Below are 56,992 nucleotides of genomic sequence, written 5' to 3'. Positions count from 1 at the left end.
TCGGTTCGAGCAGGTCGTGCGGATAGACGATCGGCTCGGTGCCCTGTTTGCGGCGGCCGAAGCTCGGGATATTGTCCATCGGGCCGGGACGGTAGAGCGAGACGAGCGCGATGATGTCGCCGAAATTGGTCGGGCGCACCGCGCTGAGCGTGCGGCGCATGCCTTCCGATTCGAGCTGGAAGACGCCGACCGTGTCGCCCTTCTGAAGCAATTTGTAGACCGCCTCGTCGTCCCACAGCAAAGCATCAAGATCGACGGTGATGCCGCGCTTGGCGAGCAGCTGCACCGCCTTCTTGAGCACCGACAGGGTCTTGAGGCCGAGGAAGTCGAACTTCACCAGCCCCGCGCCCTCGACATACTTCATGTCGAACTGCGTCACCGGCATGTCGGAGCGCGGATCGCGGTACAGCGGCACCAGCTGCGCGAGCGGCCGGTCGCCGATCACCACGCCGGCGGCGTGGGTGGACGAATGGCGCGGCAGGCCTTCCAATTTGGTGGCGAGGTCGAGCAGGCGGCGGACCTGATTGTCGTTGGCATATTCCTTCGCCAACTCGGGCACGCCGTTGAGCGCGCGCTTGAGGTCCCACGGATCGGTCGGATGGTTGGGGACGAGCTTGGCGAGCCGGTCGACCTGGCCGTAGCTCATCTGGAGCACGCGGCCGGTGTCCTTGAGCACCGCGCGCGCCTTGAGCTTTCCGAAGGTGATGATCTGCGCGACCTGATCGCGGCCGTATTTCTCCTGCACGTAGCGGATCACCTCGCCGCGCCGCGTTTCGCAGAAGTCGATGTCGAAGTCGGGCATCGACACGCGCTCGGGATTGAGGAAGCGTTCGAACAGCAGCCCGAGCTTCATCGGATCGAGATCGGTGATGGTCAGCGCCCAGGCGACCACCGAACCGGCGCCCGATCCGCGCCCCGGCCCGACCGGAATATCGTGATCCTTCGCCCATTTGATGAAGTCGCCGACGATCAGGAAATAGCCGGGGAAGCCCATCTGGACGATGACGTCGACTTCGAAGGCGAGCCGCTGGCGATAGGCGTCGCGCCAATTGGGATCGTCCGGCTGGGTGCCGAGCTGTTCGATCCGGTCGAGCCGCTTCTCCAGCCCCGCCGCCGCCTCGGCGCGCAGCATCGCCGCCTCGCCCTCGCGATCGCCGGCAAGGCTGGGCAGGATCGGCTTGCGATAGGGCGCCATCACCGCGCAGCGCTGCGCCACCACCAGCGTGTTCTCGATCGCCTCGGGCAGATCGGCGAAGGTCTCGCGCATGATCTCGGCGGGCTTGAGCCAGGCGTCGGGGCAGGAGCGGACGCGATCCTCGCTTTCGACATAGGTCGAATGCGCGATGCACAGCATCGCATCATGCGCGTCGAGGAAGCCGCTGTCGGAAAAGCAGCAGGGATTGGTCGCGACCAGCGGCAGATCGCGCGCATAAGCGAGATCGACCAGTGCCGCCTCCGCCGCTTCCTCGACCGGATCGCCGCGCCGCGCCAGCTCGATATACAGGCGGTCGGGGAACAGCGCCTGCAGCCGGTCGAGGCAGGCGGCGGCGCGATCGGGCTGATCCTCGTGGAGCAGCCGCGCGAGCGTGCCCTCGCCGCCCGCGGTCAGCGCGATCAGCCCGTCGGTGCGCCCCTCCAGCGCGGCGAAGTCGACGTGCGCGGGCAGTTCGATCGGCCGTTCGAGATGCGCGAGGCTGACCAGGGCGCACAGATTGTCATAGCCGCGCGCGTCCTGCGCATAGAGCGCGATCCAGTCGAGCGGCGCGGCGACGCCATCGGGCATGTCGGGCCGCGCGACGCACAGCATCGTGCCGATCACCGGCTGGACGCCGTCCTTCTTCGCCGCATCGGAAAAGGCCATCGCCGCATACAGGCCGTTGCGGTCGGTCAGCCCGGCGGCGGGGAAGCGCAACGCCTTGGCCTGTTTGGCGATCGCCTTGGGATCGATCGCCCCGTCGAGCATCGTGTAGGACGAGAAGATACGGAGCGGTACGAAACCCGAATGAGCCATCGCGGGAGACTTAGTCGGTCCGCCCCGATTGTCGAGGTGCGCCGGCGGAACCTGCGGTGGATAACTCCGTTACGCGGGCTCAACGGAGGAGATTCGTCAATGACGGACACATCGCTCAATCAAGACCCGCTCCACCCGCCCGCCGCCGGCGCCGGCTGGGGCTGGATCTTCGCTTATGGCGTGCTGTCGATCGTGCTCGGCATGCTCGCCTTCCTCAATCCCTTCGCCGCGACCTATGCCGCGACGATGGTGATCGGCGCCTTCTTCATCGCCGCCGGCCTCGTCTCGGTCGCCGCGGGGATCGCCGGCAAGGATCACGAAGGCCGCGGCTATGCGATCGGCTTCGGCCTTCTGTCGCTGGTGATCGGGCTGCTGATGGCGTTCAGCCCCGGCACGGCCGCTGTGTCGCTGACCCTGCTCGTCGCGATCTGGCTCGGCATCCGCGGCGCGCTCGAGATCGGGCTCGGCGCGCGCTTCCGGCGCGGCCGCGGGCTGATGATCGCGCTCGGCGTGATCAACATCCTGCTCGCCGTCTACGTGCTCGCCACCCTGCCCTGGTCGGCGCTGACGCTGCCCGGCTTCATCCTCGGGATCAGCTTCCTGCTCGGTGGCGTGACCGCGCTCGTCTCGGCGCTGCACCACAAGAAAGGCGCCAAGCCGTTCGCCGCACCGGAGGTGTGAGCGCGCTAGAGCAATGCCTCGATCGCGCCGGCGATCTGCTCCGGCTTGGTCGTCGGTGCGTAGCGGCGCACCATCGTGCCGCTGCGGTCGACGAGGAATTTGGTGAAGTTCCACTTGATCGCCTGCGAGCCGAGCAGACCCGGTGCAGCCGCCTTGAGCCGGGTGAACAGCGGATCGGCATCGGCGCCGTTGACGGCGACCTTGGCGAAGACCGGGAAGGTCACGTCATAGGTCAGCGAACAGAAACCGGCGATCTCGGCGGCGTCGCCCGGCTCCTGCGCGCCGAACTGGTTGCACGGGAAGCCGAGCACCGCAAAGCCGCGCGTCGCGAAGCGGCGGTGCAGCGCCTCCAGCCCCGCATATTGCGGCGTGAAGCCGCATTGCGAGGCGGTGTTGACGATGAGCAGCACCTGCCCCGCCCATCGGTCGAGCGCGATCCGGCCGCCATCCGCCGCGGTGACGGCAAGGTCGGTAACGCCGCTCATCCGTGACGCGCCAGCAGAAAGCGGAGGTTCTGCTGTACCCCCGGCCATTCGCGATCGAGAATCGAATAGACGACCGTATCACGCAGCCGTCCATCCGCCATCAGCTGATGCCCGCGCAGCACGCCGTCCCGCCTGGCACCGAGCCGCTCGATCGCCGCCTGGCTGCGCAGATTGAGCGAATCGGTGCGGATCTGCACGCACTGGCAGTCCATCACCGCGAAGGCGTGGGTCAGCAGCAGCAGCTTGGCCTCGGTATTGACGCCGGTGCGCTGCACCGCCTTGGCGTAGAAGGTGCCGCCGATCTCGAGCCGGCGATGCTGCGGCGCCATCCGCATATAGCGTGTCGTACCGACCACCTGACCGGCCGGATCGCAGACGGCAAAGAGCAGCGCGCGGCCGAAGTCCTGCTGCTCGAACGCCGAGTCGATCCAGCGATCGGGCTGTTTGAGCTGCGAGACATTGGCGTAGAAGGTGTCCCACAGATCACCCGCCGCCGCGACCGCCGCCAGCGCATCCCGGTCGGCGCGGTCCAGCGGCCGCAGCGTGACATGCCGCCCGCGCAGCGTCGGCACATCCGTCCAGCTCACGTCAACACGCCCTCGTGCAGCCGGACAACGCGGTCCATCCTCTGCGCGAGCCGCTCGTTGTGCGTCGCGATCAGCGCCGCCGAGCCCTCGCCGCGCACCAGCCGCAGGAATTCCGCAAGCACCACGTCGGCAGTCTGTTCGTCGAGATTGCCGGTCGGCTCGTCGGCGAGGACCAGCGCCGGCCGGTTGGCGAGCGCCCGCGCCACCGCGACGCGCTGCTGCTCGCCGCCCGACAGCTGGCTCGGCCGGTGGGTCAGCCGGTGGCCGAGGCCGAGCGCGGTGAGCAGCGCCACCGCGCGATCGTCCGCCGCCTTGCGCTCCGCGCCATGGACGAGCTGCGGCAGCACGACATTCTCGGTCGCGTTGAAGTCGGGCAGCAGATGGTGGAACTGGTAGACGAAGCCGAGCCGGTCGCGGCGCATGATCGTGCGGCCGTGCGCGTCGAGCTTCGCCGCCTCCGCGCCGCCGATCATGATCGATCCTTCGAAACCGCCCTCGAGCAGCCCGACCGCCTGCAACAGCGTCGACTTGCCCGAACCGGACGGGCCGACCAGCGCGACGATCTCGCCCGGCGCGACCGACAGGTCGACGCCGCGCAGCACGTGGATCGTCTCCCCGCCCTGGCTGAAGCTGCGGGTCAGGCCGGTGGTGCGGAGGACGTCATTCATAGCGCAGCACCTGTACCGGATCGGTGCTCGCCGCCTTCCACGCCGGGTAGAGCGTGGCGAGGAAGCTGAACACCAGCGCCATCAGCGCGATGACGATGATCTCGACCGGATCGGGCTTGGACGGCAGATCGGTGAGATAGCGGATCGACGGATCCCACAGGTTCTGGCCGGTGACGAGCTGGACGAGGTTCACCACCGCCTGCCGGTAGAAGAGGAAGACGAAGCCGAGCGCCAGCCCCGCGACGGTGCCGAGCGCGCCGATCGTCGTGCCGACCACCATGAAGATGCGCATCAGCCCGACCCTTGTCGCCCCCATGGTGCGCAAAATGGCGATGTCGCGCGTCTTGGCGCGGACCAGCATGATCAGCGACGACAGGATGTTGAACACCGCGACGAGGATGATGATCGACAATACGGTGAACATCGCCACCCGCTCGACCTCGAGCGCCTGGAACAATTGCGCGTTCATGCTGCGCCAGTCGGCGATCACCGACCCGCCGCGCAACCGGTCGGCGAGCGGCGCGAGGATCGTCCCGACCTTGTCGGCATCGACCGTCTCGATCTCGACCATGCTGACATTGTCGCCGAGCATCAGCAACGTCTGCGCGTCGCTGATCGGCATGATCACATAGGCCTTGTCGTAATCGTACAGCCCGATCTCGAAGATCGCGCCGACGGTATAGCTGACGATGCGCGGCACCGTGCCGAACGGCGTCGTCTGCCCCTGCGGACTGAACAGCGAGATCTGGCTGCCGACCGTCGCACCGAGCGCCTCGGCGAGTCGCGAGCCGATCGCGATCCGGCCGCTGCCCGGCGTGATGCCGTTGAGCGTCCCCATGGTGAGCTTGCTGCCGATCACCGGCTTGATGTCGTCCATCTGCACGCCGCGCAGCAGCACCGCCTCGGCCCGGCCATTGTAGGTGGCGGCAAGCGGCTGTTCGATCATCGGCACCGCCGAGGTGACGCCGGGGGTCTGCCGCGCCTGCGCGACCACCTCGCGCCAGTCGGGCATCCGCCCGCCGATCGGCTGGATCACCGCATGGCCGTTGAGCCCGACGATCTTGTCGAACAGCTCCGCGCGGAAGCCGTTCATCACGCTCATCACGATGACCAGCGCGGCGACGCCGAGCATCACCGCGACCAGGCTGATCGAGGCGACCAGGAAGATGAACGCCTCGCCCTTGCCCGGAAGCAGGTAGCGCCGCGCGATCATCCGTTCGTAGCGAGACAGGAACATGCCGCCGCTCTAGGTGAGCGCCCCGCCGCGCGCAACAAATGTTGCGGATTCGACACAGGGTTCCGGCAATCGCCGTCCCCCCTTCACATAGCCGGTGACAAAGCCGGCAGTGCTGCCTAGCAAAGACTCACTGAGACACAGGCAACGGCCGTGGTTCGGGGAATAGCCGAAGGGTGACGCAGCGAAACAACGCGCGATTCACCGGGAAGCGACCTAAGGGGGCTGACGGGTTTTGCTCGTCACGCAGGCGCCCGGATCGGAAACGGTCCGGGCGTTTGCTTGTCTGCGCGACGAATACTTGCCCGGACGTAGCCGGGCAGAGGGTGGGAGCTTCCAGGTCGTGCCCCCTGTCCGGCGTTTGTCTTTATTCCCGATCAATCCTGAACCTGATCATAACGCCGACCGGAAATAGCTGTTTTGTCGGTCAAACCGACGAAACGATCGGCGCAGCCCCATCAGAATCGCTTCGACACGGTGATGCCATAGGTGCGCGGATCGCCCGGCTGGCCGACGATCAGCCCGGTATTGCCCGACTGGGTCGACAGCAGCTCGAAATAGTTCTGGTCGAAGGCGTTGCGCACCCAGCCGAAGACGTTGACATCGTCCTTCCGATAGCCGGCACGGACGTTGGACAGCGAATAGCCCTCGATCCAGGTATAGGCCGACGGCGACGGATTGGACGAGAAGCGCGACCGGTAATTGCCGTCATAGCCGATATAGACTTCGCCGCCCGAGCCTCCGACCGGCAGATTATATTCGCCGCCGTAGGAAAAGGACCATTTCGAGATGCCCGGCAGCCGCTGGCCGGAGATATCGCACGACGCGGGACTGTACGACACCTGGGTCGCGGAACCGGCCTGTCCCGCGGGGCTCGCCGGATTGGCCGCACTCGCCGCGCTGCCGCCGGACAATTCGGGCGGGCATGGCGCATTGGTGAAGCGGACATAGGTCGCGTCGGTAAAGGCGCCGCTGACGTAGAGGGTCAGCCGCTTGCTCGGCCGAAAATTCGAATCGAATTCGACCCCGCGCGAGCGGACCTTGCCGGCATTGGCGAGATAGCCGCGAATCACGTTGATCGCATTGTTGTTCACCGTCGCCTGATAGTCGGAGACGTCCGTCCAGAAGCCGGCGAGGTTGAGCGTCAGCCGGCGGTCGAGAAACTGCGTCTTGAGGCCAAGCTCATAGGCATCGACCGACTCGGGCTTGACGGTCTGCGTCGACAGATCGACGCCGGTGCTCGTCGCGTTGAGCGGCAGGCCGGACAGGTTGATGCCGCCCGATTTGAAGCTGCGCGCATAGGTGGCATAGGCGTGGATCTCGGGCGCGACATCATAAGAGACGGTGATGTCGCCCGAGGTGTTCCAGGCGCTGAACTTCGGGCTGTAACGCTGCGGCGCCAGCGTGTTGATCTGGTTCTGGAAGGTGGTGCGTGCCGCCGCCGTCGGCTGCGAGGCCAGCAGCGTCGCGACATTGTCGGCGGTCGCCGTGAAACCGTACTGGCTGTTGGCGATACTGACGATCGATTCGTAAAAGCCCGACTTGCGATCGTAATTGACCCGTAGCCCCGGCTGGACGTGCAGCGCGTCGGTCACCGCCCAGTTGAGCTTGCCGAACACGGCGAAGCTGGTGTTGTCGAAGCTTATCGTATTGGTCGAGGTCAGCCCGTTGAGCACGCTGGGATTGTTCGCGTCGCTGCCCGACAGCAGGAACCGGCTCGCCGCCGATCCCTGCACCTGCGACCCCTGCGTGTCGATCGTCTGATGGAACAGGAAGGCGCCGACCGTATAATCGAGCCGGTTGCTGCCGTTCGAGGCGAGGCGGAACTCCTGCGACACCTGGCGCTGCTGCGACGGGTTCTGCGAGACGGTGGTGATCGGCAGGCCGGTGAAGTCGCGGTCGTTCTGCGGCTGCCAGTCCCAATAACGCCACGCACTCACCGAGGTGAGCGTCGCCGGCCCGAGGTCCCAGTCGACGACGAGCGAGGCGCCGCCCACCTCCTGCCGCGAGTTGATCCCGGCATCGAGATCGGTGACGCGGTCGAACGGGTCGCGGCTCGGCGGCGCATAGGTGAGCGCGGCGGCGAGCGCGTCATATTGCCGCGCGATCGGCCGCTGCGTCGTCCCGACCCGCGCATAATATTGGACGCAGCACAGCGGGTTCTGCACGTTGAAATCGCCCGACAGCGTGAACCGCAGCGCATCGGTCGCCTTCCACAGCAATTGCGCGCGCAGGCCCAGATTGCGCTGGCGGTGCAGATCGTCGCCCGAGGCGACATCCTCGATCGTCCCCTTGCGCGTCGTCGCCGAACTCGACAGGCGCAGCGCCACATCCTCCGACAGCGGACCCGAGATCGATGCCTTCGCCTGGACGAAGCCGTAATTGCCGACGCTGACCTCCGCCCTGCCCTCCGGCGTGAAGCTCGGCGGGCGGGTGGTGACGTTGAGCGCGCCCGAGGTGGTGTTCTTGCCGTAGAGCGTCCCCTGCGGCCCGCGCAGCACCTCGACCCGGTCGACATCGACGAAGTCGAAGGTCGATGCGCCGATCCGGCCGATATAGACGCCGTCGACATAGAAGCCGACGCCCTGCTCGATCCCGTCGTTGGTCAGCCCGAACGGCGCGCCGAGGCCACGAATGTTGATCGCCGAATTGCGCGGGTTGCTCGAGAAGAACTGTAACGACGGCTGCTGCTGCTGCAGCCGGTTGACGTTGAACGCGCCGGTACGGTCGATCTCGGCGCCGCTCACCACCGACATGGCGATCGGCACGCGCTGCACCGATTCGGCGCGGCGGCGGGCGGTGACGAGAATCTCGCCGGTCCGCGGCGCGGCTGCCTCGGCGGTGGCCTCGGCGGCGGCGTCCGGCGTGGCATCCTGCGGGGGTTGCGCTGCCGCGGACGTGGCGGCCTGGCCGGCGAGCAGAATGGCGAGCGTCAGCGACATGCGATTTCCCTGGGTTATTCTTATCCGTGTAAACTCCATCGAACCGGGGGATATTCAAAGAAGGAGAAGCTTCGCGGCGCGATAGCGGGGCTTCGGCATCGGGCCGCAAATTCGGCGCGGCGCCCCCTTGAACCGCTTCGGCCGCTATCCAAGATAGACGCTGCACGGTGCCGAATGCGGGCCGTGTGCCGGCATCGCACGACTGGTGGATGCCGTCGTTCAACTCGCTTCTCGTGGAGGATTTGACATGCGACTCGACCTGACACCCTATCGCCGCTCGACCATCGGTTTCGACCGTCTGTTCGACATGCTGGAAAGCAATGCGCGCGCCGCCACGGCGGAGAATTACCCGCCCTTCAACCTCGAACGCCTCGCCGAGGATCGCTATCGCATCACGCTCGCGGTCGCCGGCTTCTCGCGCGACGAGATCGAGATCACCGCGCAGCAGAACCTGCTGCTCGTCTCGGGCAAGAAGGATGACAAGGCGGGCAACGCCAACTTCCTGCACGTCGGCATCGCCAATCGCAGCTTCGAGCGCCGCTTCGAACTCGCCGACTTCGTCTTCGTCGAAGATGCCCGTCTCAACGACGGCCTGCTCGTCATCGACCTGGTCCGCGAAGTGCCCGAAGCGATGAAGCCGAAGACGATCGCGATCAAGACCGGTGCGCCGCTGTCCGCGGTCGAAGACAAGACGGACGTGGCGGAAGCCGCATAATCTTGCGCCTAGGGGCGTCCGGGCCTGCCGGCCCGGGCGCCCTTATCACCTCGCTATCGACCGACGTGACCAGAGATCGTCGTCACCGCCGGTCACGGATCGGCGAGGCGGCGAACCATTCCGCGGCATCGGGTCCATACAGCACGACGATCGCAAGCCCTTCGATCACCAGCTGCGCCACCGACGCGGCGACGATCATCGGTGTCGTTCCCTCCGCGGGCACGATGCCGATGCCGCGCAAGAACGCCACGCTCGAGATCAACGCCATCGTCCAGCGCACCAGCAAGGCACCGCGCGCCGCCGCCGACCGGCCGAACAGGACGAGCGCGAACAGCAGCGCGGCAAACCCCAGACCGGCGAGCCGCACCCAATAGATGCGCAGCGCCAGCGTCTGCGCCGCCTCGGGCGCCAGCGCGACGCCGAATACCATCGACCGGCTCGTCGCCACCGCCAGCGCGAAACTCAGCAGGCCCGAAGCGGCAAAGAGGAACGCAAACAATTTGATCGACAGCGGGCGGTCCATGATCGGCTCCGGATCAACGACAGATCCGGTCCGACTAATCATGAGCCCTTAAGCCTTGGCAAAGAGCCGGTCAGACCAACCGGCTCTTGGTCACCGCCGCCTGGATGAAGCTCGCGAACAGCGGATGCGGATCGAACGGCTTGCTCTTCAGCTCCGGGTGGAACTGGACGCCGACGAACCACGGATGATCCGGCCGCTCGACGATCTCGGGCAAGGTGCCGTCGGGCGACATGCCGCTGAACACCAGACCGCCCTTCTCCAGCGCATCCTTGTAGCCGGTGTTGACCTCGTAGCGGTGGCGATGCCGCTCGTGGATCACCGTCTCGCCATAGATCGAGGCGACGACGCTGTTGCCGTCGAGCGCCGCCTCATAGGCGCCGAGCCGCATCGTGCCGCCGAGGTCGCCCTGCTCCTCGCGCTTCTCCAGCCCGTCGCGACCCATCCATTCGGTGATCAGGCCGACCACCGGCTCGTCGGTCGGACCGAATTCGGTCGACGAGGCGCCGGCGATGCCGGCGAGATCTCGCGCACCCTCGACGCAGGCCATCTGCATGCCGAAGCAGATGCCGAAATAGGGGATCTCGCGCTCGCGTGCGAACTTGACCGCCTTGATCTTGCCCTCCGCACCGCGCTCGCCGAACGCGCCGGGGACGAGGATCGCGTCGCACGGCTCGAGCTGGCTGACGATCTCGCCATGGTCGTTCTCGAAAATCTCGGCGTCGATCCAGCGGACGTTGACCTTGACGCGATTGGCGATGCCGCCGTGCACCAGAGCCTCGTTGAGTGACTTGTACGCATCCTGCAGGCCGACATATTTGCCGACGACGCCGACCGTGACCTCGCCCTCGGGGTTGGTCAGCCGGTCCATGATGTCGGTCCAGCGCGACAGGTCGGGCGCCGAGGAGGGCGTGATGCCGAAAGCACGCAGCACTTCCGAATCGAGGCCTTCGCCGTGATATTGCAGCGGCACCGCGTAGATGCTCTTGGCATCGAGCGCCGGGATCACCGCCGTCTCGGGCACGTTGCAGAACAATGCGATCTTGGCGCGATCCGACGGCGGCAGCGGATGTTCGCAGCGGCAGACGAGCACGTCGGGCTGGACGCCGAGCGCCGCCAGCTCGCGCACCGAATGCTGCGTCGGCTTGGTCTTCAGCTCGCCGGCGGCAGCGATATAAGGCACCAGCGTGACGTGGATGCTGATCGCATTACCTCGGCCGACCTCGTTCTTGAGCTGGCGGATCGCCTCGATGAAGGGGAGCGATTCGATGTCGCCGACGGTGCCGCCGATCTCGCACAGGACGAAATCGAGGTCGTCGGTCTCCGCCCGCGCGAAGGCCTTGATCGCGTCGGTGACGTGCGGGATCACCTGCACCGTCGCGCCGAGATAGTCGCCGCGCCGCTCGCGCTCGATGATCGTCTTGTAGATGCGGCCCGAAGTGACGTTGTCCGACTGGCGCGACGCCACGCCGGTGAAGCGCTCGTAATGGCCGAGGTCGAGATCGGTTTCGGCGCCGTCGTCGGTCACATAGACCTCGCCGTGCTGATACGGGCTCATCGTGCCGGGATCGACGTTGAGATAGGGATCGAACTTGCGGATCCGCACGCGATAGCCGCGCGCCTGGAGCAATGCTGCGAGAGAGGCCGCCATAAGGCCTTTGCCGAGCGACGAAACCACGCCGCCGGTGATGAAGATGTACCGCGCCATGGGAGGAATCGCCTAGCGTGTTATGGGGTCGAACGACAAGAGCGCGCGCGGCAGGCCCGCGCGCGATTCACGATGAACGGATGATCCGGTCAGCGCTGGAGCGGCACCGCACCGTTATCGGCGGGGGCGTTGGGCACCGCATCCTGCGCGGGTGCGGGCGCCGGGGCCGCCGCGGGCGTGCGGGCGAGCGAGGTGTCGATCGTCTGCGTCTGCCGATGCGCGGCGATGAACGCGAGCGCGATCGACATGCAGACGAACACCGTCGCGAGGATCGAGGTCATCCGCGTCAGGAAGTCGGCGGCGCCGCGCGCCGACATCAGCCCCGACGGGCTGCCGCCCATGCCGAGGCCACCACCCTCCGACCGCTGCATCAGAATCACCGTGACGAGCGCCGCGGCGATGATGGCGTGAACGACAAGAAGGAAGGTGAACATCTATGGTCCCGGAAACTCGGATGAAGGCGGGCACATAGGCGAGGCCCGCGGCGCGATCAACCGTCGAGCGCGCCATGGCGGCGGCGGAGGGGTCGGACGGGTCGCCGCAGCGAACCATTGTCGGGCAACAACGCGGAACAATAGCGACGTCCGACTTATTCACCCAAGCCGTTCATTTATGGGAAACCAGCGTCGCACGGAGGCGTTATGAAGGCGAAACAAAGCTCCTAAAACGGCGCAGAAACGGATATTTGATCGTGGGAACTGCCGCGCAATCACTCGCGACATGGATGAGCGCCCTGGTGGACTATGTGCGGTCGGGGGAACCCGATCTCACCAATCGGCAAATGGCGCTGCTCCTGCTCGTCTACCTCAACCCCGGGCCCCATACCGTGCGCGGTCTGGCGCGGGCGCTCAACGTATCGAAGCCCGTCGTCACGCGCGCCTTGAACAGGCTGGGTGCGCTCGGCTATCTGCGCCGGCAACGCGACGATAGCGACAAGCGCAATATCTTCGTCGCGCGTACATCCGAAGGGGCAGAGTTTCTTGAAGAGTTTGGGCAATTCCTTGGCGAAGGCGACGCCCGGTCGCTCCAGCCAGCCCTCGCGTAAGGCGTTCGCGCTCACCGGTCCGTCGGTCACGCTTGATCCGCGCACCCATGCGGTGCGCGGCGACCTTGCCGACGTACGCCTCGCCGAACGGGTGTTCGCACCCCATTATGCCGCGCCCATCGCCGCGGTCGCCACCGCCGCCGGGACGATCTTCGCCGATCGCGGGCTGAGCGACCCGCTCGGCGCGCTCGACGCGGGCGAACCGTTCGAGGTGCTCGAACTCGCCGGACGCCATGCCTGGGGTCGCGCCACCACGCACGGCCTCGTCGGGTATGTCGATCGCGCCTTGCTCGATCGGGCCGCGTCATGAGCGTCACGATCTTCATCGACGGTGCGGTCGGCACCACCGGCATCGACATCCGCGAACGGCTGAGCAATCGCGCCGATCTTACCGTCATCACCCTAGACGAGGCGCGGCGCAAGGATGCCGCGGCGCGGGCGGAGGCGCTCAACGACGCCGATATCGCCATCCTCTGCCTGCCCGACGATGCGGCGCGCGAGGCGGCGGCGCTGGTCGCCAGTGGCCATACGCGACTGATCGACGCCTCGTCGGCGCACCGGGTCACGCCGGGCTGGACCTATGGCTTTCCCGAACTCGCCGCGGGGCAGAGCGAGCGGATCGCGGCGGCGCGCTTCGTCGCCAATCCCGGCTGCTATCCGACCGCCTTTCTCGCGCTGGTCACGCCGCTGGTACGCGCCGGGCTGATCCCCGCGGACTGGCCGCTCACCTATAATGCGGTGTCGGGCTATTCGGGCGGCGGCAAGGCGATGATCGCCGAGTTCGAAACCGGCGAGGCCGATACCGCGCTGCGTGCCTATGCGCTCGGCCTCGGCCACAAGCATCTGCCCGAGATGCGCGCGCATGCCGGCCTCGCGCATCCACCGGTGTTCGCGCCCGCGGTGGCGCGGCTCAACCGCGGCATGCTCGGCGAGGTGCCGCTCGCGCTCGCGCAACTGCCCGGCCGGCCGAGCCTCGCCGCGGTCGAGGATACGCTCGCCGCCGCTTATGCGGACAGCGCGCTGATCAGCGTTGCGCCGGGCGACGTCGCCGTCGTGACGATCGAGGAGAATAGCGGCACCGACCGGATGACGTTGCGCGTCTGCGGCAATGCGACGAGCGGCCAGGTACGACTGATCGCGACGCTCGACAATCTCGGCAAGGGCGCCGGCGGCGCCGCCGTGCAGAATCTCAACATCATGGCCGGGCTCGATCCCCTGGCCGGCCTGATCGTGTAACCAGAAGGACCGTCATGCAGCGCAATCCCGTCGGCAAGCTGCTCCTGTTCGGAGCGACCGGTGACCTCGCCCAGCGGATGCTGTGGCCGTCGCTCTACGGCCTGCATGCCGACGGGCTGCTGCCGGCGGGGCTGACGATCGTCGGCTCGGCACGCGGCGACCAGAATGACGACGCCTTCCGCGCCTTCGTCCAGAAGGCGCTCGGCCAGTTCCTCGCCGCCGACCGCAAGGACGACGAGAAGATCGCGAGCTTCCTCGAACGGCTGTTCTTCCAGCCGGCCGACCTGTCCGATCCGACCAGTTTCGCACCGCTCGCCGAAAAGGTCGGCGACGTGTCGGGCGGCCTCGCCATCTATCTGTCGACCGCGCCGTCGCTGTTCGAGCCGGCGGTCAAGGGGCTGGAGAGCGTCGGCCTCGCCGGCGAGACGGTGCGCATCGCGCTCGAAAAGCCGCTCGGCTACGACCTCGCCTCCAGCCGCGAGATCAACGACACCGTCGCCGCTGTCTTTCCGGAAGACCGGATCTTCCGCATCGATCACTATCTCGGCAAGGAGACGGTGCAGAACATCCTCGCCTTGCGCTTCGGCAATTCCTTCTTCGAGCCGGTGTGGAACGCGCAGGGGATCGACAACGTCCAGATCACCATCGCCGAGACCGTCGGGCTGGAAGATCGCGCCGGCTATTACGAGGGCGCGGGCGCGCTGCGCGACATGGTCGCCAACCATATGCTCCAGCTCGTCGCGCTGATCGCGATGGAGCCGCCGGCGCTCTACGACGGCGCCGCGATCCGCGACGAGAAGGCCAAGGTGTTCCGGTCGCTGCGCAAGTTCACGCCGGAAGACGTGCCGTCCTGCACCGTCACCGGCCAGTATGAGGAAGGCGCGGTCAGCGGCAAGGTCGTCAAGGGCTATGACGACGAGCTTGGCTATGACAGCAACGTCGAGACCTTCGTCGCGATCAAGGCGCATATCGACAATTGGCGCTGGCAGGGCGTGCCCTTCTACCTGCGCACCGGCAAGCGCATGGCCAAGCGGCGCAGCGAGATCGCGATCCAGTTCAAGCCGGTGCCGCATTCGATGTTCTCGGGCCGCGGCGGCGTGCTCCAGCCGAACACGCTGGTGATCCGGTTGCAGCCGGAGGAATATGTCCAGCTGCTGGTGATGGCCAAGGAGCCGGGCCTCGACCGCGACGGCATCCGCCTGCGCGAAGTGCCGCTCAACCTCAGCATGGACGCCGAATTCGCCGGGTCGCGGCGGCGCATCGCCTATGAGCGGCTGCTGCTCGACCTGATCGAGGGCGACCAGACGCTGTTCGTCCGCCGCGACGAGGTCGAGGCGCAGTGGACGTGGATCGATTCGATCCGCGCCGGCTGGGACGCCAATCAGACCAAGCCCAAACATTATGCCGCCGGCACCTGGGGCCCCGCCGGCGCGATCGCGCTGACCGAGCGCGACGGCGTGACCTGGCAGGACGACTGAGGCTTTAGCCGCCCTCCCGGCCCAATCGTCATCCCGACCCCGTTCCGGGTGCACCCTGCGGCGGGGCGAAAGGCATGCGGCCCAAGCCTTGCCCTCTGCGGATGGGTGGACCGCGGAACACGTCCGGGATGACGGACCATGAACCCCATCCCGCCGCCCATACGTATGCGCGGCCCCTTACCTTGCGTGGCCGTCCGGTCTATCGGAGCGGCACGCCGACCGAACGAAAGCAGAGACATGACCGAGATCGAATGGTGGGAGTATGACGATGCGGCGGAAATGGCCGCCGCCGTCGCCGGGGATATCCAGTTCATCATCGAAGCGGCGATCGACGCGCGCGGCGCGGCGGTGATCGCGCTGCCGGGCGGCAAGACGCCGATCCCGATCTACGGTCATCTCGCCAAGGCGAAGATCGACTGGAAGCGGGTGACGATCGTCCCCACCGACGAGCGCATCGTGCCGCTCGGCGACGCGCTGTCCAACGTGACGATGATCGGCAAGACCTTCATCCCCAAGGGCGCACGCGTCATACCGATCGTGCCGCAGGCGACCGCCGACTATAAGTCCGCCGGCCGTTCGGCGGATGCGCTGATGCAGGACCTGCACTGGCCGCTCGACCTCTGCCTGCTCGGCGTCGGCGGCGACGGACATACCGCCTCGATCTTCCCCGGTCCCGATTTCGACGAGGCGTTGGCCGGCCCCAAGGAGCGCCGTGCCTTGGGCGTGATGCCCGATCCGCTTCCCGCCGAGGCGCCGGTGCCGCGCGTCACGCTGTCGCGCGAGGGCATCGTCACCGCGCGCGCGCTGATGATCGCGGTGACCGGACAGGCCAAGCGCGACGTGATCGAAACGGCGATCAAACAGGGGCCGTCGTCCGCCTATCCGATCGGCCGCGTCCTCGCCGACGCCGAGCTGCCCGTCGACATCCACTGGGCGCCGTAACCGCCGCCCGGTCGCCCCTCCCCAGGATCCGCGTCATGAACCCCGAAGTCCTCGCCGTCACCGATCGCATCATCGAACGATCGCGCGAGCGCCGCAGCGCCTATCTGGCGCTGATCGAGCGCGAGCGCGAGACGGGCGCCCGCCGCCCGCAGCTCGGCTGCGCCAATCTCGCCCATGCCTATGCCGGCACCGAGGAGGATCGCGACACGCTGCGCGCCGGCAGCGGCATGAACATCGGCATCGTCACCGCCTATAACGACATGCTAAGCGCGCATGCCGTCTATTACCGCTATCCCGAACTCATGAAGGTCTGGGCGCGCGAGGTCGGCGCGACCGCGCAGGTGGCGGGGGCGACCCCGGCGATGTGTGACGGCGTGACGCAGGGCTATGCCGGCATGGAGCTGTCGCTGTTCAGCCGCGACACGATCGCGCTCGCCACCGCGGTTGCGCTCAGCCACGGCACGTTCGAGGGCGCCGCGCTGCTCGGCATCTGCGACAAGATCGTGCCGGGGCTGCTGATGGGCGCGTTGCGCTTCGGCCATCTGCCGATGGTGCTGATCCCCGGCGGCCCGATGCCCTCCGGCCTGCCCAACAAGGCCAAGGCGGCGGTGCGCGAGGCCTATGCCGAGGGCAAGGCCGGGCGTGAGGAGCTGCTCGACGCCGAGATACAGGCCTATCACGGCAAGGGCACCTGTACCTTCTACGGCACTGCCAACACCAATCAGATGATGATGGAGGTGATGGGCCTGCACATGCCGGGCGCCGCCTTCGTCAATCCCGGCACCAAGTTGCGCCAGGAGCTGACCCGCGCCGCGGTGCACCGGCTCGCGGGCATCGGCTGGCGCGGCGACGATTACCGGCCGCTCGGCCATTGCGTCGACGAGCGCGCGATCGTCAATGCGGCGGTCGGCCTGCTCGCCACCGGCGGCTCGACCAACCATCTGCTCCACGTGCCGGCGATCGCCCGCGCGGCGGGGATCGTCATCGACTGGGAGGATTTCGACCGGCTCAGCCGCGCGGTGCCGCTGATCGCGCGCGTCTATCCGAACGGTGCCGCCGACGTGAACGCTTTCGAGGCGGCGGGCGGCATGCCCTTCGTCGTGCGCGAATTGCTGGCGGCCGGCCTGCTGCATGGCGACATCACCACTGTGAGCGGCGACAGCCTCGCCGCTTATGCCGAAAAGCCGGTGATCGTCGACGAGGCACTCAGCTGGCAGCCGGTCGGCGACAGCGGCGACACGACGATCCTGCGCCCGGTCGGCGAAGCCTTCTCGCCGGATGGCGGGATGCGCATCCTCGCCGGCAACATCGGCCGCGCCTGCATCAAGGTCTCCGCGGTCGATCGCGACCGCTGGGTGATCGAGGCGCCGGCGCGCGTCTTCCACGACCAGCTCGACGTGCTCGAGGCGTTCAAGCGCGGTGAGCTGGAGCAGGATATGGTCGTCGTCGTCCGCTTCCAGGGCCCGCGCGCCAACGGCATGCCCGAGCTGCACAAGCTGACCCCGCCGCTCGGCGTCTTGCAGAACCGCGGCTTCAAGGTGGCGCTGGTTACCGACGGCCGCATGTCGGGGGCGAGCGGCAAGGTGCCCTGCGCGATCCATTGCTCGCCCGAGGCGCTCGGCCAAGGCGCGATCGGCAAGATCCGCGACGGCGACATCATCCGTGTCGATGCGCTCAACGGCACGCTCGATGCGCTGGTCGACCCCGCCGAATGGCTGGCGCGCCCGCTGTGCGACGCACCCGGCGCGGCAAGCGGCACCGGGCGTGAATTGTTCGCGATGTTCCGCGGGCTCGCCGACGAGGCCGAAAAGGGCGCATCCGGCATGCTCGCCGCGGCAGGATTGTAACGACCGTGCTCCTGCGGAAGCGGGAGCCCAGAGTCGCGGGCGCACCGCCCGCCTACCCTGGGTTCCTGCCTTCGCAGCAACACACATAGGATGATCAGGAGAGAAGACCCATGCAGCTCGTCAGCGTCGATATCGGCGGCACCCACGCCCGCTTCGCGATCGCGGAGGTCGAGGACGGCCGGGTCGTCTCGCTCGGCGAGCCGGTGACGCTCAAGACCGCGGAGCACGCCAGCCTCCAGACCGCGTGGCAGGCGTTCGCCGCGCGCCACGGTACGCCGCTGCCGCGCGCCGCGGCGATCTCCGTCGCCTCGCCGATCACCGGCGACATCATCCGCCTGACCAACAATCCCTGGGTGATCCGCCCGTCGCTGATCCCCGAGCGGCTCGGCGCCGACATCTATACCGTCATCAACGATTTCGGTGCGGTCGGCCATGCCGTCGCGCAATTGCCCGATGCCGATTTCGAACATCTCTGCGGCCCCGACCGCCCGCTCCCCACGGAGGGCGTGACGACCGTCTGCGGTCCCGGCACCGGGCTCGGCGTCGCGCAGGTCTACAAGGCGAAGGGCGTCTATCACGTCCTGCCGACCGAAGGCGGCCATGTCGATTACGCGCCGCTCGACGGCATCGAGGATGCGGTCGTCAAGCGGCTGCGCCGTACCTATACGCGCGTGTCGGCGGAGCGGATCTGCTCGGGACCGGGCATCGTCGCCCTGTACGAGACGCTCGCCGAGCTCGAGGGCCGGCCGGTGCCGAGCCGCGACGACAAGACGATCTGGACCGAGGCGCTCGACGGCACCGATTCGATCGCGCTCGCCGCGCTCGATCGCTTCTGCCTCGCGCTCGGCGCGGTCGCGGGCGATCTCGCATTGGCGCAGGGGGCCAAGGCAGTGGTGATCGCCGGCGGGCTCGGCCTGCGCATCAAGGACAAATTGATCCGCTCCGGCTTCGATCAGCGCTTCGTCGCCAAGGGCCGGTTCCAGAACATGATGGCGGGCATCCCCGTCAAGCTCATCACCCATCCGCAGCCCGGCCTGTTCGGCGCCGCTGCGGCCTTCGCCCAAGACCACGCATAAAAGGCCCTCGCGTCATGACCGATATCGCCACCATCATGCAGACCAGCGCCGTCATCCCGGTGCTGGTGATCGACGACGCCGCCACCGCCCGGCCGCTCGCCGAGGCGCTCGTCGCCGGTGGGCTCAGGGTGCTCGAAGTCACGCTGCGCACCGGCGCGGCGATGGAGGCGATCGCCGAGATGAAGCGCGTGCCGGGCGCGATCGTCGGCGCCGGCACGGTGGTGAACGCGGCGCAGGCGCGGCAGGTGATCGACGCCGGCTGCGAATTCATCGTCTCGCCGGGCCTGACCGAGCGGCTCGCCACGCCGATCCTCGACGCCGGCGTCGCCTATCTGCCCGGTACCGCCACCGCGGGTGACATCATGCGCGGCCTCGACCTCGGCCTGACGCATTTCAAGTTCTTCCCGGCGGAGACCTCGGGTGGCCTGAAGGCGCTGAAAGCGCTCGCCGCTCCCTTCTACCAATGCCGCTTCTGCCCGACCGGCGGCATTACCGAGGCGAGCGCACCCGACTGGCTCGCCTTCGATCCGGTGCTGTGCGTCGGCGGCAGCTGGGTCACCGGCGGCACGATGGCGGAGGTCGAGGCCAAGGCCCGCGCCGCCAGCGCGCTCAAGCGCTGATCGTACGCGGCGGCGGTCATGCCGCCGCCGCGACCAGCCACTGGCGGAACGCCGCCATCGCCAGCCCCGGCTTGCGCGACAGCAGATGCGTCAGCCAATAGCGCCCCGCGTCGATCTCGAGACCGAACGGCTGGACGAGCTGTTCGGCGGCGAGTTCACGCAGGAACATCGCGCGGGGGGCGAGCGCGACGCCCAGTCCCGCCATCGCCGCGCCGGCCATCACCGCGGAACTGTCGAACATCGGCCCGCGCAACGCCGGCGCCGCCAGTCCCGCGGCGGCAAACCAGCTTTCCCATTCGCTGACCCGATAGGAGCGCAGCAGCCGCTCGCGCGCCAGATCGCCGGGCGCCTGCAAGCGCGCGGCAATCCTCGGTGCACAAAGCGGGGTCAGCGGCGCGGCGAGCAACGGCTCCGCCTGCGTCCCGTGCCACGCGCCGTCGCCGAAGCGGATCGCGCCGTCGAGCCCCTCCCCCGCCAGGTCGACGCGATTGTTGTTGATCGACAGGCGGACGTCGATGTGGGGGTGACGCGCGGCGAAATCATCGAGCCGGGGCAACAGCCAGCCGGTCGCGAAGGTGCCGACGACGCCGAGCGCCAGCGTATATTGGAAGCGCCCGCCGGCGAACTGGTCGAGCGTCGCGCCGATCCGGTCGAACGTCTCGGCGAGCACCGGCACCAGCGCCTGCCCGTCGTCGGTCAGCGCCAGCCCGCGCGGCAGGCGGCGGAACAGCCGCGTCCCCAGACGGAGCTCCAACGCCGCGACCTGATGGCTCACCGCGCCCTGGCTGACGCACAATTCGATCCCCGCGCGGGTGAAGTTGAGGTGCCGCGCGGAGGCCTCGAAGGCGCGCAGGGCGTTAAGCGGGAGCTGGGCGCGATCCATGTCGTCATGAATAATGCTCATGGCTCGCGCGAGGGAAGATGCTTTGTACGGCCCCGGCGCGACGGGCATGCGATGGCCAAAGGAGACGCCCGAATGATCGCCAGCCTGCTCGCCGCCTTGCTCACCCCGCAGACAGCCGCGCCGGTCGACGATCCGCTGACCCGCCCGATCGCGTCGGATCATGCCGCCGAATGGCTCGCGCCCCGACCGCCGGTGCGCGTCTTCGGGAAAAGCTATCTGGTCGGCTTCGGCGGGCTCAACGTCGCGCTGATCGATACCGGCGAGGGGCTGATCCTGATCGACGGGGCGCTGCCGCAGGCGGCCGATGCGATCCTCGCCAATGTCAGAAGGCTCGGCTTCGACCCGCGCGACATCCGCTATATCCTCAGCACCGAACCGCATTTCGATCATGCCGGCGGCCTTGCCGCGCTCGTCCGGGCGACCGGCGCGACGGTCATCGCCAGTGCGCGGGGCGCCGAGGGGCTGCGCAGCGGCCGGCTCGCCGCCGACGATCCACAGCGCGGCTATGACAGCCGCTTCCCCGCCGTCGCCGCCGTCCGGGTGATCCGCGACGGCGAACGGGTGACGCTCGGCGATACCGCGGTCACCGCGCATGCGACGCCGGGGCATACGATGGGCAGCATGAGCTGGAGCTGGCGCGCCTGCCAGGCGATGACGTGCAAGGCGATCGTCTTCGCGGCGAGCCTCAACCCGGTATCGAGCGACGGCTATCGCTACACCGCCGCGGCGAGCCGTCCGATCGTCGCGGGCTTCCGCCACAGTTACCGGGTCATGCAATCGCTGCCCTGCGATCTGCTGATCACCGCCCACGCCGATCAGGACGGCGCCACCGACCGGTTCCGCACCGCACCCGGCGCCTGCCGCGCGCTCGCCGCATCGTCCCGGACGAAATTGGCGGCACGGCTGCGGGCGGATGGTCCGGCGCGCTGACCGTTACATCTCGCCGCGCTGACGGCGGATCGCATACCATTTCTGCACATTGGCGTTATGCTGTGCGAGCGTGTCGGCGAAGACGTGACCGCCGGTACCGTCCGCGACGAAATAGAGCGCGTTGGTCGCCTGCGGATCGAGCACCGCATCGATCGACGCGCGGCCGGGATTGGCGATCGGGCCGATCGGCAATCCCGCCTCGGCATAGGTGTTATAGCCGTTCTTCGCCTGCAATTCGGACCGCAGGATGCGCCGGCCGAGCGGCCGCCCCTTGGTGATCGGATAGATCACCGTCGGGTCCGCCTGCAACGGCATGCCGCGCTTGAGCCGGTTGCCGTAGACCGCCGCGACCATGCGCCGCTCGGCCGGCTTGCCGGTTTCCTTCTCGACGATCGAGGCGAGGATGACCGCCTGCGCCGGCGTCGTCACCGCGATGCCCGGCTTGCGCTTCGCCCAGGCGGCTGCGAGATAGTCGCGCATCGCCGTCTGCATCCGCGCGACGACGCTCGCCCGCGTGTCGCCGCGCTGGAAGGCATAGCTGTCGGGCAGCACCGACCCCTCCGCCGGCACCGCGACGTCGCCGGTGAGGCCGTCCGCCTTCATCAGCGCATCATGCACCAGCACCGACGGATAGCCCTCCGGCACCACCACCAGCCGCTGCAGCACCTTGCCGCCCTGTAGCATCTTGAGAATGTCGGCGGCGCTGGCGTGGGCGGGGATGCGATATTCGCCCGCCTTGATCGGCTCGCCCGAGCCGAACACGCGCGCGAGCAGGCGGAAGCGGCCGGCCGAGCGGATCGCCCCGGCTTTCTCCAGCGCGCGCGCCGCGCCGGCGAGGCTGCTGCCCTCCGCCACCTGCACGGTCAGCGTCCGCGGCGCCGGGCCGGCACCGCCCCAGCCCTGTACGACGAGGAACGCCGCGACCAGCGCGACGAGGCCGACCAGCAGACCGAGACAGCCGACCTTGCGCATCGGCTCAGATCGTCTTCATCACCAGCGAGGCGTTGGTGCCGCCGAAGCCGAACGAATTGTTGAGCACCGCCCGCACCTCCCGCTTGCGCGCGACATGGGGCACCAGATCGACGCCTTCCGCGCCCTCCGACGGATTGTCGAGGTTGAGCGTCGGCGGCACGATCTGGTCGCGCATCGCGAGGATGCAGAAGATGCTCTCCACCGCACCGGCGCCGCCGAGCAGATGCCCGATCGCCGACTTGGTCGAGCTCATCGACAGTCCGCCGATCGCATCACCGAACAACCGCTTCACCGCGCCGAGCTCGATCATATCCGCCATCGTCGAGGTGCCATGGGCGTTGATATAGTCGATATCCGACAGGGCGAGCCCCGATTTGCGGATCGCCATCTCCATCGACCGATAGGCGCCCGACCCTTCGGGTTCCGGCGCGGTGACGTGGAAGGCGTCGCCCGACAGGCCGTAACCGACGACCTCGCAATAGATTTTCGCGCCGCGTGCCTTGGCGTGCTCATATTCCTCGAGCACGACGACGCCGGCGCCCTCGCCCATCACGAAACCGTCGCGGTCGCGGTCATAGGGACGGCTCGCCTGTTCGGGGCGATCGTTGAAGCTGGTGTTGAGCGCGCGCGCCGCGGCGAAGCCGGCGATGCCGATCGGGCAGACGGTGCTTTCCGATCCGCCGGCAAGCATCACGTCGGCATCGTCGAGCGCGATCATCCGCGCCGCATCGCCGATCGAATGCGCGCCGGTCGAACAGGCGGTCACCACCGCGTGGTTCGGCCCCATCAACCCGTATTTGATCGAGACCTGACCCGAGATCAGGTTGATCAGCCGGCCATGGACGAAATGCGGGCTGACCCGCTTCGGCCCCTTTTCGGCGAGGACGAGCGATTCGCTTTCGATCCCCGGCAGGCCGCCGATGCCCGAACCGATCGAACAGCCGGCGCGGAACCGCTCCGCCTCGCTCATCTCGGTCAGGCCGGCATCCTCGAGCGCCTGCCCGGCGGCATCGATGCCGTAGACGATGAAGGGATCGACCTGACGCTGGACCTTGTGATCGACGCGCTTGTCGGGATCGAAGCCATAAGGATGATCCGCCGGCTTCACCTCGCAGGCGATCGTGCATTTCTGGTCGGAGGCGTCGAAGCGCGTGATCGGCCCCGCGCCCGACTTGCCCGCGATCAGGTTCGCCCAGGCGGTCTCGACGTCCGCGCCAAGCGGAGTGACCAGCCCCAGACCGGTTACGACAACGCGCCGCATACCCTTACTCCATTCCATCTCACACGACGCCACCCGACGGGGCGGGCGGCTCTTACGAAAAACGGCCCCCCGCCCACATAATCGGGGACGGGGAGCCGTTCAAATCCGGCCCTCAGCGGGCGCGGGCAAGCCGAAGGCTCAGCCCTTGTGCTCGTCGATATAGGTGATCGCGTCCTTGACGGTCGTGATCTTCTCGGCGGCATCGTCGGGGATCTCGACCCCGAATTCCTCCTCGAACGCCATGACGAGCTCGACGATGTCGAGGCTGTCGGCGCCCAGGTCGTCGATGAAGCTCGCGTCCTCGGTCACCTTGTCGGCTTCGACGCCGAGATGCTCGACGACGATCTTCTTCACGCGGTCGGCGGTCTCGCTCATGGTATAGTCCCTCTTCGCTTTGGGGGTGTTTCGTTTCTCCCGAACGCCCGTAGAACGCAGGCGTGCGGGTGGCAAGCGTCTGTTAAGGTCGATCGATCCGGATCGAGCCGCAACCCGGTCAGATCATGGCCATACCGCCGTTGACGTGCAAGGTCTGGCCGGTGACGTATCCGGCCTCGCGGCTGGCGAGATAGACCACCGCGGCGGCGATGTCCCCGCCATTGCCGAGGTCGCCCGCCGGGATCCGGCCGAGCAGCGCGGTCTTCTGCGCCTCGGGCAGCGCGTCGGTCATCGCCGAGCGGATGAAGCCGGGGGCGACGCAATTGACGGTGATGTTGCGGCTGGCGAGCTCCTGCGCGAGCGCCTTGGACATGCCGACCAGCCCCGCCTTCGACGCGGCATAATTCGCCTGGCCCGGATTGCCGGTCTGCCCGACCACCGAGGTGATCGAGACGACGCGGCCGAACCGCTGCTTCATCATCGGCTTGGCGGCGGCGCGGATCAGCCGGAAGGCGGCTTCGAGGTTGACGCGGATCACCTGATCCCACTCCTCGTCCTTCATCCGCATCGCCAGATTGTCGCGGGTGACGCCGGCGTTGTTGACGAGGATGTCGATCCGCCCGGCCAGCGCGGCGACCGCCTGCGGCACCAGAGCATCGACCGCGGCGGCGTCCGACAGATCGCACGGCACCGCGACGTGATCGTCGCCCAGCCCGGCGCGAAACGCCTCCAGCTTGTCGGCATTCGACCCCGACACCGCCAGCCGCGCCCCCTGCCCCGCCAGCGCGGTGGCGATCGCCGAGCCGATTCCGCCCGACGCGCCCGTCACCAATGCGGTCATACCTGTGAGATCGAACATGTCCTATCCTTGTTGGTTCACGCGAAGACGCGAAGACGCGGAGGGGGTGTGGCCGTTGACGATACGTCGCAGCCCCTCCTTGAGCGTCGCACCTCCGAAATTGATAAGCAGCCCGAGGGGCTGCTTGGTAAGTCTTAGATAAGTGAGCAGTTGCTTCGCATGAGCGGCGTTCAACCGCTCGACCGACTTGATTTCAACGAGCAGGGCACTGGCGATGACCAGATCGATCCGGAAAGCGACCTCGAACCATAGCTCCTCAAATTCGAACGACACCGGAACCTGCCGGCGGACGTCATAGCCGAGCTTGGTGAGCTTGGCCGCCAACACGGTTTCGTAGACGCTTTCCAGCAGGCCTGGCCCTAACTCACGGTGAAGTCGTAAAGAAACGTCGATGACGTCCGAAGCAGCCGCCTCGAGCTCCACCATCTTCGCGTCGTCGCGTCTTCGCGTGAACATTACACCCGTTTAAGGAAATCCTCGATGTCGTCCATGGTGACGACGCTGATCGCCTCGACGTCGGGGGCAATGCGTTTGACCATGGGGGCGAGGACCTTGCCGCCGAATTCGACGAACTGCGTCACGCCGCCCTCGGCCATCGCCAGCACCGATTCGCGCCAGCGGACCATCCCCGTCACCTGGCGGACCAGCGCGGCGCGGATCGCGTCGGGGTCGGCGATCGGCGCGGCGTCGACGTTGGCATAGACCGGCACCAGCGGCGCGGCGATGCGCGCGTCGGCGAGCGCCGCCTGCATCGCCTCGGCGGCGGGCTGCATCAGCGGGCAGTGGAAAGGCGCGGAAACCGGCAGCAGCACCGCACGCTTGGCGCCATGCTCCTTGGCGAGCGCGACCGCACGCTCGATCGCGGCGCGGTGGCCGGAGATCACCACCTGCGACGGATCATTGTCGTTGGCGACGGTACAGACCAGATCGCCGCCGCCCTCCGCCGCGACCGCCGCCACCGCAGCCTCCGCAATCGCCTGCGCCCTGGCGAGATCGGCGCCGAGCAGCGCCGCCATCGCGCCCTCGCCGACCGGCACCGCCGCCTGCATCGCCTGACCGCGCAGGCGCAGCAGCCGCGCGGTGGTGGCGAGATCGATCGCCCCCGCCGCGCACAGCGCGCCATATTCGCCGAGGCTGTGGCCGGCGACGTAATCGGCCGTGTCGGCGAGGCGGAGGCCGCCCTCGCGCTCGGCGACGCGCAACGTCGCGATCGCATTGGCCATGATCGCCGGCTGCGCATTGGCGGTGAGCTGGAGCTCCTCCGCCGGGCCGTCGGTCATCAGCCGGAAGAGGTTCTGGCCGAGCGCCTCGTCGACCTCGCCGAACACCTCGCGCGCGACCGCGCTCGCCTCGGCCAGCGCCTTGCCCATGCCGACCGCCTGGCTGCCCTGGCCGGGGAAGATGAATGCCCGCATCGTGCCACTCCCTTGATTGCAGGAGCGCGCCACTAGGGCCGCTGCGGCCCCCACGCAACCTGAACGAACCCATTGGAGTTGCGACACCCTGCGACCGTTTTGGCGGATCGGCGGGAGAGGTTTGCGACAGGTCGCACCCATCTTCTGTCGTGACGCCGGCAACGGCGCCGGTTTTGACAATGGGAGTGTTGAACATGAAGAAGCTGTTGATGAGCGCCATCGCCGCCACGTTGGTCGCCAGCCCGATGGCGGTCGCCGCCGCCGATGCGGCGCCGGTCCAGCGCGAGCGCACCGTCACCACCGTCAAGGAGCGCCCCAACGGCCGCACCGTCGTGACGCAGCGCACCACCGTCCGCAACACCGGCCCGCAGGCATGGCGCGTCGGCCAGCGCTTCGATCGCCGCCATGCGACCAACTATCGCGTCGTCCGCGACTATCGCACCTATCGCCTCGCCGCGCCGGGCCGCGGGCAATATTGGGCGCGCTCGGGCAATGACGCGATCCTGGTCCGCAACAACGGCACGATCGTCCGGGTGATCCAGCGCTCGTTCCGCTAAACCGGGTGACGCGCTTGCTTTTTGAGGCAGGTCGCGTATGAGAATGCCAACCGGGGTGGGGAGCCAGTCTCTCCGCCCCGGTTTTTACGTGGACGAAGACAGCCGGAGGGGCGTCGCATGGGGCGGCGTCAGCGATCGGCCAACGAAGGACAAGGCATGGCTCTGTACGAGCACACGTTCCTTGCGCGCCAGGATCTGGCACAGGCGCAGGTGGACGCGCTGGCGGAAACCGCCACCAAGATCATCGAAGACAATGGCGGCAAGGTCGTCAAGACCGAGACCTGGGGCCTGCGCAGCCTCGCGTATCGCATCGCCAAGAACCGCAAGGCGCATTACGTCATGCTCGAGATCGACGCCCCCGGCCATGTCGTGGCCGAGCTGGAGCGCCAGACGCAGATCAACGAAGACGTCATCCGCTACATGACCGTCAAGGTCGACACGCTGGAAGACGGCCCGACCGTGATGATGCGCAAGCAGGAGCGTGACCGTGAGCGTCGCGGCGATCGCGAGGGCGGCCGTGATGGCGCGCCGCGCGGCGACCGTGGCGATCGTGCTCCCCGTCGTGACCGTGAAGAGGAGGCCGCATAATGGCGCGTCCGTTTTTCCGCCGCCGCAAGTCGTGCCCGTTCAGCGCCAAGGATGCGCCGCGGATCGACTATAAGGACGTCCGCCTGCTGCAGGGCTTCGTGTCCGAGCGTGGCAAGATCGTCCCGTCGCGCATCACCTCGGTGAGCGCCAAGAAGCAGCGCGAGCTCGCCCAGGCGATCAAGCGTGCCCGTCACCTGGGCCTGCTGCCCTACGTCGTTAAGTAAGGAGTCCGATCAATGGACGTCATTCTGCTTGAGCGCGTCGAGAAGCTCGGCGCCATCGGCGACGTGGTGAAGGTCAAGGACGGTTTCGCCCGTAACTTCCTGCTGCCGAACAAGAAGGCGCTGCGCGCCAACGAAGCCAACCGCAAGGTGTTCGAGGCGAACCGCGCCCGCATCGAGAGCGAGAACGCCAACCGTCGCGGCGAAGCCGAGAAGGAAGCGGTCTCGTTCAAGGACGCGTCGGTCACGCTGATCCGTCAGGCGTCGAACACCGGCCAGCTCTACGGTTCGGTCGCGGTCCGCGATCTGGTCGAGGCGCTGGTCGCCGACGGCCACAAGGTGACCAAGGCGCAGGTCGTGCTCGACAAGCCGATCAAGTCGATCGGCCTGTACGATGTGCGCGTCGCGCTCCATCCGGAAGTCACCGTGGTGGTCAAGGTCAATGTCGCGCGCTCGCCCGAAGAGGCCGAGATGCAGGCATCGGGCGTCGACGTCATGTCGTCGATGTTCGAGCGTGACGAGGCCGGCTTCACCGAGGATTACGATCCCAACGCCGAGCCGGGCGCGACCGCCGAGTCGCCCGCCCGCGCCGACGAGGCGCCGGCGCAGGGCTGATCGCCCTTCGTCAGCCGTATCGAAAAGGCCGTCCGGAGCGATCCGGGCGGCCTTTTTCGTATACGGGCCCAGAGACACTGATCTCGATCACGGTCGGATTAACGAGGCTGAAACATTGCGTCCATTATGGATGTGACCATGCCAGCGCAATTCAACATCGCCGTCGAACCCGCTCGTCACCTCCTGACGCTGACCTGCGCGGGCTTCTACCTGACCGAGGATGTCGCCGCGTTACGCGCCGCCTGTGAAGAGGCGTGCGGACAGCTCCCTGCCGCACCCCACGGTCATCTGATCCTGATCGACGCGTCGGGCATGCGCATCCAGACGCGCGAGGTGGTCGACGCCTTTACCGGGATCGTCCGCGATCCGCGGTTGCGCAGTCGGCGGCTCGCCTTCGTCGTCAACCATTCGCTCGCCCGTCAGCAGATCCTGCGCCTGCCCGAACCGGGTCGCGCCAACGTCGCCTTCTTCGACGATCGCCCCGCCGCCGAGGCCTGGCTTTTCGAAGATGCGGTCAGCGGCGCCCGAACAGTCGCTCGATATCGCCATGCGCCAGCTTCACCCATGTCGGCCGGCCATGATTGCACTGCCCCGAATGCGGCGTAGCCTCCATCTCGCGGAGCAGCGCGTTCATCTCGGCGACGCCGAGGATGCGGCCGGCGCGCACCGAACCGTGGCAGGCCATCGTCCCCGCCACCGCATCGAGCCGCTCGCGCAGCGACAGCGCCGAATCGAACGCGGCGAGCTCATCGGCCAGATCGGTGACCAGCCCGGTCGGGTCGGCCTGGCCGAGCAGCGCCGGCGTCGTACGGACCAGCATCGCGCTCGGCCCGAACCGTTCGAGGTCGAGGCCGAGTTCGGCGAGCTCGCCGATCCGCGCGGTCAGCCGGTCGCAGGCCGGCTCATCGAGTTCGACCACCTCGGGGATCAGCAACGCCTGCGCCGCGATGCGGCCGCCGGCGAGCGCGGCGCGCATCCGTTCGAGCACGAGGCGTTCGTGCGCGGCATGCTGATCGACCAGCACCAGCCCGTCTTCCGCCTCCGCGACGATATAGGTCTTGGCGACCTGCCCGCGCGCGACGCCGAGCGGATGCGACACCGTCTCGGGCGGGGGCGCCCAGGCGGGCTCGGCGCGGGCGGCGGGCGGCGCGGTGAGGAAGGTCGGCCGATAGTCGCGGACGCCCTGCCCCAGCCCCGCCAGCGCCGGGGCCGCATTGGCGGCGAAGGCCGCCTCATCCGGTCGGACGGCGTCGGCCGGGCCGGCGGGCTGGCCGGTATGCCACATCTGCAACGCCGTCTCGGCCGGCCGCTGCACGCTGCGATGCCCGGCGGCATCGAGCGCGCGGCGCAGGCCGGAGACGATCAGGCCGCGTACCAGCGCCGGGTCGCGGAAGCGGACCTCGGTCTTGGCGGGGTGGACGTTGACGTCGACTTCGCTCGCCGGCACGTCGAGGAACAGCGCGACCACCGCATGGCGGTCACGCGGCAGCATCTCGGCATAGGCGCCGCGGATCGCCCCCATCAGCAACCGGTCGCGCACCGGGCGGCCGTTGACGAACAGATATTGATGGTCGGCGACGCCGCGATTGTAGGTCGGGATGCTCGCCACCCCGCCGAGCACCAGCGCCCCCGCCTCGGTCGGCCGTTCGAGATCGACCGGCACCGCATTGTCGGCGAGCGCGCGATCGGTCAGCGCGGCGACGCGCGCCGGCCGTTCCTCGGCGAGCGTCACGGCCAGCGCGCGGCGGCCGTCATGTTCGAGCGTGAAGGCGATGTCGCACCGCGCCATCGCCAGCCGCCGCACCGCATCGAGGCAGGCGGCATATTCGGCGCGCGGCGAGCGCAGGAACTTGCGCCGCGCCGGCACCCGGGCGAACAGCCCCTCGACGATCACCCGCGTCCCCGGCGGCAGCGCGGCCGGCCCTTCGCGGACGAGCACGCCATTGTCGACGGTGCGCGCCCAGCCCTCCGCGCCGGCGATTCGACTCTCGATCGTCAGCCGCGCGACGCTGGCGATCGACGGCAGCGCCTCGCCGCGGAAGCCGAGCGTCGCCACCCGATCGATCGCGCCATCGTCGCCGAGCAGGCTGTCGGGAAGTTTCGACGTCGCATGCCGTTCGAGCGCCAGTGCCATGTCGGACGGCGTCATGCCGCAGCCGTCGTCGGCGACGTCGATGCGCGAAAGTCCGCCCTCGGAAAGACTTATCGCAATCCGTGTGGCGCCGGCGTCGATCGCGTTCTCGACCAGTTCCTTCAACGCGCTGGCGGGCCTTTCCACCACTTCACCGGCAGCAATTCGATTGACGAGATGTTCGGGCAGACGGCGTATTGACACCGCGCATCCTCTATACCAAGCGACGGCCTCCCGCGAGCCCTTCTGCTGAACGTGATGAACACTGTGACCACACGGTCGGCGGCGGGTCTCATGAAACCCTGTGTCTCGAACACGCGTCCCGCATACGGAACCTAGCGCCCGATGGCCTTACCCCGCTTCTTCAAATTCATGTCGCATGACATGGCGATCGACCTCGGCACCGCCAACACGTTGGTCTATGTCCGGGGTCGCGGCATCGTGCTCAACGAGCCGTCCGTCGTCGCGGTGGAGACGATCAACGGCGTGCGCCGGGTCAAGGCGGTCGGCGATGACGCCAAGCTAATGATGGGCAAGACGCCGGGGTCGATCGAGGCGATCCGTCCGTTGCGCGACGGCGTCATCGCCGACATCGACGTCGCGGAAGAGATGATCAAGCATTTCATCCGCAAGGTGCACGGCCCGCGCAAGTTCGCGCGCTGGCCGGAGATCGTGATCTGCGTGCCGTCGGGTTCGACCAAGGTCGAACGCCGCGCGATCCGCGACGCCGCCTCCAACGCCGGCGCCAGCCAGGTCTATCTGATCGAGGAGCCGATGGCGGCGGCGATCGGCGCCGACATGCCCGTCACCGAGCCGATCGGCAGCATGGTCGTCGACATCGGCGGCGGCACCACCGAAGTCGCGGTGCTGTCGCTGCGCGGCCTCGCCTATACCACCAGCGTCCGCGTCGGCGGCGACAAGATGGACGAGGCGATCGTCAGCTACGTCCGCCGCAACCACAATCTGCTGATCGGTGAATCGACCGCCGAGCGGATCAAGCAGGAGGTCGGCATCGCCCGCCCCCCCGCCGACGGCATCGGCAAGATCATCTTCGTCAAGGGCCGCGACCTCGTCAACGGCGTGCCCAAGGAGATCCAGATCAACCAGGGCCAGATCGCCGAGGCGCTGAGCGAGCCGGTCGCGACGATCGTCGAGGGCGTGCGCGTCGCGCTGGAGAATACCGCGCCCGAACTCGCCGCCGACATCGTCGACCAGGGCATCGTGCTGACCGGCGGCGGCGCGCTGCTCGAAGGGCTCGACGAGGTGCTGCGCGACGAGACCGGCCTGCCGGTCACCGTCGCCGAGGATCCGCTGACCTGCGTCGCGCTCGGCACCGGGCGCGCGCTGGAGGATCCGATGTTCCGCGGCGTGCTCCAGACCGGCTGATACAGACTTAGTTTCCACACGAGACGGGGGGATTTCGGCGCATGGCGCCTGCCCGCGACCGTCGCACGGGTTTCTCGCGGCGACGGCAGTATTCGGCGTTCTTCGGCTACGTGCTCGCGGTGGCGGGCGCGGTGGTCGGCGCCGCTTTGCTCGCCGCCTCGATCTTCAATCCGCCGGCGTTCAGCACCGCGCGGATGGCCGTGGCGAGCGTCACCGCCCCCGTCGCCAGCCTGCTCGACAGCGGGACGGATGCGATCGCCTCCGTGCCGCAGGCGATCGGCACCTGGATCAACGTCCATGGCGAGAATGCGGCATTGCGCGCCGAACTGAAGCGCCACGACGCCTTGCTCAGCAAGGCGCGGGTCATCGCCTATGACAATCGCCGGCTGCGCGGCCTGCTGCGGGTGCGCGACCGCACGCCGGAGCCGGTGCTCACCGCCCGGCTGGTCGCCTCGACCGCGTCGAGCGGCCGCCGCTTCGCCCTGCTCAACGCCGGCCGCGTCCAGGGCGTGACGCCGGGCATGCCGGTGCTGGGACCGGAGGGGCTGGTCGGCCGGGTGCTCGAATCCGGGCCGATCGCGGCGCGGGTGCTGCTGATCACCGATCCCGAAAGCCTCGTGCCGGTGCGGCGGACGCGCGACGGCCTGCCCGCGATCGCGGCGGGGCGCGGCGACGGCCGGGTCGACATCCGCTCGGTCGGCGCGGCCAACGTCCGCTTCGCGCCCGGCGACATGTTCGTCAGCTCGGGGATCGGCGGTCTCTACGCACCCGGCGTGCCCGTAGCGCGGGTCGAGCGCGCGGGGTCGGACAGCGTCGTCGCCACCCCCTATGCGCCGCCCGACGCGGTCGATTTCGTCATCGTCGAACGGCCGTTCATGCCGATGCCGCCGCCGCTGCCGCCCCGTGCCGGGCCGGCGGTCAGTCCCGCTGCGCCAGCGCGCTAAGCGAACAGCGAAGCGTCGCCATGTCCCGCAACACGATCGACTATCGGCCGTTCGAACTGCCGCTGCCGCCTGGCCGGGCGCGCGCGCTGCCATGGATCAGCGTCATCGCCGCCTCGGCCGTCACCGCGATCCTGCCCGTCGTCGCCAGCCTCGCGCTGATGCCGCCGCTCGGGCTGCTGCTGCTGCTCACCTGGCGGCTGCTCGCCCGGTTCGCGCTGCGGCCATGGGCGGCGGCGCCGCTCGGGCTGTTCGACGATCTGGTCAGCGGCCAGCCGCTCGGCTCGTCGGTGCTGCTCTGGTCCTTGTGCTTTATCGCCATCGACCTGATCGAACAGCGTCTGGTGTTCCGCGATTTCTGGCAGGACTGGCTGATCGCCACCGGCGCCATCGCCTTTTGCCTGACCGTCGGCCGCTGGATCGCACTGCCTCTCGGCGCGCACGTCGATCCCGTGCTATTGGCGCAGATCGTGATTACGGTAATGCTTTTCCCCCTCGCCGTCCGCGCCGTCGCCTGGATCGACCGCCGCCGCGGAGATGCGGCATGATGCGCCGCTCGCCCAAGATGGTCACCGAGGCGATGCAGACCTACAGCTTCTCGCGTCGCGCCTGGTTGCTCGGCACCGCGCAGGCCGGCGTCGGGCTGCTGCTCGCCGGGCGGATGGGCTGGCTGGCGATCGCGCAGAACGAGAAGTACAATCTTCTCGCCGAGAGCAATCGCGTCAATCTGACGATGATCCCGCCGCGCCGCGGCTGGATCGTCGATCGCCACGGCGCGCCGATCGCCAACAACCGCACCGATTTCCGCATCGACATCATCCCCGACCGGCTCGAGGGCGGCGACGCCGGACGCGACCGCGTGCTGGCGCTGCTCGCCCGGCTGCTCGATCTCACCCCCGACGACGTCGAGCGGATCCGGATCGACCTCGACGGCGCCGCCGGTTTCCAGCCGGTGCAGGTCGCCGAGAACATCAGCTGGGACCGGTTCGCCGCGATCAGCCTGCGCCAGCCCGAATTGCCCGGCGTCGCGCCGACGCGCGGCTTCGCGCGCGCCTATCCGGCGGGTGCCGCGGTCGCCCACCTCACCGGCTATGTCGGCGCGGCCAATGCCGAACAGTTCAAGAAGACGCATGACCCGCTGCTCGTCACGCCGGGCTTCAAGCTCGGCAAGGACGGGCTGGAAAAGCAGCTCGAACCGCTGCTGCGCGGCGTCGCCGGGGCCAAGCGCGTCGAGGTGACCGCGCGCGGCAAGGTCGTCGCCGAGCTGCCGACCCGTGCCGACGTGCCGGGCAAGACGCAGCGGCTGACGATCGATGCCGGTCTGCAGGAATATGCGGCGCGCCGGCTCGGCACCAATTCGGGGTCGGCGGTGGTGCTCGACTGCCGGACGGGCGAGATGCTCGCGATGGTGTCGATGCCCGCCTACGACCCCAACAGCTTTTCGGACGGGATCAGCCATCTCGAATGGAAGATGCTGTCCGACGACGACCACGTGCCGCTGATGAACAAGGTGACGCAGGGCCTCTATCCGCCGGGATCGACGGTCAAGCCGATGAACGGCCTGGCGCTGCTTGCCGCCGGGGTGGGCGCGCACGACCGGATCGTCTGCTCGGGCGCGCTGCGCGTCGGCACCGGCATCTTCCACTGCCACAAGAAGGGCGGCCACGGCCCGCTCGATCTCAAGGGTGCGATCGAGCAGAGCTGCGACATCTATTTCTACGAGATGATCCGCCGCCAGGGCTATGACAAGATCGCGCCGGTGGCGCGGATGGTCGGGCTCGGCCAGAAGTTCGACCTGCCGCTGGCGACGCAGCGCTACGGCACCGTGCCCGATTCGGAATGGAAGCTGCGCAAGTACAAACATCCCTGGACCGTCGCCGATGGCCTCAACGCCTCGATCGGCCAGGGCTATGTGCTCGCCAATCCGTTGCAGCTCGCCGTGATGGCGGCGCGGATCGCGTCCGGGCGGGCGTTGCAGCCGAGCCTGCTCGCCAGTCACGTCCATCTCGACGCCCCGGCGCTGCCGGTCCCGTCCGAACATCTCGCGATCGTCCGTGACGCGATGTACGGTGTGATCAACCAGGGCGGCACCGGCGCGGCGGCGCGGCTGCTCGTCCCCGGGGTGGCGATCGCCGGCAAGACCGGCACCGCGCAGGTGCGCCGCATCACCATGGCGGAACGGCGCAGCACCGGCGTCATCAAGAACGGCCAATTGCCGTTCAAGATGCGCGACCACGCGCTGTTCGTCGGCTTCGCCCCGCACGACAATCCGCAATATGCGATCGCGGTGGTGCTCGAACACAATGGTCACACCGTCCGCAATCTCGATACGCCGATGATCGCGCGTGACATCATGACCTATCAGTTCGACCGCGACCGCGCGATGAAGGCGCTCGCCGATGTCGAGCCGACCTGGGGCGGCGACATCGGCACGCGGATGGCGGCGCAGGCCGCCGCCTATCGCGCCGCGCAATCGCCGCCGCCCGCCGCCAATGCGACCAAGACCGACGCAACCGTGCCGAGCGATTCGGACGCGGTCGAGGCGGCGACCGACCTCGCCAACCAGACCCAGGCGGCGATGGCACCAGTCGCCGTGACCGGCGACGCCGAACCCGCCGACGCCAGCGATCCGAGCGGACGGACCCAGCCATGACCCGCAGCCGCATCGTCCCCGACCCGATCGCCCGCCAGCCGTGGCGGATCATCGCATTGGTCGTCGCGATCGGTGCCTTCGGCCAGATCGTCCTCTATTCCGCCGCCGGCGGCTCGCTCCAGCCCTGGGCGCTGTCGCAGGGCATCCGCTTCTTCGTGCTGCTCGGTGCGGCGCTCGCCATCTCCTACGTTCCCGAGCGGGTGTGGAAGAGCGCGGCGCTGCCCGCCTATGTGGTGATCGTCATCGCGCTGGTGCTGGTCGAGCTGGTCGGTGCGGTCCGCGGCGGCAGCCAGCGCTGGCTCGATGTCGGCATCAAGCTGCAACCGTCCGAATTCATGAAGCCGGTGATCGTGCTCGCCTGCGCGCGCTTCTACGACATGCTGCCGCCCAACGAGACGCGGCGGTTCGGCGCGATCTGGCCGGCGGCGCTGCTGATCGGCATACCCGCGGCGCTGATCGCCAAACAGCCCGATCTCGGCACCGCGTTGATGGTCTGCGGCGGCGGCGTCGTCGTAATGTTCCTTGCCGGCGTGCCGATGCGGCTGTTCATCGGCGGCGCGCTCGCGCTCGCCGTCGCCGCGCCGATCGCCTTCAACTACGTGCTGCACGACTATCAGCGCAACCGCGTGCTGATCTTCCTCGATCCCGAAAGCGATCCGCTGCGCACCGGCTATCATATCAGCCAGTCGAAGATCGCGATCGGCTCCGGCGGCCTGTGGGGCAAGGGCTTCCTCAACGGGACGCAGAGCCACCTCGACTATCTGCCCGAGGGCCATACCGACTTCGTCTTCGCGACGATGGCGGAGGAATGGGGGCTGGTCGGCGGCTGCCTGCTGATCCTCGCCTTCATCCTGGTGGTGCGCTGGGGCGTCAACGTTGGCCAGCAGGCGACGACGCGCTTCGCCCGGCTGACCGCGGCGGGGCTGGCGACGACGATCTTCTTCTACGTCGCGATCAATCTGGCGATGGTCATGGGCCTAGCGCCGGTGGTCGGCATCCCCCTCCCCCTCGTCAGCTTCGGCAGTTCGGCGCAGATGACGGTGCTGCTGTGCCTAGGCATCCTGATGTCGATCGACCGCACCAATCGCCGCGTGTCGCGCCGCTGAGAGAAAAATCGCTGCGGCTGCGAAAAAGGGTTTGCATCCTGCGGCACGACTGCTAATTGGCCGCCTCCCGACGGGGCCGGCGCCTCTCCAAAGCGCCAAAACAGGCCAGGTCATGTGGACGCATAGCTCAGTTGGTAGAGCAGCTGACTCTTAATCAGCGGGTCCTTGGTTCGAGCCCAAGTGCGTCCACCACCCCCCTTCCAGATTAGCGACTATCCCTCCCCCGAGAGGCGATGTTGTGTGCGATCGTGCAATCGGTCGCCGGTGGATTTGTCGCGCATAAGCCCGCCCCTCGCGCCCGCTTGGCGCGATCTGAAGCCATCCTCCGTCGTGTTCGCGCGCGGGTGCCGCTGGAGGATCGATCGCACGACCGCTCTCAGCCCCTGCGCCCCTACGTGGATCAGGCCGATCGGGACGCTTTGCGACATTTTTACCAGTGCACCCAGAAATTCGCTGGTGATTGCATGTCTGACATATGCATCGGCGTCTTCCGGGAGTAGGCGGCCGACCGGGACGATCACGGCGCGCCGAGCCGGACGCCCTTGGTCGGCTGCACGCGTAACAGTGCAGCCGGTTCGGCTGGAGAGAGACTGATGATTGGTTCGATTGTCCCCAACCGCCTCCCCCGGATGGGCGGCTTTCATGCGACCGTGTCGCTGCTGGCGATGACGCTGGCGAGCACCACCGCGCAGGCGCAGACCGCGCCCGAGGCGAGCCCGCCGGCGCAGGCCGCGCAGGCCGTGCAGGCGCAGGAGACCAGCGGCGCCACCGCGCCGAGCGGCGATCAGGGACAGGCGGTCGACACCGCGCCCGGCACGCCGTCCGCAGCCGACGACATCGTCGTCACCGGCGTCCGCGCCAGCCTCCAGTCGGCGCAGAACATCAAGCGCAACGCCACGCAAATCGTCGATTCGATCGTCGCCGAGGATATCGGCAAGCTGCCGGACCGGAACATCGCCGAGGCGTTGCAGCGCATCTCCGGCATCCAGATCCAGCGCGCCTTCGGCGAGGGCAGCACGGTCGCGATCCGCGGCCTCACCCAGGTCCGTACCGAGCTCAACGGCCGCGACATCTTCACCGCCAGCGGCTCGAGCAACTCGCTCAGCCTGGAGGATGTGCCCTCCGAACTGCTCGCCGGTATCGACGTCTACAAGAACCCGTCGGCGGATCTGATCGAGGACCAGCTCAGCGGCACGATCAATTTCCGGACCCGCAAGCCGTTCGACTTCGATGGCGCCAAGGCGTCGGCCTCGGTGACCAACACCTATTATGATCTGGCACGTCGCAGCCAGCCGGCAGCGTCGCTGCTGCTCAGCGATCGCTGGCAGACCGGCATCGGCGAGATCGGCATCCTCGCCAGCGCCTCCTACCAGAAGACCGCCTTCCGTCAGGACACGATCTCGACCGAGCCCTTCTACACGCTCGACCCGACCAATGCGGGCGACGCCGCGACGCTGGCGACGCTCGGCCGGACCGGGCAGACCACGACGCTGCCGCACGGCACCGGCATCGGTGAGGTGCCGGGCGACCGCCGCCGCTTCGGCATCGACGTGTCGCTGCAATGGCGGCCGACCGACACGCTCGAATTCACCGGCGAATATTTCCGCAACGACTACAAGCTGCGCAGCTACGGCTACAGCTACTTCGCCTACACCAGCGGCGTCGCGATCACGCCGCTCGCCGGCGCGCCCTTCACCTACGCGCCGAACGGCGATTTCCAGAGCGGCACCTTCGTCGACGTGCCGATCGGCAACAACACGTCGATCGGCGCGCGCCACTCCGTCACCACCGACTATTCGCTCAACGGCAAGTGGAAGCCGACCGACCGGCTGACGATCACCGGCGATTTCCAATATGTCGATTCGAAGACCAACAACCTCAACTCGATCGTCGGGCTGAGCGGCACCGCGACGACGCTGACGCAGGATATCAGTGGCGCCATTCCGTCGTTCCAGATCACCTCGGCCGCCGGCCTCGCCAATCCGGCGACCTACAATTACGGCTTCTACCTCGACGACCTCAACAATTCGAAGGGCACCGACACGGTTGGGCGGCTCGACGGCGAATATCGCTTCGACGGCGGCTTCCTCCGCTCGGTCAAGGCGGGCATCCGCTATGCCGATCGCGCCAACCGGACCAACGACACCGGCTATCGCTATACCGGCCTGACCGGCCCGGCGGGCAATCTGCGCTACGTCGACCTCGGCGACTTCTTCCGCGGCAGCGCTAATCTGTTCGGGGATATCCAGGCCTTCGCACTGCCGACCGTGCTCGACTATGACGCGACGCGCGCCACGCTCGGCGTGACGACGACGCCGCCCTATCTGCCGAGCGGCACCAACAGCGAGACGCAGAAGACCTATACGGGCTATGTCGCCGCCTTCTTCAAGGCGGATACGCTGCCGGTGCCGATCGACGGCAATGTCGGCGTGCGCGTCGTCCGCACCAAGGTGGCGGTCGCCGGCAATTACCAGCAGATCGACCTGATCACCGCGCCCGACGGCACCCAGTCGACCGCGGCGCCGACCTTCACGCCGGTCAGCCAGTCGAACGATTACACGTCGGTGCTGCCGAGCCTCAATCTGCGTGCGCATCTCACCGAGCGGTTGCAGCTGCGGCTCGCCGCCTCGAAGAACATCTCGCGCCCCGACTTCAACCAGCTCAACCCGACGCTGACCATCACCGAGCCGGGTACCGCGCAGATCGATCAGCAGCACACCACCTCGACCGGCAATCCCTATCTGAAGCCGATGAAGTCGAGCAATCTCGATGCCTCGATCGAATGGTATTTCGCGCGCACCGGATCGCTGTCGGTCGCCGGCTTCTACAAGAACATCTCCAACTACATCCAGACGGTGATCACGCCGCGTACGGTGACGTTCACCGATGGCGTGACCGCGGTCTATGACGTCACCACCTACGACAATGCCAGCAAGGCGAAGGTCAAGGGCGCGGAAATCGCCTATCAGCAGTTCTTCGACTTCCTGCCGGGGGCGCTGAGCGGCCTCGGCATCCAGGCCAATGCGACCTATGTCGATTCCCAGGCGCCGAGCCCGGCCAGTCAGGGCCCGGTGACGCAGCTGTCGCTGGAGGGCCTGTCGAAGTATAACTACAATCTGATCGGCATCTACGAACACGGCCTGATCTCGGCCCGTGCCGCGTATAACTGGCGCAGCAAATATCTGGTGACGACCTCGGCCAATGGCACCGGCAACCTGCCGATCTTCCAGCGGCCGTCGGGGCAGCTCGATGCGTCGATCACCGTCAACGTCACGCCGCATATGTCGCTGACGCTCAACGGCACCAACCTCACCAACACGGTGCGGCGGACCTATTACGGCATCACCACCCGTCCGCGGGATGCGATCATGAGCGATCGGCAGATCGCCGGGGTGGCGCGGATCACCTTCTGATGCGACCGGATGCGCCGGGCCACCCCCGGCGCATCCCCATCGTCAGGCGACGCGGGCGCGTTCCACCCGCGTCATCGCCACCGCGGCGATCAGCAGCGCCGCCGCCGCGAAGGCCAGCGTCCAGATCGGGGCGTGCGGGAAGAGATGCTTGGTGATCGACCCCATCACCGTCGCCACCAGCAATTGCGGCACGACGACGAAGACGTTGAACAGCCCCATATAGATGCCGAGCTTGCGCTGCGGCAGGCTGGAGGCGAGGATCGCATAGGGCATGGCGAGAATCGACGCCCAGGCGATGCCGATGCCGATCTCGCTCGCCAGCAGCCAGTGCGGATCGCGCACCACGAAGAAGCTCGCAAAGCCCGCCGCGCCGCATAGCAGCCCGACGATATGCGTGCGCGCCTGCCCCATCCAGCGCGCGAGCAAGGGCAGCAGCGTCAGCGCCGCCACCGCGGCGATGCCGTTATAGGTCGCGAACAGCACGTCGACCCAATTGGCCGCCGCCTGGTAGAGCGGGCTGCGCGCATCGGGCGCGCCATAGAAGGCACCCGCGACGATCGGCGTGGTGTTGATCCACATGATGAACAGCGCCGACCAGCTGAAGAATTGCGCCACCGCAAGCCGCTTCATCAGCACCGGCATACCGCCGAAATCGCCGACGATATGGCCGAGCATGTCCGCCGCCTGCCCGCCCCGCGCGCGCCGGATCGCGACGATGCTGGCGACGCCGTAGGCGACGAGCAGCGCGCCGAGCAGGTAAAGCTCCTTCTCCAGCCCGAGCAGCGCGACCCCGGCGATCACCAGCGCTCCCGCCGCGATCCAGGCGAGGCTGCCGCCGAGCGGCCGGCGGGCGAGCGCCTGCGTCACCCGCGCCTGATCCTCGGCATCGACGGCGTCGCCGTCGAAGCGCGCCATCTCCGCCGGGCTGTACTCGCGCGTCGTCAGCACCGTCCACAGCACGGCGAGGAACAGGGCCGCGCCGCCGAACCAGAAGGCGTAGCGCACCGTGTCGGGGATGCCGCCCCCGCTCACCACGTTGGACACGCCCGCCTGTTCGAGCAGCCACGGGAAGATCGAGCCGAACACCGCGCCCGCGCCGATGAAGGCGGTCTGCACCGCATAGCCGGCGGCATGCTGATCCTTGTCGAGCATGTCGCCAACGAAAGCACGGAACGGCTCCATCGAGACGTTGAGCGACGCGTCGAGCAGCCACAGCAGCAGCGCCGCCATCAGCAGCCCGGGGCTCTCCGGCATCAACAGCAGCGCGATCGCGGCCAGCACTGCGCCGGCAAGGAAATAGGGTCGCCGCCGCCCCAGTCGACCGAGCCATGTCCGGTCGCTGAGATGGCCGATCACCGGCTGCACCAGCAGACCGGTGAGCGGCGCCGCCACCCAGAGCGCGGGCAGATCGTCGAGACTGGTGCCGAGCGACTGGAAGATCCGGCTCATATTGGCGTTCTGCAACGCGAAGCCGACCTGGATACCGAAAAATCCGAACGAGATGTTCCAGAGGCCGGCCCAGCTCTGCCGCGGGCGGCGCAGGCTCACCGCCGCCGCGCCTTGCCGCTCGCGACGAAGCGGATCGCCTGTCCGCCGCCGGGCGCGAGCGCGAGGCTCAGCCGGTCGCCTTTTTTCACCGTGCGCTTCTCGATCGCGATCGCATGCCGCGCGTCGGTGCGGTAATCCGCGCCGGCACCGTCACGGTAGATCTCCGCCGTATAGCTGCGCCCCGCGTCGAGGAAGTCGAGCGATACGTCGAGCGTGCGGGCCGTGTCGTTGGTGATGCTGCCGAGATACCAATCGTCGCTCGCGCGGTCCTTGCGCGCGACGGTGACATAATCGCCGACCTCGCCGTTGAGCACGCGCGTGTCGGACCAGTCGGTCGGCACGTCGCGGATGAACTGGAAGGCATCCATGTGCTTGGCGTAATTTTCGGGCGTATCCGCCGCCATCACGACGGGCGAATAGATCACCACGTAGAGCGCAAGTTGCTTCGCCTCGGTCGACAGCAGCGGGCTGCCGCCCGACCCTTCGAGGCTGAGCACGCCGGGGGTGAAGTCCATCGGGCCGCCGAGCCATTGCGTGAAGAACATATTGGCTTCGTGGTTGGGCGGGTTCTTGCCCGGCCAGGCGTTATATTCCATGCCGCGGCCGCCTTCGCGCGCCAGCCAGTTGGGATAGGTGCGGCGCAGGCCGGTGTCCTTGATCGGCTCGTGGCTGTCGATGCCGACCTTATACTTGGCGGCGGTCTGGACGACGCGCAGATAGTGATTCGCCATCCACTGGCCCTCGTGCCATTCGCGCTTTTTCGTGCCGTCGGCGTCGACGCGCTCGATCTGGCCGGCGTCGGTAACATAGCCAGTCTTGATCACCGGGATGCCGTGATCGCGTGCGTAGCTGAACGCCCGGTCGAGCTGCGAATCGTAATGGCTCGCCGATCCGCCGGTTTCGTTATGACCGATCAGATAGACGCCCTTCGCCTTGGCGTAGCGGGCGAGCTCGGCGGCGTCGAAATCGGGGGTCGGCTGGTCGAACTGCATGGCATTGCCATTGCCGAACCAGTCGCCGTCCCAGCCGACGTTCCAGCCCTCGACGAGCACGCCCGGAATCTTGTTGGCGGCGGCGAAGTCGATGTAGGTCTTGACGTTGGCGGTGGTCGCGCCGTGCTTCGGCCCGGTCGCCCAGGTCCAGTCGCCCTTGATCATGTTCCACCAGACGCCGACGAACTTGCCCGGCTTGATCCAGCTGACGTCGCCCAGCTTGTTGGGCTCGTTGAGGTTCAGTTCGAGGTGGCTCATGTAGAGGCCGGGCGCGTCGTCCGACAGGATCACCGTCCGCCACGGCGAATCGAACGGCGCGGTGCGCACCACCTTGGGCGCGCCGGCGCCGGGGGTGAGCGACGCCTTGAACGTGTTGCCCTCGCTGCGTGCGAGGTTCATCGCGGCATAATCGACCAGCGCCGCCTCGTGCACCGCGGCGTGCGTGCCGTCGGCGAGCTTGACCGTCATCACCGTCTGCGCGGTGCCGACCGCATCGAGCGGCGTCTTGTTGTAGAGATATTCCTCGCGGTTCCACTGATAGGCCGGCTTCCACCAAGCGGTGCCGCCTTGCGCGAAGGCGAATTCGGTCAGCTCGTCGGCGATGTTCGCCTGATGCAGATGCGGCTGGTCGGGAAAGCGGTAACGGAAGCCGATGCCGTCGTCGAAGACGCGGAAGATCACGTCCATCTCGCGCTGCAGGCCGGTCTTTTCCCGGAAGCGCAGCGTCAGTTCGTTGTGCCGGTCGCGGATCGTCTTCCACTCGCCGAACGGCTGCGTCCAGTTGCTGTCGCCGCTCGCCTTGCTCTGGCCGATCAGCGTGAGATTGCGCTCGATCTTCGGGGCATCAGTGAACATCACGCCGAGCTTGCTGGCGGCGAGCACCGGCTTGCCCTTGCGCGTCACGGCATAGGTCGCGCGCCCGTCGTTATCGAGCGCGATCGCGACGACCAGAGATCCGTCCGGCGAGGTCGCGGTGGCGGCCGGCGCGGCCGCGGCGGTGGGGATCTGCGCGACGGCATTGCCGTCGGTCTGCGCGCGCGCCGCCGGACTGACCAGCACCAGCGCCAGCGCGCTGCCGATCGAATAGAAGTTCATGCCGTCTCTCCCGTTTTGGTGGCGATCACTGCGCCATATCCGTCAAAATGCCACCCCTGCGTCGCGCTCTCCATCACCGGCCGCCACGCATCGGGCTGCTCGGGCGCCCAGCGCTGCGGCTCGGGCGAGAGGTTGAACACGCACAGCATCGTCTCGTCGGCGGCGCGGCGCTCGATCGCGAGCATCGCCGGCTCGGCGGCGACGACGCGGATGTCTCCGGTGAGCAGCGCCGGATGCGCCTTGCGCAGGGTCAGCACGTCGCGCGTCCAGTGGAGCAGCGCATGCGGATCGCGCTCCTGCCGATCGACCGCGAGCGCGGCGTGATCGGGCCCGACCGGCAGCCACGGCGTCGCCTGCGAAAAGCCGAGGTTCACCGCATCGCTGCGCCAGGCCATCGGCGTGCGTGCGCCGTCGCGCGACAGCGTCTGCGGCCAGTTGGCGATCGCCTCGGGATCGCGCAGCGCCTCGAACGGCACCTCGACCTGCGTGAGCCCCAATTCCTCGCCATAATAGAGGAAGATATTGCCACGCAGCGCGGCGAGCAGCAGCATCTTCATCCGCGCGAACGCCGCCGCGGATTCGGGCGCGACCCAGCGCGAGATGGCGCGCGGCGCGTCGTGATTCTCGAACGCCCAGCTCGGCCAGCCGACGCCGTCCTGCTCGGGCCATTTGCCGATCGCCGCGGCGACGGTCGCCGGCGTGATCGTCGGCGCATAGAGGAAGTCGAAGCCATAGGCGCTGTGCAGTCGCCGCCCCGCCGCGGTGAACAGCTTCATCTCGCGATCGCTGTCGGCGCCGCCGACCTCCGCGACGGTGAAGCGCGCGTCATAGCTGTCGAACAGGGCGCGGACGCGTTCGAGGAAGGCGGGGATCGCCTCATGGCTCTGGTTGTAGCGGTGCAGCTGATAGTCGAAGGGCCGGGTGCGCGGGATGCCGTCGTCGAGCGGCGCCGGCGGATTGTCGCGCAGGGCGGGATCGAACATGAAGAAGTTGATCGCGTCGATGCGGAAGCCGTCGACCCCGCGCTCCAGCCAGAAGCGCGCTATGTCGAGGAACGCCTGCTGCACCTCGGGATGATGGCCGTTGACCTGCGGCTGCTCCTTGAGGAAATTGTGCATGTAATATTGGCCGCGGCGCGCGTCCCACGTCCATGCCGGGCCGCCGAACACCGATTGCCAGTTGTTGGGCGGCGACCCCTCCGGCTGCGGATCGCGCCAGACGTACCAGTCCGCCTTGGGATTGTCGCGGCTCGCCCGGCTTTCGACGAACCAGGGATGCTGGTCGCTGGTATGCGCCCAGACCTGATCGACGATCACCTTGAGGCCGAGCTGATGCGCGCGCGCGACCAGCGCGTCGAAGTCGGCAAGCGTGCCGAAGATCGGATCGACGTCGCAATAGTCGGAGACGTCGTAGCCGAAGTCGGCCATCGGCGAGCGGAAGAAGGGCGACAGCCAGATCGCCTCGACGCCGAGGCTGGCGACATGGTCGAGATGCGCGGTGATGCCGGGCAGGTCGCCGATGCCGTCGCCGTTCGAATCGGCAAAGCTGCGGGGGTAGATCTGGTAGATCGTCGCGCCGTGCCACCACGGGCGTTCGGCAGCCGTTTCGGTCGGGATCATTGCGGGGCCTTCAGGGCGCAGACGGCATAGCCGAGGGGAGGAAGCGTGACGGTCAGGCTGCCCGGCGCGGCGACCGCGCCGCAGCCACTGCCGGCGAGCGTCGTCGCGGCGCGCGCGGTGGTGCCGATCTCGACCTGCCGGGTAAGCGGCCTGGTGTCGGTGTTGAAGGCGAGCAGCACCTCCACGCCGCTGACCGGATCGAAGCGCGAGATGGCGAGCAGCCCCGGCGTCTCGCCACGCGCGCGCAGCTGCTGCCGGCCGCGGGTCAGCGCCGGCGTCGCCAGCCGCAGTCGGGCGAGCGCCGCGGTCTGGCGGAACAGCGGATTGTCGGTGGCGAAATGCGCGGTCGCGGTGGTCGTGCTGCTGCCGAGCAGGCGGTTGTCGTTGTAGACGGCGACCCGGCTCGCGAACATGTCCTCGCGCGCATCCTGATCGTTGCCGTCGCTGACGAACCCCTGTTCGTCGCCCGAATAGATCGTCGGCACGCCGCGCAGCGTCAGCAGCATCGCATTGGACAGCATCACCCGCGCCAGCACCTCGGCATCGTCCGCCTGCGGAAACGCCTTGCGGACGAAGGTGGCGAAGCGGCCGTCGTCGTGATTGCCGGTGAAGGTCGGCAATTGCACCGCGGTGTCGAAGCCCTTGGCGTAGAGCGCGTCGCCGTCGAACAGCTTTTCGAACGTATCGGTGCCGGCGCGCCCGGCGACCGTGTCGATCACCGCCTGCCGGAAGGAGAAATCGAGCACCGCAGGCAGCTTGTCGACGATGGTATGCTGCGCCAGCACCGCCGGCCGCACCTCGTGATCGGACACCTCGCCGAAGATGTGGAAGTTGGGGATGCCCTTCGCCCTGGCACGCGCCTGCATCGCCGGGACGAACTGCGCCCAGAATTCGGGATTGACGTGGCGTGCGGTGTCGATGCGGAACCCGTCGATGCCGTAGCGATCGATCCAGTCGCCGAAGATGTCGATCATCCCGGCGACGACACGCGGGTTCTCCGTCATCAGATCGTCGAGCCCGACGAAATCGCCCATCGTCGCGCTTTCGTTGAGATAGGTCGTGTCGCCGCGATTGTGATAATAGCGCACGTCGTTGAGCCAGGCCGGCACCTTGACGCTGCGCTCGGCGGCAGGGACGAAGGGCGTATAGGCATAGTCGCTGCGCGTCAGCTTGGCGAAATTCGCCTCGGTGTGCACCGTATCGCCGGCGAAGCCGGGATTGATCGGCGCGCCGTTCACGCCCAACCGGCGCTGATAGGGATAGTCCGCACGGCTGCGATACGGACAGTCGCGCTGACCGACGCATTCGCGATACTGGATGACGTCGGCGGTGTGGTTGACGATGATGTCCATATAGACCTTCATCCCACGCGCATGCGCCGCGGTGACGAGCGCGGCGAAATCGGCGTTGCTGCCGAAATGCGGATCGACCTGCGTGAAGTCGGTGATCCAATAGCCGTGATAGCCCGCCGATTGCTGGCCCGGACTGCCCTGGACAGGCTTGTTCTTGAAGATCGGCCCGACCCACAGAGCGGTCGCGCCCAAGGCCTGGATGTAATCGAGCCGGCGCGTCAGCCCCTTGAGATCGCCGCCGTGGTAGAAGCCCTTGGCGGTGGGATCGAAGCCGGTGACGAGCGGACCGCCCTTCAACCCGCCGCGGTCGTTCGCCGGGTCGCCATTGTCGAACCGGTCGGGGAGGAGGAAGAAGATCACCTCGTCCTGCGGCAGGCGGGCGCGATAGTCGGCGGCGGGCGCAGCGGGCGCGGCCTGTGCCGCCACCGCCGGCGCACCGATCAGCAGCGCGAGCGCCGTCGCGGTGCGTGTGGCGAACTTCAGCATACATCCCCCCGGCCAATGCCGTGCCGCCGATCCATTGCCGGCCGCATCCGCCGCCGTTGTGCGGATGCTACGGCAGCAAGCCAAGCATAGGGCATACGTATTCACGACCGCTTTCGCCACGGCCCGGGCTGCGGTAAAGCCGGACGATGACGGTGAAAGGCAGAGGACGGGGCGCGGGCGCGAACGACAAGCCGACCTCGTTCGACATCGCCGCGCGCGCCGGCGTCTCGCAGCCGACGGTCAGCCGGGCGCTGCGCGGCGACCGTACCGTCAGCGCCGCCACCCGGATGCGGATCGAGGCGATCGCGCGCCAGCTCAATTACAAGGTCGACAAGAACGCCTCGTCGCTGCGCCGCGGCCAGAGCATGACGCTGGCGCTGCTGTTCTTCGAGGACCCGCTCGACGACGGCAGCTTCATCAACCCCTTCTTCCTGTCGATGCTGGGATCGATCCTGCGCACCTGCGCGGCGCGCGGCTATGACCTGCTCAGCTCGTTCCAGCAGCTCTCCGCCGACTGGCACACCGATTATGAGGACAGCCGCAAGGCGGACGGGATCATCCTGCTCGGCTATGGCGACTATGAGCTCTACAAGGCGCGGCTTGCGGCACTGGTCGCGCAGGGCACGCATTTCGTCCGCTGGGGCTCGGTCGACACCGATGCCGGCGGCGCGACGATCGGCTGCGACAATATCGCCGGCGGGCGGATGGCGGGAACGCACCTGCTCGGCCGCGGCCGACGGCGGATCGGCTTCATCGGCGACGCCGACGATCACTATCCCGAATTCCGCGACCGCTATCGCGGCCTGTGCGCGGCGCTGCGCGAGGCGGGGCAGCCGGTCGATCCCGGCCTGCACGTCGATGCGCTGTCGGTCGAGCAATCGGGCTATGATGCGACGCGCCGGCTGCTCGCCCGCGACATCCCGTTCGATGCGCTGTTCGCCGCCTCCGACATCATCGCGCTCGGCGCGGTGCGCGCGCTCGCCGAGGCGGGGCGGCGCGTGCCGGAGGATGTCGCGATCATCGGCTTCGACGACATTCCCGCCGCGGCGACGACGCAGCCGCCGCTCACCACGATCGCGCAGGATTACCGCAAGGCCGGTGAGGTGCTGGTCGACACGTTGCTGCGCCGCATCGCCGAAGAGCCGACCGACACCGCCTTGCTGCAACCGCGGCTGATCGTGCGCGGCTCGACCTGAGCCGACGCGCTCATCGCGCCGGCATCGCGCAATGGCGGGCGACATAATCGGCGTGGCGCGGCATCACCCCCGCCTCGCGGCGGTAGAGCAGGTCGAGCGTCTTCATATAATCGCCCAGGTCCTGCGGCGCGATCCGGTCGGCGAGCGGATGATGCGCCCCGGCCGCCACCCCCTGCCCGGCGAGCACCTGGAGCCAGCCGTCCTCGGTGAACAGTTCGTCCGCCTCGCGCACGATCACCCCCGCCTCCTGCCACAAGGCGATCCGCGCGCGCAGGCTGTCGGGGAGCGCCATCGCGCGGCACGCCTGCCAGAAGGGCTCGCTCCGCCCGTTCGCCCAATAATGGAGGATGAGGAAGTCGCGGATCCGCTCGATCTCGAACGCGGTCTGGCGATTGTATTCGTCGCGCAGCGCCGCGGCGACGGGCAGTGCCGGCAGCAGCTTGACCAGCCGCGCGATCGCCGACTGGATGAGGTGGATGCTGGTCGATTCGAGCGGCTCGAGGAAACCGCTCGCCAGCCCGATCGCGACGACGTTGCGCTGCCACGCCTGCTTGCGCCGTCCGGTGACGAAGCGCAGCGGCCGCGGATCGCCGAGCGGCGCGCCCTCGACCGTGGCGGTCAGCGTCGCCGCCGCCGCCGCGTCGCTGGTGAAATCGCTGCAATAGACATAGCCGTTGCCGGTGCGATGCTGCAGCGGGATACGCCACTGCCAGCCCGCCGCGCTCGCGATCGCGCGCGTATAGGGCAAGGGCGCCGCCGCCGCCTCGGTCGGCAGCGCGAGCGCGCGGTCGCAAGGCAGCCACTGCCGCCAGTCCTCATAGCCCGCGCCGAGCGTTTCCTCGATCAACAGCCCGCGAAAGCCGGTGCAGTCGATGAACAGGTCCCCGGCGATCCGCGCGCCGCTGTCGAGCAGCAAGGCGGTGACATCGCCGCCCTCGCCGTCCCGCTCGACGCGGACGATCCGCCCCTCGCTGCGTTCGACGTCGCGGTTGGTGGCGAAGCGGCGCAGATAGGCGGCGTAGAGGCCTGCATCGAAGTGGAAGGCATAGGGCATCGCGGGTATCGTCGCCGCGGTCAGCGGATCGCCGCGATGCATCCGCCCGGCCCGCGCCGCGATCGTGTTGAGATTGTATCCGTCGAGCGGCCCGGCCAGCCCGAGCCGGCGCGCGCGCAGCCAATAATGCTGGAAGGCGATCAGCCCGACGTCGCGGCCGACATCGCCGAAGCCGTGCATATAGCTCTCGTCCGGCGCGCCCCAGCCGTCGAAGGCGATGCCGAGCTTGAAGGTGCCGCCGGTCGCACGCAGGAACGCATCCTCGTCGAGCCCGAGCGCCTGGTTGAACAGCCGGATCTGCGGGATGGTCGCCTCGCCGACGCCGACGGTGCCGATCGCCTCCGACTCGACCAGATGGATGCGATAACCGTCCTCGAGCAGATGGCCGAGCGCCGCCGCGGCCATCCAGCCCGCCGTGCCGCCGCCGGCGATGACGATGGTGGTGACGGGTGGCTCGGTCATCGGGTGCGCTCCGCGATCAAACGGCGGCGTGCGAAGGGGATCGCACGCCGCCGCCCCTGGGGATCAGAACTTGTAGGTGACGCCGATATAATAATCGCGGCCATAGCGCTGATAGTCGATCACCTGCCGCGGATCGTCGTTCTGATAGGTGATGAACGGCCGGTCGGTCAGGTTCTTCGCCTGCGCGAGGATCGAGAAGCCCTTGAGGAAGCCCTCCTGGAATTCATAGCCGATCTGCGCGTCGAGGATGCCTTCCGACTTAGCGGTGCGATAGGTCGGCGTCGCCGACAGACCCGCCACCTCGGCGAGGAAGTCCGACCGGTAGCGATAGTTGGCGCGCGCCTGGAAGCCCCATTTCTCGAAGTAGATCGTGCCGCTGCCGGTCCATTTCGACAGGCCGGGCAGCGTGATCGCCTGCGTCGGGTTGCTCGCGAACTTGATCGTCGACTGGGTGTAGTTGCCGCTCGCGAAGATGCCGAAGCCGTCGAGCGCGCTGGTCAGCGCCTTGAACGGCAGCGACACCGTCGCCTCGACGCCGAGCACTTCGCCGCGACCGGTATTGGCCGGCGCCGACACCACGCCGGTCGTCTGGCCCGCGGCGATCACCTGCGCCTGCTGCGCCGCAGTCAGCGCCGGCAGCAACGCGGTGAAGTCATAGGCATAGCTGTTGTTCGGATCGACGAAATCGGTGAGGTGCTTGAAATAGCCCGACAGCGCGACATAGCCGCCGGCGTCGAAATATTTCTCGAACGACATGTCGATGTTCGTCGACTGATAGGGGCGCAGCGCGACGTTGCCGCCGGTCGAGGAGAAGACCGGATAGAGGCCGGCCGGCGTACGACCGATATTCGTGAGGTTGATCGCGACGTCCTGCGTGACGCGCTCCTGGTCGAGGCGCGGACGCACCATCGTCTGCGACGCACCGAGCTTGACGTAACCGTTGTCGATCAGCTCGACCGAGAAGGTCGCCGAGGGCAGCACATTGGTATAGGTGACGCGCTCGTCCGCCGGAGCGATGGTGACGTTGCCGGTGACGACACTGGCGATTTGGCCGACCGAACGCTGCTGCGAATGGACCACCTGCACGCCGAGCGCGCCCTTGACCGCCTTGCCGCCGAGGTCGCCGTCGAGCGTCAGCTTGGCATAGCCGGTGTAGACGTTCTCGATGACGCGATTGTCGCGGACCAACGCCGACGGGCGGTTGTCATAGGCCGAGGCGAAGCTGTTGTTGTAGACGTAGAGCGGATCGTAGGTCAGCATCGCCGGGATGCCGAGATAGGTCAGCGGGATATTGGTGCCGAGCAGCGCCTCGCTGGGCACCGTCGCGCTGGTCGGCGTGCCGCTGGCGAGCGTGCAGCCCGTCCCCGTCCCCTTCGGGCAGAGGAAGTAGGAGGTATAGGCGCTGGTCTTCTCGCGGCGGCTGTAATTGCCGCCGACTTCCCAGCCGCGCACCAGGCTGCCGTCGAACTCGCCGTTGAGGCTGGCGCGCAGCGACTTGAGATCGTCCTTGAAGCTCGGCCGGTTGAGGAAGCCCGACTGGACGACCTGCTGCGTGCCGTTGTTGCCCCAGCCCTGCGGGTCGGTCAGCTTGAGCACGTTGGTGTTGGTATAGTCGAGCGTCGGCACGATCCGGTAGGTGCCGTTGCTGTTCTGCGTCACGGTGACGGTATCGGCGACGCCGCTCTTGGCGAAGCCGGTGCCGGTGTTGGTTTCGAGCAGGAAGTCGGTGCGCGTCGCGCGGCTCCAGCTCGCATCGACGTTGAAGTGCAGCCGGTCGGCGATCTTGAAATCGTTGTTCCAGCCGAGCGACAGGTTCTTCGCCTTGCGCTGGTTATAGTCGTTGCGCTGCACCGCATAGACGTTGGTGAAGGTCGTCGTCGTGGCGAAGCCGTTGTCGACGGTGATGCCGCTCTTGGTCGGATCGGAGAAGCCGAGCGGGAATTCGATGCCGCGCAGATGCTGCGTTTCCTGGAAGTCGGAATAGAGCGCGTCGAACGTCGAATGGAACGTGTCCGACGGCTGCCATTCGATCGTGCCGACCGCGCCATAGCGCTTGAGCTCGTTCGACTGGACATAGGGCTTGGCGCCGCCCAGCACATAGGGATCGGCGGCGGTGCCGCTGCCCGAATAGCCCCAGGCATTGTAGCGCTCGTCCTGCGACGGCGTCTGCGTCCCCGACACGCCGATCGCGATGCCGAGCGTATCGTTGGCGAATTTGTCGATATAGGTCGCCGACGCGCGATAGCCGTAGCGCGACGAATCGGGGTTGAGGTTGTCGATGCCGTTCATCTGCCCGCGCGCGTTGATCGCGAAGACGCGGCCGCGCTGTTCGAGCGGGCGCAGCATGCGCAGGTCGACCGTGCCCGAGATGCCGGCGGCGATCAGCGATGCGTCGGCCGATTTGTAGACATTGACGTTGCGGAAGAACTCCGACGGATATTGGTCATATTCGACGCCGCGGTTGTCGCCGACCGTCACCTGTTCGCGGCCGTTGAGCAGGGTGGTGGAGAAATCGGGGCCGAGGCCACGGATCGACAGGCGCTGGTCGCGGCCTTCGAGCCGCTGCGCGGTGACGCCGGGCAGGCGCGCAAGGCTGTCGGCGATCGACACGTCGGGCAGCTTGCCGACGTCCTCGGCCGAGACGCTGTCGACGATCAGCGTCGAATCGCGCTTGATCTTGGCGGAATTGGCCAGGCTGGCGCGGATGCCGGTGACGACGATGTCGTTGTCGGCGGTGGCGTTCTCGGCGGTCTGCGTCTGCGCGGCGTCCTGATTGGGGGTCGGCTCGGCGGCGGGCGCGGGCGATTGCGCGGTCGCGGCGGCGGGCGGATTGGCGGTCGGCGACTGCGGGTTGGGCGCTTCCTGCGCGAAGGCGGCCCCGCCGGTGACCAGCAGCACGCTGGCGATGGTGACGGTGGTCGAACGCAGCATCGCGCGGGTGCGACGTGCGGAATTGATGTCGGTCTGGGACACGAAGAATCCTCCCCCTGATGGCGTCATGCCCCCACCCGCTCCATCGCGGATGATCAGCTGACTGTGTGTCCGGCTTGTGAACGCGGGGGGAGAAACAGCCAAGTTGGCCACATACGTATTCACGGCAGAGGGTTAGCGGCGTGGTTTTCCTGCCACGCAATGTGTCATCCGGTCGCGTCGAGGAAGGTGTTGACGGTCAGCCGCCCGCGGGCCGGATCGGCGTGCAGCGCCAGATCGGCGGGCAGATCCGCGCAGTGCAGCGTGTTCGAACGATAGAGGATGGCGCGGTTGAACCGTCCCAGATGCACCGCGAGCCGCTCGAACACCGGCGTGTCGCTGGCGATATAGCCCGCCTCCGGCAGGCCGTGGCGGGCGAGATCGGCATCGAGCGCGGTGCGATAGGCGCCGATCCGCGCCGCATCGATCGACTCGAAGCCGGTGGTGCGATGCCGGTAGAAAGCGGTGCCGCTGCGCTCGTCCGGGGACAGATAATGGAGCAGCGCGAGGCGGCGCGGCGACAGTTCGTCGAAATGCGGCAGCCGCTGGATCGGGGTGAGCGCGGCGGGCGGCGTCGTCACGATCGAATAGAAGGCATCGGCGATCGTCAGCCCGCCGACCCCGAACGCCGCGCGCGCGACCGGCTCAAGCCGCGCCAGCAGATCGCGCAACAGCCGCGGCGCGACGGGTGCACGGATGCCGGGATAATGCGGCCCGATCGGCGCGAACGACAGGAAGGCGGCATCGTCACGGAACCGCTCGGCATCGGCGAACCCGTCGATCACCACCACCGGCTGCGCCTCGGCGCCATGATGTTCGATCGATACTGTCCACGCCATGCGCGCCTCTTCGATGATGGCGCAGGCAAAGACAATGGGGACGGCCGCGCCAAGCCGTTGGGGAGATGGGGAATCGGAGAACCGCACGGTACGATGGCTGCGCCTGTGCGGCCGCCCCTGGGGCACGCCCTACCAATGCTCCCGCGCAATCGGGAGCCGAGGTCTCCCTTTGCCGCGGGCGGTTGTTCTGCCTGGCCACCGGCTTCCCGCCTGCGCGGCAATATGGTCATGGCGGCGAGCTGAGTGCTTCCACAGCGGCTGCCGCGGTCGGCTCGTGAAGCGATCCAATCGCACCGGCTACGATAAAAAATCAGCCTCCGGCGACTCGCCTAAGACCGCGGCGCGACTCGCCCGTGGCCGTCCCAACCCGGTGCATCGGTTCGATTCCAAGCCTTGACCCTTTGTTCATAGTACTGGAACATAAGGCGAACAAATGAGTCGAATCCGCATGTCCGCTCCCGCTCCCTCGCCCGCCTCCCTCAGCCATCTGCGTGCCTTGGCAGCGGTTCGTCCGGTGGTGAGCGGGGTGCTGCCGTTCGGGGTCGACGCGCTCGATGCGCGCATCGCCGACCATGGGCTGGCGCTCGGCGGGCTGCACGAGGTGTCGCCGGCGACGCCGACGCTGAGCGACGATGCCGCCGCGACCTTGTTCGCCGTCGGCGTCGCCGCGCGCGCCGCGGCGGCGAACGGTCGGCGGGTCTTGTGGGCGCTGACCCGCTTCGATCTCTACGCGCCGGGGCTCGAACAGGCGGGGCTCGACCCGGCGACCCTGTTGTTCGTCGAGGCGCGCGACGACAAGGACGTGCTCGCGGTGATGGAGGACGGCTTGCGCCACGGCGGTCTCGCCGCGGTGGTCGGCGAGGTCAAGCGCGCCGACATGGTCGCCACCCGCCGGCTCCAGCTCGCGGCGATGAGCGGCGGCGCGCCGGCGCTGCTGTCGCGGCGCTGGCGGCGGCAGGGCGTCGATCCGCTCAGCGACCTGTCCGCGGCGATGACGCGCTGGCGGATCGCCTGCGCGCCCTCGGCGCGGCTGCCCGCGCCGGGCGTCGGCCGGCCGCGCTGGACCGTCGAACTCGCCCGCCAGCGTGGCGGGCCCGGCTTCACCCTCGAACTGGAGGCATGCGATGCCACGGGTCGCCTCGCTCTACCTGCCGCACCTCGCGATCGAGCGGTTGCGGCGGATCGAGCGGCCGCGCGCGCTGCCTGAACCGCAACGCACGCCGCAGCTTCCGGTCGACGACGACCCCGGCGCCTGTTCGGTGCCGCGGGGCGGCGGCTGGCGTCCCGGCGCACGCTGGGCGCGCGACGCGGACGCACGTGCCGCGATCGTCGAGGAGACGGCGACGCTGCCGCTCCACCAGCAGCCGACGATGCGCGAACTCGGCCGCCGGTCGGAGGCGGCGGACCATCCGTTCAAACGCCCCCTCCCCGCCCCGCCGGGTCAGGCGCGCCCCGTCGCCGCGGCGGCGCATGCCGTCCCGCTGATCCTCGCCGAGACGATCGGGCAGCGCCAGCTGATCGCCGCCGCCTGCCCCGCCGCGCAGGCGCTCGGGCTGACGCCGGGCATGGCGGTGACGCAGGCGCGCGCCCTGGTCGCGACGCTCGACGTCCGCGCCGCCGATCCCGCCGCCGACCGGGCGGTGATCGACGGCCTCGTCCTCCACGCGATCCGTCACTGGACGCCGACCGCCGCGGGCGAGGCCGACGGGATCTGGCTCGATCTCACCGGCGTCGCGCACCTCCACGGCGGCGAGGCGCGGTTCGGCGCGCGGCTGATCCGCTTCTGCCGCCGCTTCGGCTATAGCGCGCGCGTCGGCATCGCCGGGACGCCGGGCGCGGCGCATGCGCTCGCCCGCTATGGCCATGAGCCGCTGATGCGGATCGCCAGCGGCGGCGAGGCGCAGGCGCTGGCCGCTTTGTCCCCCGCCGCGCTGCGCCTGGCGCCATCCGCGCTCGCCGCCGCACAGCGCTTCGGGCTCGATCGCATCGCCGATCTGCTGCCGCTGCCGCGCGGGCCGCTCGCGCGCCGGCTCGGTCTCGCCAGCGTCCGGCGGCTCGACGAGGCGCTGGGCCGCGTCGCCGAACCGATCGTCGCGGTGGTGCCGCAAGAGACCCCGGAGACGGTGCGCCGCCTGCTCGAACCGATCGCCACCGCCGAGGCGATCGAACAGGTGATCGGCGACCTGCTCGCCGACATGATCCCGCTGCTGCGCCAACGCGGCCGCGGCGCGCGGACGCTGGTGCTGACGCTCGAGCGGATCGACGGCAGCGCGCAGCGGATCGCGATCGGCACCGCCCGCGCGACACGCGACGCCGCGCATCTCGCCCGCCTGTTCCACCTCCGCATCGAGCGGATCGAGCCGGGCGACGGGATCGAGACGATGCGCCTCGCCGCGCCGCATAGCGATCCGCTGGGCGCGACCGCGCTCGCCGCGCGGCTCGCCGGCGACGAACCGGTCGCCGATGTCGCGACCCTGGTCGACCAGATCGCCGGGCGGGTCGGCGAGGCGGCGCTGTTCACCGCTGCGCCGGTCGAGAGCGACGTGCCCGAACGCGCCGTCCGCCGCACCGACGCGCTCGCCGCGCCGACCGGCTGGCCGGCGTGGCGGCGGCCGGTGCGGCTGCTCAGCCGGCCCGAGCCGCTTCACGCGGTGCTCGCCTTGCTGCCCGATGCGCCGCCGCGCCGCTTCACCTGGCGCGGCAAGGTCCATGCGGTGGTCGCCGGCGACGGCCCCGAACGGATCCACGGCGAATGGTGGCGGCGCGACGGCGAGATCTGGGCGGTGCGCGACTATTTCCGCGTCGAGGACGAGCAGGGCGCGCGCTTCTGGCTGTTCCGCCGCGGCGACGGCGTCGATGCGGCGACCGGCGATCTCAGCTGGTATCTGCACGGGCTGTTCGGCTGATGGCCGCCACCACCTATGTCGAGCTTCAGGTGACGAGCCATTTCTCGTTCCTGCGTGGCGCCTCTTCCCCCGACGAGCTGTTCGCCGCCGCCGCGCTGCAAGGCCACACCGCGCTCGGCATCGTCGATCGCGGCAGCGTCGCCGGGCTGGTCCGCGGCTGGGAGGCGCAGAAGGCGACCGCCGTGCGGATGATCGCCGGCGCCCGCGTCGACCTCGACGACGGTCGTGCGCTCTTGCTCTACCCGATCGACAAGCCCGCCTGGTCGCGGCTGACCCGGCTGCTGACGATCGGCAAGGCGCGCGCCGGCAAGGGCGGCTGCACGCTCGGCTGGGCGGATGTCGTCGCGTGGA

General features: G+C 68.2%; 50 protein-coding genes and 1 tRNA gene (2 of these 51 cut by a window edge). 27 read left to right on the top strand and 24 right to left on the bottom strand.

The features are described 5' to 3' along the window. A protein-coding gene (dnaE, locus tag BW41_RS02575) for a DNA polymerase III subunit alpha (protein ID WP_037531114.1) crosses the window boundary here: on the bottom strand, positions 1–2,011 show its 5' portion. The gene continues 1,490 nt to the left of window position 1, outside the view; the window shows 2,011 of its 3,501 coding nt (coding positions 1–2,011); it begins with the start codon at positions 2,009–2,011; its stop codon lies beyond the left edge, outside the window. Between the two features lie 99 nt (positions 2,012–2,110). Here dnaE and BW41_RS02570 point away from each other — a divergent pair, with 99 nt between their 5' ends. Then, entirely contained in the window at positions 2,111–2,692 is a 582-nt protein-coding gene (locus tag BW41_RS02570; protein WP_037531113.1) for an HdeD family acid-resistance protein, read from the top strand. Between the two features lie 5 nt (positions 2,693–2,697). Here the strand turns inward: BW41_RS02570 and BW41_RS02565 are convergent, their stop codons facing one another. From BW41_RS02565 to BW41_RS02545, 5 genes are all read right to left on the bottom strand, one after another. Beyond that, entirely contained in the window at positions 2,698–3,177 is a 480-nt protein-coding gene (locus BW41_RS02565; protein ID WP_037531111.1) for a glutathione peroxidase, read from the bottom strand. Further along, positions 3,174–3,764 (bottom strand): GNAT family N-acetyltransferase, encoded by a 591-nt coding sequence (locus BW41_RS02560; RefSeq protein WP_037531109.1) that lies wholly within the window; start codon positions 3,762–3,764, stop codon positions 3,174–3,176. Before BW41_RS02560 ends, BW41_RS02565 begins: the two co-directional genes overlap by 4 nt. After that, the gene (locus BW41_RS02555) at positions 3,761–4,432 is read right to left on the bottom strand and encodes an ABC transporter ATP-binding protein (RefSeq protein WP_037531107.1); all 672 of its coding nucleotides are present in this window, start codon (positions 4,430–4,432) and stop codon (positions 3,761–3,763) included. Before BW41_RS02555 ends, BW41_RS02560 begins: the two co-directional genes overlap by 4 nt. Continuing rightward, complete coding sequence (locus BW41_RS02550; protein WP_037531106.1) at positions 4,425–5,669, bottom strand: lipoprotein-releasing ABC transporter permease subunit; 1,245 nt, start codon at positions 5,667–5,669, stop codon at positions 4,425–4,427. Before BW41_RS02550 ends, BW41_RS02555 begins: the two co-directional genes overlap by 8 nt. Positions 5,670–6,124: 455 nt before the next feature. Further along, a complete protein-coding gene (locus BW41_RS02545; RefSeq protein WP_037531104.1) occupies positions 6,125–8,608 on the bottom strand; it encodes a TonB-dependent receptor in 2,484 nt (827 codons plus the stop codon). A 247-nt stretch (positions 8,609–8,855) separates the two neighbouring features. On the opposite strand from BW41_RS02545, the gene BW41_RS02540 reads away from it, so the two are divergent. Continuing rightward, positions 8,856–9,323, top strand: a complete 468-nt coding sequence (locus BW41_RS02540) for an Hsp20 family protein (RefSeq protein WP_037531101.1) — start codon at positions 8,856–8,858, stop codon at positions 9,321–9,323. 82 nt (positions 9,324–9,405) lie between these two features. On the opposite strand, the gene BW41_RS02535 is transcribed toward BW41_RS02540, so the two are convergent. From BW41_RS02535 to secG, 3 genes are all read right to left on the bottom strand, one after another. Then, positions 9,406–9,846 carry a hypothetical protein gene (locus BW41_RS02535; protein WP_037531098.1) on the bottom strand — a complete coding sequence of 147 codons (441 nt, stop codon included), beginning with the start codon at positions 9,844–9,846 and terminating at the stop codon, positions 9,406–9,408. Positions 9,847–9,916: 70 nt separating this feature from the next. Next, entirely contained in the window at positions 9,917–11,551 is a 1,635-nt protein-coding gene (locus BW41_RS02530) for a CTP synthase (protein ID WP_037531097.1), read from the bottom strand. Between the two features lie 89 nt (positions 11,552–11,640). Further along, a complete protein-coding gene (gene secG, locus BW41_RS02525; protein WP_037531095.1) occupies positions 11,641–11,985 on the bottom strand; it encodes a preprotein translocase subunit SecG in 345 nt (114 codons plus the stop codon). Positions 11,986–12,275: 290 nt separating this feature from the next. Here secG and BW41_RS02520 point away from each other — a divergent pair, with 290 nt between their 5' ends. The 8 genes from BW41_RS02520 to eda all read left to right on the top strand — a co-directional run bounded on the left by BW41_RS02520 (position 12,276) and on the right by eda (position 19,795). Then, on the top strand, positions 12,276–12,596 hold the full coding sequence (locus BW41_RS02520; RefSeq protein WP_037531094.1) for a MarR family transcriptional regulator: 321 nt from the start codon (positions 12,276–12,278) through the stop codon (positions 12,594–12,596). Continuing rightward, complete coding sequence (locus tag BW41_RS02515) at positions 12,553–12,906, top strand: SH3 domain-containing protein (protein ID WP_235199467.1); 354 nt, start codon at positions 12,553–12,555, stop codon at positions 12,904–12,906. The genes BW41_RS02520 and BW41_RS02515 overlap by 44 nt, the downstream gene beginning before the upstream one ends. Next, entirely contained in the window at positions 12,903–13,832 is a 930-nt protein-coding gene (argC, locus tag BW41_RS02510; protein ID WP_037531092.1) for an N-acetyl-gamma-glutamyl-phosphate reductase, read from the top strand. Before BW41_RS02515 ends, argC begins: the two co-directional genes overlap by 4 nt. Positions 13,833–13,846: 14 nt before the next feature. Then, positions 13,847–15,310, top strand: a complete 1,464-nt coding sequence (gene zwf, locus BW41_RS02505) for a glucose-6-phosphate dehydrogenase (RefSeq protein ID WP_037531089.1) — start codon at positions 13,847–13,849, stop codon at positions 15,308–15,310. Between the two features lie 237 nt (positions 15,311–15,547). Then, positions 15,548–16,252, top strand: coding sequence for a 6-phosphogluconolactonase (gene pgl / locus BW41_RS02500; RefSeq protein WP_037531087.1), 705 nt, complete (start codon positions 15,548–15,550; stop codon positions 16,250–16,252). A 35-nt stretch (positions 16,253–16,287) separates the two neighbouring features. Continuing rightward, entirely contained in the window at positions 16,288–18,099 is a 1,812-nt protein-coding gene (edd, locus tag BW41_RS02495; protein ID WP_037531085.1) for a phosphogluconate dehydratase, read from the top strand. Between the two features lie 110 nt (positions 18,100–18,209). After that, positions 18,210–19,175, top strand: coding sequence for a glucokinase (gene glk / locus BW41_RS02490; protein ID WP_037531083.1), 966 nt, complete (start codon positions 18,210–18,212; stop codon positions 19,173–19,175). Positions 19,176–19,189: 14 nt separating this feature from the next. Beyond that, positions 19,190–19,795: a bifunctional 4-hydroxy-2-oxoglutarate aldolase/2-dehydro-3-deoxy-phosphogluconate aldolase gene (gene eda, locus BW41_RS02485; protein ID WP_037531081.1), complete on the top strand. Its 606-nt coding sequence runs from the start codon at positions 19,190–19,192 to the stop codon at positions 19,793–19,795. Positions 19,796–19,811: 16 nt separating this feature from the next. On the opposite strand, the gene BW41_RS02480 is transcribed toward eda, so the two are convergent. Further along, positions 19,812–20,678, bottom strand: coding sequence for a LysR family transcriptional regulator (locus tag BW41_RS02480; RefSeq protein WP_037531079.1), 867 nt, complete (start codon positions 20,676–20,678; stop codon positions 19,812–19,814). Positions 20,679–20,771: 93 nt separating this feature from the next. On the opposite strand from BW41_RS02480, the gene bla reads away from it, so the two are divergent. Further along, the gene (gene bla, locus BW41_RS02475; RefSeq protein ID WP_037531077.1) at positions 20,772–21,629 is read left to right on the top strand and encodes a subclass B3 metallo-beta-lactamase; all 858 of its coding nucleotides are present in this window, start codon (positions 20,772–20,774) and stop codon (positions 21,627–21,629) included. A gap of 3 nt (positions 21,630–21,632) precedes the next feature. Here the strand turns inward: bla and mltG are convergent, their stop codons facing one another. From mltG to fabD, 6 genes are all read right to left on the bottom strand, one after another. Beyond that, positions 21,633–22,601: an endolytic transglycosylase MltG gene (gene mltG / locus BW41_RS02470; protein WP_037531076.1), complete on the bottom strand. Its 969-nt coding sequence runs from the start codon at positions 22,599–22,601 to the stop codon at positions 21,633–21,635. Between the two features lie 4 nt (positions 22,602–22,605). Further along, the gene (gene fabF / locus BW41_RS02465) at positions 22,606–23,862 is read right to left on the bottom strand and encodes a beta-ketoacyl-ACP synthase II (RefSeq protein WP_037531075.1); all 1,257 of its coding nucleotides are present in this window, start codon (positions 23,860–23,862) and stop codon (positions 22,606–22,608) included. A 138-nt stretch (positions 23,863–24,000) separates the two neighbouring features. Continuing rightward, on the bottom strand, positions 24,001–24,237 hold the full coding sequence (locus BW41_RS02460) for an acyl carrier protein (RefSeq protein ID WP_019515010.1): 237 nt from the start codon (positions 24,235–24,237) through the stop codon (positions 24,001–24,003). Between the two features lie 118 nt (positions 24,238–24,355). Continuing rightward, positions 24,356–25,096: a 3-oxoacyl-[acyl-carrier-protein] reductase gene (fabG, locus tag BW41_RS02455; RefSeq protein WP_037531071.1), complete on the bottom strand. Its 741-nt coding sequence runs from the start codon at positions 25,094–25,096 to the stop codon at positions 24,356–24,358. Positions 25,097–25,099: 3 nt separating this feature from the next. Then, the gene (locus tag BW41_RS02450; RefSeq protein WP_037531146.1) at positions 25,100–25,522 is read right to left on the bottom strand and encodes a GxxExxY protein; all 423 of its coding nucleotides are present in this window, start codon (positions 25,520–25,522) and stop codon (positions 25,100–25,102) included. Positions 25,523–25,551: 29 nt separating this feature from the next. Beyond that, on the bottom strand, positions 25,552–26,511 hold the full coding sequence (gene fabD / locus BW41_RS02445; RefSeq protein ID WP_037531069.1) for an ACP S-malonyltransferase: 960 nt from the start codon (positions 26,509–26,511) through the stop codon (positions 25,552–25,554). A 194-nt stretch (positions 26,512–26,705) separates the two neighbouring features. Here fabD and BW41_RS02440 point away from each other — a divergent pair, with 194 nt between their 5' ends. The 5 genes from BW41_RS02440 (at position 26,706) to BW41_RS20780 (ending at position 29,098) form a co-directional block, all read left to right on the top strand. Beyond that, the gene (locus tag BW41_RS02440) at positions 26,706–27,068 is read left to right on the top strand and encodes an RcnB family protein (RefSeq protein WP_037531066.1); all 363 of its coding nucleotides are present in this window, start codon (positions 26,706–26,708) and stop codon (positions 27,066–27,068) included. A 156-nt stretch (positions 27,069–27,224) separates the two neighbouring features. Continuing rightward, a complete protein-coding gene (gene rpsF / locus BW41_RS02435) occupies positions 27,225–27,656 on the top strand; it encodes a 30S ribosomal protein S6 (protein ID WP_037531064.1) in 432 nt (143 codons plus the stop codon). Continuing rightward, entirely contained in the window at positions 27,656–27,880 is a 225-nt protein-coding gene (gene rpsR / locus BW41_RS02430) for a 30S ribosomal protein S18 (protein WP_007403456.1), read from the top strand. The genes rpsF and rpsR overlap by 1 nt, the downstream gene beginning before the upstream one ends. Positions 27,881–27,892: 12 nt before the next feature. Then, positions 27,893–28,492 (top strand): 50S ribosomal protein L9, encoded by a 600-nt coding sequence (rplI, locus tag BW41_RS02425; RefSeq protein WP_037531061.1) that lies wholly within the window; start codon positions 27,893–27,895, stop codon positions 28,490–28,492. Positions 28,493–28,630: 138 nt separating this feature from the next. Beyond that, positions 28,631–29,098 (top strand): STAS/SEC14 domain-containing protein, encoded by a 468-nt coding sequence (locus BW41_RS20780; protein WP_152542068.1) that lies wholly within the window; start codon positions 28,631–28,633, stop codon positions 29,096–29,098. Here the strand turns inward: BW41_RS20780 and mutL are convergent. Next, the gene (mutL, locus tag BW41_RS02415; RefSeq protein WP_037531057.1) at positions 29,007–30,827 is read right to left on the bottom strand and encodes a DNA mismatch repair endonuclease MutL; all 1,821 of its coding nucleotides are present in this window, start codon (positions 30,825–30,827) and stop codon (positions 29,007–29,009) included. The genes BW41_RS20780 and mutL overlap by 92 nt on opposite strands. A gap of 141 nt (positions 30,828–30,968) precedes the next feature. Between mutL and BW41_RS02410 the strand changes: the two genes are divergently transcribed. From BW41_RS02410 to BW41_RS02380, 7 genes are all read left to right on the top strand, one after another. Next, entirely contained in the window at positions 30,969–32,009 is a 1,041-nt protein-coding gene (locus BW41_RS02410) for a rod shape-determining protein (protein WP_037531054.1), read from the top strand. A gap of 41 nt (positions 32,010–32,050) precedes the next feature. Further along, a complete protein-coding gene (gene mreC, locus BW41_RS02405) occupies positions 32,051–32,953 on the top strand; it encodes a rod shape-determining protein MreC (RefSeq protein WP_037531052.1) in 903 nt (300 codons plus the stop codon). Positions 32,954–32,973: 20 nt separating this feature from the next. Continuing rightward, positions 32,974–33,498 carry a rod shape-determining protein MreD gene (mreD, locus tag BW41_RS02400; protein ID WP_037531049.1) on the top strand — a complete coding sequence of 175 codons (525 nt, stop codon included), beginning with the start codon at positions 32,974–32,976 and terminating at the stop codon, positions 33,496–33,498. Then, entirely contained in the window at positions 33,498–35,603 is a 2,106-nt protein-coding gene (gene mrdA / locus BW41_RS02395) for a penicillin-binding protein 2 (RefSeq protein WP_037531144.1), read from the top strand. The genes mreD and mrdA overlap by 1 nt, the downstream gene beginning before the upstream one ends. After that, positions 35,600–36,709: a rod shape-determining protein RodA gene (gene rodA, locus BW41_RS02390; protein ID WP_037531046.1), complete on the top strand. Its 1,110-nt coding sequence runs from the start codon at positions 35,600–35,602 to the stop codon at positions 36,707–36,709. The genes mrdA and rodA overlap by 4 nt, the downstream gene beginning before the upstream one ends. A gap of 116 nt (positions 36,710–36,825) precedes the next feature. After that, positions 36,826–36,901 (top strand) — tRNA-Lys (locus BW41_RS02385). A gap of 401 nt (positions 36,902–37,302) precedes the next feature. Beyond that, positions 37,303–40,122: a TonB-dependent receptor gene (locus BW41_RS02380; RefSeq protein ID WP_051583192.1), complete on the top strand. Its 2,820-nt coding sequence runs from the start codon at positions 37,303–37,305 to the stop codon at positions 40,120–40,122. 42 nt (positions 40,123–40,164) lie between these two features. On the opposite strand, the gene BW41_RS02375 is transcribed toward BW41_RS02380, so the two are convergent. From BW41_RS02375 to BW41_RS02360, 4 genes are read right to left on the bottom strand one after another with little or no spacing between them, the layout of a single operon-like run. Continuing rightward, positions 40,165–41,664: an MFS transporter gene (locus tag BW41_RS02375; RefSeq protein WP_037531139.1), complete on the bottom strand. Its 1,500-nt coding sequence runs from the start codon at positions 41,662–41,664 to the stop codon at positions 40,165–40,167. Positions 41,665–41,666: 2 nt separating this feature from the next. Then, a complete protein-coding gene (locus BW41_RS02370; RefSeq protein WP_037531044.1) occupies positions 41,667–43,757 on the bottom strand; it encodes a glycoside hydrolase family 97 protein in 2,091 nt (696 codons plus the stop codon). After that, positions 43,754–45,376: an alpha-glucosidase gene (locus BW41_RS02365; protein ID WP_037531042.1), complete on the bottom strand. Its 1,623-nt coding sequence runs from the start codon at positions 45,374–45,376 to the stop codon at positions 43,754–43,756. The genes BW41_RS02370 and BW41_RS02365 overlap by 4 nt, the downstream gene beginning before the upstream one ends. Next, complete coding sequence (locus BW41_RS02360) at positions 45,373–47,214, bottom strand: alpha-amylase family glycosyl hydrolase (protein WP_037531040.1); 1,842 nt, start codon at positions 47,212–47,214, stop codon at positions 45,373–45,375. Before BW41_RS02360 ends, BW41_RS02365 begins: the two co-directional genes overlap by 4 nt. A 146-nt stretch (positions 47,215–47,360) precedes the next feature. Between BW41_RS02360 and BW41_RS02355 the strand changes: the two genes are divergently transcribed. Continuing rightward, positions 47,361–48,410 (top strand): LacI family DNA-binding transcriptional regulator, encoded by a 1,050-nt coding sequence (locus BW41_RS02355; RefSeq protein WP_037531038.1) that lies wholly within the window; start codon positions 47,361–47,363, stop codon positions 48,408–48,410. A 10-nt stretch (positions 48,411–48,420) separates the two neighbouring features. Here the strand turns inward: BW41_RS02355 and BW41_RS02350 are convergent, their stop codons facing one another. The 3 genes from BW41_RS02350 to BW41_RS02340 form a co-directional block, all read right to left on the bottom strand. Further along, positions 48,421–49,926, bottom strand: coding sequence for a tryptophan halogenase family protein (locus tag BW41_RS02350; RefSeq protein ID WP_037531036.1), 1,506 nt, complete (start codon positions 49,924–49,926; stop codon positions 48,421–48,423). A 63-nt stretch (positions 49,927–49,989) separates the two neighbouring features. Next, positions 49,990–52,857, bottom strand: coding sequence for a TonB-dependent receptor (locus BW41_RS02345; protein ID WP_152542069.1), 2,868 nt, complete (start codon positions 52,855–52,857; stop codon positions 49,990–49,992). Positions 52,858–53,063: 206 nt separating this feature from the next. Continuing rightward, positions 53,064–53,735 (bottom strand): DUF6445 family protein, encoded by a 672-nt coding sequence (locus BW41_RS02340; protein ID WP_051583191.1) that lies wholly within the window; start codon positions 53,733–53,735, stop codon positions 53,064–53,066. A gap of 448 nt (positions 53,736–54,183) precedes the next feature. On the opposite strand from BW41_RS02340, the gene BW41_RS02335 reads away from it, so the two are divergent. The 3 genes in view from BW41_RS02335 to BW41_RS02325 are tightly spaced (each overlapping or abutting the next) and all read left to right on the top strand, a layout consistent with a single transcriptional unit that may run on beyond the window. Then, a complete protein-coding gene (locus BW41_RS02335; RefSeq protein WP_037531034.1) occupies positions 54,184–54,942 on the top strand; it encodes an ImuA family protein in 759 nt (252 codons plus the stop codon). Further along, a complete protein-coding gene (locus BW41_RS02330; RefSeq protein ID WP_081792848.1) occupies positions 54,860–56,641 on the top strand; it encodes a Y-family DNA polymerase in 1,782 nt (593 codons plus the stop codon). Before BW41_RS02335 ends, BW41_RS02330 begins: the two co-directional genes overlap by 83 nt. After that, positions 56,641–56,992, top strand: the 5' portion of a protein-coding gene (locus tag BW41_RS02325; protein ID WP_037531033.1) for an error-prone DNA polymerase. 2,918 nt of this gene lie beyond the right edge of the window; 352 of the gene's 3,270 nt are visible here — the first part of the coding sequence; it begins with the start codon at positions 56,641–56,643; its stop codon lies beyond the right edge, outside the window. Before BW41_RS02330 ends, BW41_RS02325 begins: the two co-directional genes overlap by 1 nt.

The organism is Sphingomonas sp. RIT328, assembly GCF_000632225.1.
GTDB classification, from domain to species: domain Bacteria; phylum Pseudomonadota; class Alphaproteobacteria; order Sphingomonadales; family Sphingomonadaceae; genus Sphingomonas; species Sphingomonas kyungheensis.
Note: the sequence above shows the minus strand (reverse complement) of the source record. Positions and strands in the feature narration are given on the sequence as shown.

Excerpts from the sequence above, each read along its gene's own strand:
- BW41_RS02570 (WP_037531113.1), top strand. The coding sequence starts at position 2,111 with ATGACGGACACATCGCTCAATCAAGACCCGCTCCACCCGCCCGCCGCC.
- BW41_RS02565 (WP_037531111.1), bottom strand. The coding sequence starts at position 3,177 with ATGAGCGGCGTTACCGACCTTGCCGTCACCGCGGCGGATGGCGGCCGG.
- BW41_RS02555 (WP_037531107.1), bottom strand. The coding sequence starts at position 4,432 with ATGAATGACGTCCTCCGCACCACCGGCCTGACCCGCAGCTTCAGCCAG.
- BW41_RS02550 (WP_037531106.1), bottom strand. The coding sequence starts at position 5,669 with ATGTTCCTGTCTCGCTACGAACGGATGATCGCGCGGCGCTACCTGCTT.
- BW41_RS02545 (WP_037531104.1), bottom strand. The coding sequence starts at position 8,608 with ATGTCGCTGACGCTCGCCATTCTGCTCGCCGGCCAGGCCGCCACGTCC.
- BW41_RS02540 (WP_037531101.1), top strand. The coding sequence starts at position 8,856 with ATGCGACTCGACCTGACACCCTATCGCCGCTCGACCATCGGTTTCGAC.
- BW41_RS02535 (WP_037531098.1), bottom strand. The coding sequence starts at position 9,846 with ATGGACCGCCCGCTGTCGATCAAATTGTTTGCGTTCCTCTTTGCCGCT.
- BW41_RS02530 (WP_037531097.1), bottom strand. The coding sequence starts at position 11,551 with ATGGCGCGGTACATCTTCATCACCGGCGGCGTGGTTTCGTCGCTCGGC.
- secG (WP_037531095.1), bottom strand. The coding sequence starts at position 11,985 with ATGTTCACCTTCCTTCTTGTCGTTCACGCCATCATCGCCGCGGCGCTC.
- BW41_RS02520 (WP_037531094.1), top strand. The coding sequence starts at position 12,276 with ATGAGCGCCCTGGTGGACTATGTGCGGTCGGGGGAACCCGATCTCACC.
- argC (WP_037531092.1), top strand. The coding sequence starts at position 12,903 with ATGAGCGTCACGATCTTCATCGACGGTGCGGTCGGCACCACCGGCATC.
- zwf (WP_037531089.1), top strand. The coding sequence starts at position 13,847 with ATGCAGCGCAATCCCGTCGGCAAGCTGCTCCTGTTCGGAGCGACCGGT.
- pgl (WP_037531087.1), top strand. The coding sequence starts at position 15,548 with ATGACCGAGATCGAATGGTGGGAGTATGACGATGCGGCGGAAATGGCC.
- edd (WP_037531085.1), top strand. The coding sequence starts at position 16,288 with ATGAACCCCGAAGTCCTCGCCGTCACCGATCGCATCATCGAACGATCG.
- glk (WP_037531083.1), top strand. The coding sequence starts at position 18,210 with ATGCAGCTCGTCAGCGTCGATATCGGCGGCACCCACGCCCGCTTCGCG.
- eda (WP_037531081.1), top strand. The coding sequence starts at position 19,190 with ATGACCGATATCGCCACCATCATGCAGACCAGCGCCGTCATCCCGGTG.
- BW41_RS02480 (WP_037531079.1), bottom strand. The coding sequence starts at position 20,678 with ATGGATCGCGCCCAGCTCCCGCTTAACGCCCTGCGCGCCTTCGAGGCC.
- bla (WP_037531077.1), top strand. The coding sequence starts at position 20,772 with ATGATCGCCAGCCTGCTCGCCGCCTTGCTCACCCCGCAGACAGCCGCG.
- mltG (WP_037531076.1), bottom strand. The coding sequence starts at position 22,601 with ATGCGCAAGGTCGGCTGTCTCGGTCTGCTGGTCGGCCTCGTCGCGCTG.
- fabF (WP_037531075.1), bottom strand. The coding sequence starts at position 23,862 with ATGCGGCGCGTTGTCGTAACCGGTCTGGGGCTGGTCACTCCGCTTGGC.
- BW41_RS02460 (WP_019515010.1), bottom strand. The coding sequence starts at position 24,237 with ATGAGCGAGACCGCCGACCGCGTGAAGAAGATCGTCGTCGAGCATCTC.
- fabG (WP_037531071.1), bottom strand. The coding sequence starts at position 25,096 with ATGTTCGATCTCACAGGTATGACCGCATTGGTGACGGGCGCGTCGGGC.
- BW41_RS02450 (WP_037531146.1), bottom strand. The coding sequence starts at position 25,522 with ATGGTGGAGCTCGAGGCGGCTGCTTCGGACGTCATCGACGTTTCTTTA.
- fabD (WP_037531069.1), bottom strand. The coding sequence starts at position 26,511 with ATGCGGGCATTCATCTTCCCCGGCCAGGGCAGCCAGGCGGTCGGCATG.
- BW41_RS02440 (WP_037531066.1), top strand. The coding sequence starts at position 26,706 with ATGAAGAAGCTGTTGATGAGCGCCATCGCCGCCACGTTGGTCGCCAGC.
- rpsF (WP_037531064.1), top strand. The coding sequence starts at position 27,225 with ATGGCTCTGTACGAGCACACGTTCCTTGCGCGCCAGGATCTGGCACAG.
- rpsR (WP_007403456.1), top strand. The coding sequence starts at position 27,656 with ATGGCGCGTCCGTTTTTCCGCCGCCGCAAGTCGTGCCCGTTCAGCGCC.
- rplI (WP_037531061.1), top strand. The coding sequence starts at position 27,893 with ATGGACGTCATTCTGCTTGAGCGCGTCGAGAAGCTCGGCGCCATCGGC.
- BW41_RS20780 (WP_152542068.1), top strand. The coding sequence starts at position 28,631 with ATGCCAGCGCAATTCAACATCGCCGTCGAACCCGCTCGTCACCTCCTG.
- BW41_RS02410 (WP_037531054.1), top strand. The coding sequence starts at position 30,969 with ATGGCCTTACCCCGCTTCTTCAAATTCATGTCGCATGACATGGCGATC.
- mreC (WP_037531052.1), top strand. The coding sequence starts at position 32,051 with ATGGCGCCTGCCCGCGACCGTCGCACGGGTTTCTCGCGGCGACGGCAG.
- mreD (WP_037531049.1), top strand. The coding sequence starts at position 32,974 with ATGTCCCGCAACACGATCGACTATCGGCCGTTCGAACTGCCGCTGCCG.
- mrdA (WP_037531144.1), top strand. The coding sequence starts at position 33,498 with ATGCGCCGCTCGCCCAAGATGGTCACCGAGGCGATGCAGACCTACAGC.
- rodA (WP_037531046.1), top strand. The coding sequence starts at position 35,600 with ATGACCCGCAGCCGCATCGTCCCCGACCCGATCGCCCGCCAGCCGTGG.
- BW41_RS02380 (WP_051583192.1), top strand. The coding sequence starts at position 37,303 with ATGATTGGTTCGATTGTCCCCAACCGCCTCCCCCGGATGGGCGGCTTT.
- BW41_RS02370 (WP_037531044.1), bottom strand. The coding sequence starts at position 43,757 with ATGAACTTCTATTCGATCGGCAGCGCGCTGGCGCTGGTGCTGGTCAGT.
- BW41_RS02365 (WP_037531042.1), bottom strand. The coding sequence starts at position 45,376 with ATGATCCCGACCGAAACGGCTGCCGAACGCCCGTGGTGGCACGGCGCG.
- BW41_RS02360 (WP_037531040.1), bottom strand. The coding sequence starts at position 47,214 with ATGCTGAAGTTCGCCACACGCACCGCGACGGCGCTCGCGCTGCTGATC.
- BW41_RS02355 (WP_037531038.1), top strand. The coding sequence starts at position 47,361 with ATGACGGTGAAAGGCAGAGGACGGGGCGCGGGCGCGAACGACAAGCCG.
- BW41_RS02350 (WP_037531036.1), bottom strand. The coding sequence starts at position 49,926 with ATGACCGAGCCACCCGTCACCACCATCGTCATCGCCGGCGGCGGCACG.
- BW41_RS02345 (WP_152542069.1), bottom strand. The coding sequence starts at position 52,857 with ATGCTGCGTTCGACCACCGTCACCATCGCCAGCGTGCTGCTGGTCACC.
- BW41_RS02340 (WP_051583191.1), bottom strand. The coding sequence starts at position 53,735 with ATGGCGTGGACAGTATCGATCGAACATCATGGCGCCGAGGCGCAGCCG.
- BW41_RS02335 (WP_037531034.1), top strand. The coding sequence starts at position 54,184 with ATGTCCGCTCCCGCTCCCTCGCCCGCCTCCCTCAGCCATCTGCGTGCC.
- BW41_RS02330 (WP_081792848.1), top strand. The coding sequence starts at position 54,860 with ATGCCACGGGTCGCCTCGCTCTACCTGCCGCACCTCGCGATCGAGCGG.